The sequence below is a fragment of the Sphingomonas sp. jy18 genome (assembly GCF_056931895.1).
Genome location: NZ_JBXPBT010000007.1, coordinates 55,398 through 111,449 on the forward strand (window position 1 = coordinate 55,398; position 56,052 = coordinate 111,449).

53 protein-coding genes (2 of these 53 running past the window's edge) are annotated in these 56,052 nt (G+C 66.4%); 35 read left to right on the forward strand and 18 right to left on the reverse strand.

What is annotated here, in order from left to right:
• Positions 1–240 carry the 3' end of a succinyl-diaminopimelate desuccinylase gene (dapE, locus tag AC0QC4_RS14540; RefSeq protein ID WP_483660628.1) on the forward strand. Its footprint begins 900 nt before the window's first position, so 240 of the gene's 1,140 nt are visible here — the last part of the coding sequence; its start codon lies beyond the left edge, outside the window; its stop codon occupies positions 238–240.
• 105 nt (positions 241–345) lie between these two features.
• On the opposite strand, the gene AC0QC4_RS14545 is transcribed toward dapE, so the two are convergent.
• The 3 genes from AC0QC4_RS14545 to AC0QC4_RS14555 all read right to left on the reverse strand — a co-directional run bounded on the left by AC0QC4_RS14545 (position 346) and on the right by AC0QC4_RS14555 (position 3,031).
• Complete coding sequence (locus AC0QC4_RS14545; RefSeq protein ID WP_483660629.1) at positions 346–993, reverse strand: Smr/MutS family protein; 648 nt, start codon at positions 991–993, stop codon at positions 346–348.
• Between the two features lie 3 nt (positions 994–996).
• Complete coding sequence (gene mltA, locus AC0QC4_RS14550) at positions 997–2,262, reverse strand: murein transglycosylase A (RefSeq protein WP_483660630.1); 1,266 nt, start codon at positions 2,260–2,262, stop codon at positions 997–999.
• 103 nt (positions 2,263–2,365) lie between these two features.
• Positions 2,366–3,031, reverse strand: coding sequence for a Tim44/TimA family putative adaptor protein (locus AC0QC4_RS14555; protein ID WP_483660631.1), 666 nt, complete (start codon positions 3,029–3,031; stop codon positions 2,366–2,368).
• 236 nt (positions 3,032–3,267) lie between these two features.
• Between AC0QC4_RS14555 and secB the strand changes: the two genes are divergently transcribed.
• The 4 genes from secB to AC0QC4_RS14575 all read left to right on the forward strand — a co-directional run bounded on the left by secB (position 3,268) and on the right by AC0QC4_RS14575 (position 7,236).
• Positions 3,268–3,795: a protein-export chaperone SecB gene (secB, locus tag AC0QC4_RS14560; RefSeq protein WP_483660632.1), complete on the forward strand. Its 528-nt coding sequence runs from the start codon at positions 3,268–3,270 to the stop codon at positions 3,793–3,795.
• A 24-nt stretch (positions 3,796–3,819) separates the two neighbouring features.
• Positions 3,820–5,400 carry a murein biosynthesis integral membrane protein MurJ gene (murJ, locus tag AC0QC4_RS14565; protein ID WP_483660633.1) on the forward strand — a complete coding sequence of 527 codons (1,581 nt, stop codon included), beginning with the start codon at positions 3,820–3,822 and terminating at the stop codon, positions 5,398–5,400.
• Between the two features lie 17 nt (positions 5,401–5,417).
• Positions 5,418–6,416 carry a tryptophan--tRNA ligase gene (gene trpS / locus AC0QC4_RS14570; RefSeq protein WP_483660634.1) on the forward strand — a complete coding sequence of 333 codons (999 nt, stop codon included), beginning with the start codon at positions 5,418–5,420 and terminating at the stop codon, positions 6,414–6,416.
• Positions 6,417–6,555: 139 nt separating this feature from the next.
• Positions 6,556–7,236 carry a DUF4136 domain-containing protein gene (locus tag AC0QC4_RS14575; protein WP_483660635.1) on the forward strand — a complete coding sequence of 227 codons (681 nt, stop codon included), beginning with the start codon at positions 6,556–6,558 and terminating at the stop codon, positions 7,234–7,236.
• 94 nt (positions 7,237–7,330) lie between these two features.
• On the opposite strand, the gene dnaA is transcribed toward AC0QC4_RS14575, so the two are convergent.
• From dnaA to mutM, 3 genes are all read right to left on the reverse strand, one after another.
• Entirely contained in the window at positions 7,331–8,716 is a 1,386-nt protein-coding gene (gene dnaA / locus AC0QC4_RS14580; RefSeq protein ID WP_483660636.1) for a chromosomal replication initiator protein DnaA, read from the reverse strand.
• A 445-nt stretch (positions 8,717–9,161) separates the two neighbouring features.
• The gene (rpsT, locus tag AC0QC4_RS14585) at positions 9,162–9,425 is read right to left on the reverse strand and encodes a 30S ribosomal protein S20 (RefSeq protein ID WP_483660637.1); all 264 of its coding nucleotides are present in this window, start codon (positions 9,423–9,425) and stop codon (positions 9,162–9,164) included.
• Between the two features lie 122 nt (positions 9,426–9,547).
• Positions 9,548–10,363: a bifunctional DNA-formamidopyrimidine glycosylase/DNA-(apurinic or apyrimidinic site) lyase gene (gene mutM, locus AC0QC4_RS14590; RefSeq protein ID WP_483660638.1), complete on the reverse strand. Its 816-nt coding sequence runs from the start codon at positions 10,361–10,363 to the stop codon at positions 9,548–9,550.
• 131 nt (positions 10,364–10,494) lie between these two features.
• On the opposite strand from mutM, the gene AC0QC4_RS14595 reads away from it, so the two are divergent.
• From AC0QC4_RS14595 to AC0QC4_RS14635, 9 genes are all read left to right on the forward strand, one after another.
• Complete coding sequence (locus AC0QC4_RS14595) at positions 10,495–11,238, forward strand: class I SAM-dependent methyltransferase (protein WP_483660639.1); 744 nt, start codon at positions 10,495–10,497, stop codon at positions 11,236–11,238.
• A gap of 10 nt (positions 11,239–11,248) precedes the next feature.
• The gene (ubiB, locus tag AC0QC4_RS14600) at positions 11,249–12,790 is read left to right on the forward strand and encodes a 2-polyprenylphenol 6-hydroxylase (protein WP_483660640.1); all 1,542 of its coding nucleotides are present in this window, start codon (positions 11,249–11,251) and stop codon (positions 12,788–12,790) included.
• Positions 12,791–13,285 carry a hypothetical protein gene (locus AC0QC4_RS14605; RefSeq protein WP_483660641.1) on the forward strand — a complete coding sequence of 165 codons (495 nt, stop codon included), beginning with the start codon at positions 12,791–12,793 and terminating at the stop codon, positions 13,283–13,285.
• 56 nt (positions 13,286–13,341) lie between these two features.
• Positions 13,342–13,587, forward strand: coding sequence for a type II toxin-antitoxin system CcdA family antitoxin (locus AC0QC4_RS14610; protein ID WP_483660642.1), 246 nt, complete (start codon positions 13,342–13,344; stop codon positions 13,585–13,587).
• Positions 13,587–13,883: a CcdB family protein gene (locus AC0QC4_RS14615; RefSeq protein ID WP_483660643.1), complete on the forward strand. Its 297-nt coding sequence runs from the start codon at positions 13,587–13,589 to the stop codon at positions 13,881–13,883. Before AC0QC4_RS14610 ends, AC0QC4_RS14615 begins: the two co-directional genes overlap by 1 nt.
• Positions 13,884–13,885: 2 nt before the next feature.
• Entirely contained in the window at positions 13,886–15,226 is a 1,341-nt protein-coding gene (locus AC0QC4_RS14620) for a bifunctional phosphopantothenoylcysteine decarboxylase/phosphopantothenate synthase (RefSeq protein ID WP_483660644.1), read from the forward strand.
• The gene (gene dut, locus AC0QC4_RS14625) at positions 15,213–15,674 is read left to right on the forward strand and encodes a dUTP diphosphatase (protein ID WP_483660645.1); all 462 of its coding nucleotides are present in this window, start codon (positions 15,213–15,215) and stop codon (positions 15,672–15,674) included. The genes AC0QC4_RS14620 and dut overlap by 14 nt, the downstream gene beginning before the upstream one ends.
• 108 nt (positions 15,675–15,782) lie before the next feature.
• On the forward strand, positions 15,783–16,550 hold the full coding sequence (locus AC0QC4_RS14630; protein ID WP_483660646.1) for a HesA/MoeB/ThiF family protein: 768 nt from the start codon (positions 15,783–15,785) through the stop codon (positions 16,548–16,550).
• Positions 16,551–16,693: 143 nt separating this feature from the next.
• Complete coding sequence (locus tag AC0QC4_RS14635; protein WP_483660647.1) at positions 16,694–17,101, forward strand: MAPEG family protein; 408 nt, start codon at positions 16,694–16,696, stop codon at positions 17,099–17,101.
• A 30-nt stretch (positions 17,102–17,131) separates the two neighbouring features.
• On the opposite strand, the gene AC0QC4_RS14640 is transcribed toward AC0QC4_RS14635, so the two are convergent.
• A complete protein-coding gene (locus tag AC0QC4_RS14640) occupies positions 17,132–17,848 on the reverse strand; it encodes an NAD-dependent deacylase (RefSeq protein WP_483660648.1) in 717 nt (238 codons plus the stop codon).
• Positions 17,845–18,477, reverse strand: coding sequence for a TetR/AcrR family transcriptional regulator (locus tag AC0QC4_RS14645; protein ID WP_483660649.1), 633 nt, complete (start codon positions 18,475–18,477; stop codon positions 17,845–17,847). Before AC0QC4_RS14645 ends, AC0QC4_RS14640 begins: the two co-directional genes overlap by 4 nt.
• 40 nt (positions 18,478–18,517) lie before the next feature.
• Here AC0QC4_RS14645 and AC0QC4_RS14650 point away from each other — a divergent pair, with 40 nt between their 5' ends.
• Together AC0QC4_RS14650 and dapB are read left to right on the forward strand one after the other, a co-directional pair.
• Positions 18,518–19,984, forward strand: a complete 1,467-nt coding sequence (locus tag AC0QC4_RS14650; RefSeq protein WP_483660650.1) for an 8'-apo-carotenoid 13,14-cleaving dioxygenase — start codon at positions 18,518–18,520, stop codon at positions 19,982–19,984.
• A gap of 43 nt (positions 19,985–20,027) precedes the next feature.
• Positions 20,028–20,774 (forward strand): 4-hydroxy-tetrahydrodipicolinate reductase, encoded by a 747-nt coding sequence (dapB, locus tag AC0QC4_RS14655; protein WP_483660651.1) that lies wholly within the window; start codon positions 20,028–20,030, stop codon positions 20,772–20,774.
• Positions 20,775–20,856: 82 nt separating this feature from the next.
• Here the strand turns inward: dapB and rplQ are convergent, their stop codons facing one another.
• The 4 genes from rplQ to rpsM all read right to left on the reverse strand — a co-directional run bounded on the left by rplQ (position 20,857) and on the right by rpsM (position 23,631).
• Entirely contained in the window at positions 20,857–21,279 is a 423-nt protein-coding gene (gene rplQ, locus AC0QC4_RS14660; protein WP_483660652.1) for a 50S ribosomal protein L17, read from the reverse strand.
• Positions 21,280–21,577: 298 nt separating this feature from the next.
• The gene (locus AC0QC4_RS14665) at positions 21,578–22,651 is read right to left on the reverse strand and encodes a DNA-directed RNA polymerase subunit alpha (protein ID WP_483660653.1); all 1,074 of its coding nucleotides are present in this window, start codon (positions 22,649–22,651) and stop codon (positions 21,578–21,580) included.
• 125 nt (positions 22,652–22,776) lie between these two features.
• Complete coding sequence (gene rpsK / locus AC0QC4_RS14670; protein WP_483660654.1) at positions 22,777–23,166, reverse strand: 30S ribosomal protein S11; 390 nt, start codon at positions 23,164–23,166, stop codon at positions 22,777–22,779.
• A 96-nt stretch (positions 23,167–23,262) separates the two neighbouring features.
• Positions 23,263–23,631, reverse strand: coding sequence for a 30S ribosomal protein S13 (gene rpsM, locus AC0QC4_RS14675; RefSeq protein ID WP_483660655.1), 369 nt, complete (start codon positions 23,629–23,631; stop codon positions 23,263–23,265).
• Between the two features lie 304 nt (positions 23,632–23,935).
• Here rpsM and ccmD point away from each other — a divergent pair, with 304 nt between their 5' ends.
• The 9 genes from ccmD (at position 23,936) to AC0QC4_RS14720 (ending at position 31,807) form a co-directional block, all read left to right on the forward strand.
• On the forward strand, positions 23,936–24,073 hold the full coding sequence (gene ccmD / locus AC0QC4_RS14680) for a heme exporter protein CcmD (RefSeq protein ID WP_483660656.1): 138 nt from the start codon (positions 23,936–23,938) through the stop codon (positions 24,071–24,073).
• Position 24,074: 1 nt separating this feature from the next.
• Positions 24,075–24,518, forward strand: coding sequence for a cytochrome c maturation protein CcmE (gene ccmE, locus AC0QC4_RS14685; RefSeq protein WP_483660657.1), 444 nt, complete (start codon positions 24,075–24,077; stop codon positions 24,516–24,518).
• Positions 24,515–26,449, forward strand: coding sequence for a heme lyase CcmF/NrfE family subunit (locus AC0QC4_RS14690; RefSeq protein WP_483660658.1), 1,935 nt, complete (start codon positions 24,515–24,517; stop codon positions 26,447–26,449). The genes ccmE and AC0QC4_RS14690 overlap by 4 nt, the downstream gene beginning before the upstream one ends.
• Entirely contained in the window at positions 26,446–27,030 is a 585-nt protein-coding gene (locus AC0QC4_RS14695) for a redoxin domain-containing protein (protein WP_483660659.1), read from the forward strand. The genes AC0QC4_RS14690 and AC0QC4_RS14695 overlap by 4 nt, the downstream gene beginning before the upstream one ends.
• A complete protein-coding gene (locus AC0QC4_RS14700) occupies positions 27,027–27,524 on the forward strand; it encodes a cytochrome c-type biogenesis protein (RefSeq protein ID WP_483660660.1) in 498 nt (165 codons plus the stop codon). The genes AC0QC4_RS14695 and AC0QC4_RS14700 overlap by 4 nt, the downstream gene beginning before the upstream one ends.
• On the forward strand, positions 27,521–28,225 hold the full coding sequence (locus tag AC0QC4_RS14705; RefSeq protein WP_483660661.1) for a tetratricopeptide repeat protein: 705 nt from the start codon (positions 27,521–27,523) through the stop codon (positions 28,223–28,225). The genes AC0QC4_RS14700 and AC0QC4_RS14705 overlap by 4 nt, the downstream gene beginning before the upstream one ends.
• Before the next feature lie 98 nt (positions 28,226–28,323).
• Positions 28,324–30,246: a potassium transporter Kup gene (locus tag AC0QC4_RS14710; protein WP_483660691.1), complete on the forward strand. Its 1,923-nt coding sequence runs from the start codon at positions 28,324–28,326 to the stop codon at positions 30,244–30,246.
• A 400-nt stretch (positions 30,247–30,646) separates the two neighbouring features.
• Positions 30,647–31,345, forward strand: a complete 699-nt coding sequence (locus tag AC0QC4_RS14715; protein WP_483660662.1) for a hypothetical protein — start codon at positions 30,647–30,649, stop codon at positions 31,343–31,345.
• 15 nt (positions 31,346–31,360) lie between these two features.
• Entirely contained in the window at positions 31,361–31,807 is a 447-nt protein-coding gene (locus AC0QC4_RS14720) for an AHH domain-containing protein (protein ID WP_483660663.1), read from the forward strand.
• 17 nt (positions 31,808–31,824) lie between these two features.
• Here the strand turns inward: AC0QC4_RS14720 and AC0QC4_RS14725 are convergent, their stop codons facing one another.
• The gene (locus AC0QC4_RS14725; protein WP_483660664.1) at positions 31,825–32,808 is read right to left on the reverse strand and encodes an NAD(P)H-dependent flavin oxidoreductase; all 984 of its coding nucleotides are present in this window, start codon (positions 32,806–32,808) and stop codon (positions 31,825–31,827) included.
• Between the two features lie 174 nt (positions 32,809–32,982).
• On the opposite strand from AC0QC4_RS14725, the gene AC0QC4_RS14730 reads away from it, so the two are divergent.
• Positions 32,983–35,214, forward strand: a complete 2,232-nt coding sequence (locus tag AC0QC4_RS14730) for an EAL domain-containing protein (RefSeq protein WP_483660665.1) — start codon at positions 32,983–32,985, stop codon at positions 35,212–35,214.
• 277 nt (positions 35,215–35,491) lie between these two features.
• On the opposite strand, the gene AC0QC4_RS14735 is transcribed toward AC0QC4_RS14730, so the two are convergent.
• Entirely contained in the window at positions 35,492–35,941 is a 450-nt protein-coding gene (locus AC0QC4_RS14735) for a peptidylprolyl isomerase (protein ID WP_483660666.1), read from the reverse strand.
• Positions 35,942–36,108: 167 nt separating this feature from the next.
• Here AC0QC4_RS14735 and mgtE point away from each other — a divergent pair, with 167 nt between their 5' ends.
• Together mgtE and AC0QC4_RS14745 are read left to right on the forward strand one after the other, a co-directional pair.
• A complete protein-coding gene (mgtE, locus tag AC0QC4_RS14740) occupies positions 36,109–37,509 on the forward strand; it encodes a magnesium transporter (RefSeq protein ID WP_483660667.1) in 1,401 nt (466 codons plus the stop codon).
• A 102-nt stretch (positions 37,510–37,611) separates the two neighbouring features.
• On the forward strand, positions 37,612–39,753 hold the full coding sequence (locus AC0QC4_RS14745) for a prolyl oligopeptidase family serine peptidase (protein WP_483660668.1): 2,142 nt from the start codon (positions 37,612–37,614) through the stop codon (positions 39,751–39,753).
• 13 nt (positions 39,754–39,766) lie between these two features.
• Here AC0QC4_RS14745 and AC0QC4_RS14750 read toward each other — a convergent pair whose 3' ends face one another.
• Positions 39,767–40,336 (reverse strand): SNARE-associated domain-containing protein, encoded by a 570-nt coding sequence (locus AC0QC4_RS14750; RefSeq protein WP_483660669.1) that lies wholly within the window; start codon positions 40,334–40,336, stop codon positions 39,767–39,769.
• Entirely contained in the window at positions 40,329–41,078 is a 750-nt protein-coding gene (locus tag AC0QC4_RS14755; RefSeq protein ID WP_483660670.1) for an SDR family oxidoreductase, read from the reverse strand. Before AC0QC4_RS14755 ends, AC0QC4_RS14750 begins: the two co-directional genes overlap by 8 nt.
• 85 nt (positions 41,079–41,163) lie before the next feature.
• On the opposite strand from AC0QC4_RS14755, the gene AC0QC4_RS14760 reads away from it, so the two are divergent.
• The 5 genes from AC0QC4_RS14760 to AC0QC4_RS14780 all read left to right on the forward strand — a co-directional run bounded on the left by AC0QC4_RS14760 (position 41,164) and on the right by AC0QC4_RS14780 (position 49,881).
• On the forward strand, positions 41,164–41,730 hold the full coding sequence (locus AC0QC4_RS14760) for a Crp/Fnr family transcriptional regulator (RefSeq protein WP_483660671.1): 567 nt from the start codon (positions 41,164–41,166) through the stop codon (positions 41,728–41,730).
• Between the two features lie 827 nt (positions 41,731–42,557).
• The gene (locus AC0QC4_RS14765) at positions 42,558–44,669 is read left to right on the forward strand and encodes a dipeptidyl-peptidase 5 (RefSeq protein ID WP_483660672.1); all 2,112 of its coding nucleotides are present in this window, start codon (positions 42,558–42,560) and stop codon (positions 44,667–44,669) included.
• Between the two features lie 449 nt (positions 44,670–45,118).
• Complete coding sequence (locus AC0QC4_RS14770) at positions 45,119–45,508, forward strand: hypothetical protein (RefSeq protein ID WP_483660673.1); 390 nt, start codon at positions 45,119–45,121, stop codon at positions 45,506–45,508.
• A gap of 42 nt (positions 45,509–45,550) precedes the next feature.
• Entirely contained in the window at positions 45,551–48,382 is a 2,832-nt protein-coding gene (locus AC0QC4_RS14775) for a valine--tRNA ligase (RefSeq protein ID WP_483660674.1), read from the forward strand.
• A 98-nt stretch (positions 48,383–48,480) separates the two neighbouring features.
• On the forward strand, positions 48,481–49,881 hold the full coding sequence (locus AC0QC4_RS14780) for an MATE family efflux transporter (protein WP_483660692.1): 1,401 nt from the start codon (positions 48,481–48,483) through the stop codon (positions 49,879–49,881).
• Between the two features lie 210 nt (positions 49,882–50,091).
• On the opposite strand, the gene AC0QC4_RS14785 is transcribed toward AC0QC4_RS14780, so the two are convergent.
• Positions 50,092–50,505 (reverse strand): hypothetical protein, encoded by a 414-nt coding sequence (locus tag AC0QC4_RS14785; protein WP_483660675.1) that lies wholly within the window; start codon positions 50,503–50,505, stop codon positions 50,092–50,094.
• Positions 50,506–50,700: 195 nt separating this feature from the next.
• Between AC0QC4_RS14785 and AC0QC4_RS14790 the strand changes: the two genes are divergently transcribed.
• Together AC0QC4_RS14790 and AC0QC4_RS14795 are read left to right on the forward strand one after the other, a co-directional pair.
• A complete protein-coding gene (locus tag AC0QC4_RS14790) occupies positions 50,701–53,112 on the forward strand; it encodes a tail fiber protein (protein WP_483660676.1) in 2,412 nt (803 codons plus the stop codon).
• A gap of 67 nt (positions 53,113–53,179) precedes the next feature.
• Positions 53,180–54,316, forward strand: coding sequence for a DsbA family protein (locus tag AC0QC4_RS14795; protein ID WP_483660677.1), 1,137 nt, complete (start codon positions 53,180–53,182; stop codon positions 54,314–54,316).
• Positions 54,317–54,440: 124 nt separating this feature from the next.
• Here the strand turns inward: AC0QC4_RS14795 and AC0QC4_RS14800 are convergent, their stop codons facing one another.
• On the reverse strand, positions 54,441–56,052 hold the 3' portion of the coding sequence (locus AC0QC4_RS14800; RefSeq protein ID WP_483660678.1) for a sulfatase-like hydrolase/transferase. 68 nt of this gene lie beyond the right edge of the window; only the last 1,612 of its 1,680 coding nucleotides appear in the window; its start codon lies beyond the right edge, outside the window; it ends in the stop codon at positions 54,441–54,443.

The window sequence follows — 56,052 nt, forward strand, 5'->3', positions numbered from 1 at the left end:
CCGGGGCCGTGGGTCGATCTGGTGACCACCGCGATCACCGATGTGACGGGGGTGGTGCCGGAGCGATCGACCACCGGCGGCACCAGCGATGCGCGCTATCTGCATGTGCTCGGGCCAATCGTCGAGTTCGGCCCGCCGAATGCGACAATGCACAAGCGCGATGAGGCGGTGGCGGTGGCGGATTTGCAGGCGCTGGTCGGGGTGTTCCGGTTGGTTATCGAGCGGGGGTTGGCTGGGTGAAGGTCGGCGCACCTTCGTCATTGCGAGCGTAGAGAAGCAATCCGGGGCGCTGCTGCGCAACACTGGATTGCTTCGCTGCGCTCGCAATGACGATGGGAATTCGACTTAGCCGTTCTTCCGCAACACCACATACACCGCCCCTGCTCCGCCGTGCCTCGGGTGGGCGTTGCGAACCGCCAATATCCGCCGCGCGTGATGGCTGTGGGCGAGCCAGGTGGCGAGTTCGCGGCGGATCGCGCCGCGCGGGGCCTCGTCCGGGCCGCGGGCTTTTCCGGCGATGACGAGGATGATGCGTACGCCGCTGGCGGCCGCGCGGTCGAGCGCGCGGGCGAGCTGGCTGTGCGCGCCGGACAGATTATGGCCGTGCAGGTCGATGACCATGTCCGGCGCCGCGCGCCCGGTCCGCAGCGTGCGTTCCCAATCCTTGGCTAGGAGGGAGGCCCCGACAGCATCGTCGCCGCGGCCTTGAGCCGGGGCTGCTGGCAGAGTTGCGCTGCGTTGCGGGCGGCCCCGAAACAGGTCCGGGGGGACAGTGACAGGCGTGGCAGTGCTACCCGATCCGCTCATGTCGAGCGAAGTCGAGACACGGGCCTTTCCAGCCTTGGTCTTTGCGTGCTTGGCGGATGGTGTTTCGACTTCGCTCGACATGAGCGGGGGTGAGAGGGTTGCGGTTGCTTTCGCCTTCAACGGCTTCACCGTCGCCTTGATGCGCCGCCAATTCTGCTCGCCCACATCAGGCGGCGGCTTCGCCACAAATCACCGCCCACCGGTCAGCCGCTGGACGCTCGCCACCGGCAGCAGGATCAGCGCCGCGCCGCGCGAGCTCATGCCCCCCGCAATGGCGCGGGCATCGTCGCCTGCGCCCCAGAAGGTGTCGAAGCGGTTGGCGCCGCGGATTGCTCCGCCGGTGTCCTGCGCGATCCACAGGCCGGTTGCTTCGGCGCGGTCGAATGCGAGAAACACCGGTGCGCCGAGCGGGACATAGGCCGGATCGGCAGCGACGCTGGCGCGCGGCGTGACCGGCAGACCGAGGGCGCCGAGCGGGCCGGGGCCGGTCAGCTCGCGGAAGAACACCCAGCTGCCATTTTCCTGCATCACCGCGCGGCCGCCGTCCGGCTGTCGGCGCAAATAGCCCATCAGGCCCTGCATCGAGGCTTCCCCCGGCTGGAGCACGCCGCGATCCCTGAGCAGGCGGCCGATGCCGACATAGTCCCGGCCATTCTGCCCGGCATAGCCGATACGCATGATGCTGCCGTCGGGCAGGCGCAGCCGGCCGGACCCCTGGATCTGCAGGAAGAAAAACTCGACCGGATCGGCCGCCCAGGCAATCTCGAGGTTGCGCCCGGCAAGCGCGCCCGCGTCGATGGCAGCGCGATCATGATATTGGACGAAGCGGGTGCCATCCACCCTGCCCCGGATACGCCGACCTGCGAGATCGGGGTTCCACTGGCCGAGATCGGCCTCGATGAGATCGGCAGGGAGGCCGTAGACCGGCACCTCATAACCGGGGCGGCGGGTGCGCGAGCCAAGGATTTCCGGCTCGTAATAGCCGGTAGCGAGCCCACGCCCGTCACCCACCTGCACGGTACGGAAATGGGTGGCAAAAAAGCGGATGGCGTCGCGATCATCCCAGCCCCTTGCCGCGTCGCACGCGGGCTGCCAGTCGGCGGGCTGGGCGAGGCCGCTGCTGTCCGCGCGGCGCACCAATGCGGGGCAGGAAATGCGGAAGGCGCCGAGCGCGCGGCTCGCGCCTTCGGGCGTGAGCCCGAGGCTGGCGACGTCACGCCCCGGCTGCACGCCAGCACTGCGCGCGTTGGCGGCGTCGGCCGGCGGCGCAGGGGCGGGCAGCGGGGTGCCGGGCGGCGCGGGCGTCGGCCGCGCTGCCGTCTCGCCCGCAGTCGGCGCCGGTGCGGGCATGCCGCTGGGCGGACGCGGCCCGCCGCTGTCGGGGATCACCGACGCGCAGGCGCCGAGCGCGGTGGCTAGGGCGGTGACGGTGAGGAGGCGGGTGAAGCTGGGCATGCGTGGGTCATAGTCCCACACATTGGATCAAGTCGAGCGACTTGGTTTTGCAAGTCCGTGATCGGTGTTCTCCTGCAAAGGCAGGGAACACCGATCTGCTCCGTCAATCCGCGTCGGTTTCGTCAAGCAGCCAGTTGGGGTCGCGGCTGGAGATGTCGCGCACGAAGCTCCAGCTGTCCTGCGTCGGGACGGCGTCGGTCATCGATCCGGCGACGATGCGGGCCTCGCTGTCGCGCGTGATCGCGGCGATATCGGCATCGAAACGGACGGTCAGCCGCGCCACGCCATTAGCCAGCGAGGCCGAGGTGATGATCGCCTTGTCGATGGTGACCAGCCGGTTGTCGAGCGTTTCGCCGCGTGCCTCGCGCTCCGCAATCGCGGCATCGAACGCGGCATAGCTGTCCGCATCGCACAGGCCCTGCAGCGTTTCCCGGTCGCCCTTCCAATAAGCTTCCAGAATCATCCGATAGGCCGCCTTGGCGCCGTTGACGAAGCGGCCGACATCGAAGTTGCGGTCCGCCGACAGGATGGCGCGGATGCCGACTTCGGCGGCCGGCTCATAGACGGTGCCGACGGCCGGCGCGGGGGCAGGCGCGCGCGGCAAATCGGCCTGAGGCGCGGTCGGCGCGCTGGCCGGCGCGGTGCGCGGGCGTTCTTCGCTGCGCGGCAGCATCGGCTCCTGATCGCGACCATGTTTGCCCAGCACCGAATAGAGCCTCAGGCCAAGAAAGGCTGCGATCAGGGCGAGGATGACGATGGTGGTGGTCACTGGGTCACTCTTCTTCTAGCCGCCCGCTCCGCACGGGTCATTGCCGGGAATGTAGGATGATATGCTGCCTGTTTCAAACCGCAACCCTGCCATGAGCGAGATTAAGCGCAAATGAAGCGCCTGCGACACACATTGCGCCGGTTGAGGGCGGCTGCTAGGGCGCTCGCCACATCGCGGGGGCCGCTAGCCTGCCCCCGCAAACCGCGATTTTCCAGAGAAAGAGTGATTTCCCGATCATGGCCGACGAAACCGCCCCGAACGACACCATCGACGTTGCCGCACCTGCCAATGGCATGGACACCGGCCCGGCAATCGGTCTTATTTCGCAATATGTGAAAGATCTGTCGTTCGAGAATCCGAACGCGCCCGCCACCTACCAGTGGCAGAGCCAGCCGCAGGTCGATGTGCAGTTCAACATCAGCTCCGCGCTGATCGCCGACGGCGTGCACGAGACGGTGCTGAAGATCGAAATCAGCTCCAAGCGGCCCGAGGGCACCGACTTCATCGTCGATCTGGCCTATGCCGGGCTGTTCGCGGTGCGCAACGTTCCCGAAGACCAGGTGCACGCCTTCATGTATGCCGAAGCGCCGCGCATCATCTTCCCCTTCGCCCGCCGTGTCATCGCCGATGCCGTGCGCGACGGCGGTTTTGCCCCGCTGCTGCTCGAGCCGATCGACTTCAACGGTCTCTATCTGGCGCAGCGCGAGCAGATGGCAGCGCAGGCGGCGGCCGATGGGCTGGACCAGCCGGTCGGCAACGCCTGATCCGCGACTGACAGGTTCGCAGCCGTGGGCCTGATCCGCACAGTCTCCACCATCGGTTCGCTGACCCTGGTCAGCCGCTTCCTCGGCATGGCGCGCGACATATTGTTTGCGCGCTATGTCGGGGCCGGCATGGCGTCCGATGCCTTCCTGATTGCCTGGCGCCTCCCCAACCTGTTCCGCGCGCTCTTTGCCGAAGGGGCGTTTGCCGCGGCCTTCGTGCCGATGTTCAACCGCAAGATGGCAGAGGGCGACGCGGCAGAGGCCGGTACCGGGCTCACCGTTGCGCGCGTCTTTGCCGGGCAGGTCCTGTCCGTCCTGTTCCCGGTTCTGGTGGTTTTCACCGTTGCCATGATGCTGGCCGCCGGCCCGATCGTCTATGCGATGACCGGTGGCTTCCCCGGCGAACCGGCTGAGAAGTTCGAGCTGGCGCGCCACCTGACCATCATCACCTTCCCCTATCTGGCGCTGATCAGCCTGGTGTCGTTGCTGGGCGGCATATTGAATTCGGTCGGCCGCTTCTGGGTCAACGCCGCCGCACCGATCTTGCTCAATCTGGCGCTGATCGTCGCGCTGCTGTTCTTCCGCGGGGCGACCCCGGTTGAAACCGCGACCACGCAGGCGATCGCGGTGACGCTGGCGGGCGTCGTGCAGCTTGCCTGGCTGATTTTGGCGTGCCGCTCGGCAGGGGTATCGCTGCGGCTGGGCTGGCCGCGGCTGTCGCCCGACGTCAAGCTGATGCTGGCGCTGCTCGCGCCAGCGGCGATCGGCCAGGGCGCCATCCAGATCAACCTCCTCGTCTCCACGACGCTGGCGGCGCGCTTCCTCAGCGAAGGTGCGATCAGCTGGATCTATTTTGCCGACCGGCTGAACCAGTTGCCGCTGGGCATCATCGGCATCGGCATCGGCACCGCCATCCTGCCGCTGCTGTCCCGCCAGATCGGCAGCGGGGACGAGGGCGCGGCCAATGGTACGCAGAACCGGGCGATAGAGATGGCGCTGTTCCTCTCGCTGCCCGCCGCCGTCGCGCTCGCCTTTGCCGGTGTCCCCATCGTGCGCGGGCTGTTGCAGCATGGCATTTTCGACGCGGCCGACACGGTGGCGACAGCCAATGTCCTCGCCGCCTTTGCCATCGGCATCCCGGCCTATGTGCTGATCAAGGTGCTGACGCCCGGCTTTTACGCGCGCACCGACACCAAGACGCCGGTGCGGCTGGCGCTGATTTCCATGCTGGTCAATCTGGTCGGCAATCTGGTGCTGATCTGGCCGCTGGGGCATGTCGGCGTCGGCATTGCCACGGCCGCTGCCGCCTGGGTCAATGTGATCCTGCTCTATGCAGTACTGCACCGGCGCGGCCAGTTGAGCATCGAGACGCGGCTGCTGGCCAAATCGGTGCGCATAGCGCTGGCGGCTGCGGCGATGGGCGTGGCGCTGTGGTTCGCCGGCGGCATCGCCGACAGCCATATGGCCGGGCATCTGCCGGAACGGGTGCTGTGGCTGGGGCTGCTGTGCGGCGGCGGCCTTGCCATCTACGTGCTGGCGTCCTTCGCCTTCGGGGCCTATCGGCTGTCCGAACTCAGAACCCTGCTGCGCCGCCGCGCGGCCTGAACCGACAAGAGACGGATATGCGTGTCGTATCGGGCATCCAGCCCACCGGAAACCTGCACCTCGGCAATTATCTGGGCGCGATCGTCCAGTGGGTGGCGATGCAGGATGCCAACCCGGGCGCGTGCCTGTTCTTCCTCGCCGATCTGCACGCCATCACGGTCAAGGGCGATGCCGCCACGCTCAGAAACAATGTGCGGGAGCTGACCGCGGCGCTGATCGCCAGCGGCATCGACCCTGAAAAGTCGATTCTGTTCAACCAGACGCGCGTGCCCCAGCACAGCGAGCTCGCCTGGCTGCTGATGTGCACGGCGCGCATCGGCTGGCTCAACCGCATGACCCAGTTCAAGGAAAAGTCGGGCAAGGACCGCGAAGGCGCGAGCATCGGCCTGTTCGGCTATCCGGTGCTGCAGGCCGCCGACGTGCTGCTGTACCAGGCGACCCATGTGCCGGTGGGCGAGGACCAGAAGCAGCATCTAGAGCTGGCGCGCGACATCGCCACCAAGTTCAACCTCGATACGGGCACCGAGACCTTCGTGCTGCCCGAGCCGATGATCGGCAGCGCGGCACCGCGGGTGATGTCCCTGCGCGATGGCTCTGCAAAAATGTCGAAGTCCGACCCCAGCGACATGAGCCGGATCAACCTGATGGACGATGACGATGCCATCGCCCAGAAATTCCGCAAAGCGAAGTCCGACCCGGAACCGCTGCCGGGCGAGGCGGCGGGCCTCAATGGGCGGCCCGAGGCGGCCAATCTGGTGACACTCTATGCCGCGCTTGCCGGCGAAAGCCGCGACGCAGTGTGCGCCCGCTTTGCAGGCCAGGGATTCGGCGCCTTCAAGCCGGCACTGGCCGATCTGGCGGTCGCCAAGCTTTCCCCCATCCGCACGCGCTTTGCAGAATTGATGGAAGATGTGGCGGCAATCGACACCATCCTCGAAGACGGCGCGGCCCGGGCCCGGGCGCTCGCGGCCCCGACGCTCAAAGCCGCGCAGGAGGCACTGGGGTTGTTCGGCTAAGGTCTTGCCGCGGGCAGGCCGGAACCTCTCCATTCAAATCCCGTTCAGACGAACAGAGCTAGAACTGCGGCCAAGTGCCGGATTGCACATCGGGCTTGGTCCGCCCACATTCCGGTGAAAGCCGATGAAAGGTCCTGTCATGCGAGTCGCTCCGCTTATCCGCCTGTCCGCTGCCGCGCTGGCGCTGGGCACCCTTGCCGCCTGCGCCACCCCGTTCCGTGCCGAAGTGTCCCGTTTCCAGCAGATGCCGGCGCCGATGGGCCAGAGCTTTGCCATAGAGGCGCGCGACGAGCGCGATCGTGGTGGCCTCGAGTTCAACCATTATGCCCAGCTCGTCGCCGCCGAGCTGACCCGCATCGGCTACCGCCCCGCCGCACCCGGCGAAGCGCCCGAGTTTCTGGTGCGGCTCGACTATGGCGTGGACAATGGCCGTGAGCGCATCGTGTCCGACCCGTTCGGCTATGATCCCTTCTGGGGCCCGGGCTGGGGCCGCGCGGGCTTCTACGGCCGGCCGGTGATCGTCCGTACCCGTGGCGGTTACCGCTATGTGCAGGGCTTCTACGACCCGTTCCTGTTCGGCCCGCGCTTCGGCGACTATGGCAATGTCCGCAGCTACACCATCTACACCAGTGGGCTCGACATGACGATCGAGCGGCGCGCCACCGGGGAGAGGCTGTTCGAAGGCTCGGCCGAGGCGGTGTCGCGCAACAATGATCTGACCGTGCTGGTGCCCAATCTGGTCGAAGCGATGTTCACCGGCTTCCCCGGCAACTCGGGCGAGAAGGTGCGAATCACCGTGGCACCGCCCGAGCGGGATTGAACCGACCGCATAATTGCGAGTGAAGCGAAACGATCCAGGGCAGCGTTGCACTGCACTGAATTGCGTCGCTTCGCTCGCAATAACGTAAGGACGACTAAGCGGTCAGCGCCCGCTTGATGCGGCGAATATCGGTGTCGAGATCGGCATCGTTGGCGCGCAGCGTCTCGATGGTCTTGACCGCATGGATCACCGTCGAATGATCGCGCCCGCCGAAGCGGCGGCCGATCTCGGGGAAGCTGCGCGGGGTCAGTTCCTTGGCGAGATACATCGCCACCTGCCGCGGGCGCGCGACGCAGCGGGTACGGCGCTGCGAGGCCATCTCCGCCTTTTCGATGCGATAATGGGCGCAAACCGCGCGCTGGATATCCTCGATGGTGATTCGCGCGCGGCTGCCGCGCGCCGTCTCGGCGAGCCGTTCCTGCGCAAAGGCAAGGTCGAGCGTGCCATCGAGCAGCGCGGCATAGGCGACCAGCTTGTTGAGCGCGCCTTCCAGTTCGCGCACGTTGCGCGGGAAGGTATGGGCGATCCAGTCGATGACATCGGCACCGATGTCCGCACCCAGCGCCGCGGCCTTGCGCTCGAGGATGGCGATGCGCAGCTCGAGATCGGGCGGATCGATGTCGGCCACCAGGCCGCCGGCGAGCCGCGACAGCAGCCGCTGCTCGATGCCGTCGAGGCGATGCGGCAGACGGTCGGCCGCGACGACGAGGCGTCCGCCCGACGACATCACTTCGTCGAAGGTGTGCAGCAGCTCGATCTGCGTCGAATCCTTGCCGATGATGAACTGGAGATCGTCGACCAGCAGCAGATCGGCGGCGCGCAGGCGGGCCTTGAACGACAGCATGTCATTGGCGCGCATCGCGGCGACGAATTCGAGCATGAATTTTTCGGCCGACATCAGGATGACCCTGGCATCGGGGTCGCGCGCCAGCGTGGCCGCAGCGATGGCGTGAATCAGATGGGTCTTGCCCTGCCCTGTCTCGGCCCGAAGATAGAGAGGGTGGAACTGCGGCGCCTCGACCGCAGCCATGCGGCGGGCAGCGTTGAGTGCCAAAATGTTGCTGCGGCCCGGCACGAAGCTGTCAAAGGCGAATTTGACGTCGAGCGCTGCAGCGGGTGCGGGGGTTGGCGCGGCGACGATGTTTGCTCTCAGCGCTTCGGCAGGCAGGCTGCGCACCTGCGCCGAGACATGGACCGAACGCACGGCCGGCAGCACCGTCTTCCATGCGAGCGTCAGCCGGTCACCGAAGCGCTTGCTGACCTGTTCTCCGGTGAAAGCGCTGGGCGAGGTGAGGTGCAGCGCGCCGATGGCGGCGTCGAACCGGGCCGGCTTCACATGCTTGAGCCAGTGATCGAAGGTGCGTGCGCCGATATCGCGCCGCAGTCCGGCGGCGAGTTGCGCCCAAGTTTCCTCCAGCCACGCCGCGCTTACTTCACCCGAATCTTGGTGCCCGTTCGCCGGGTCTCCCTTGTTAGCCATCGCCGCCTTGTCACCCCGAGATAGGCCGCCCCCATGCGGCACAGATGTATTTCTGCGGAAAGCCTGTGCCTTTCCGTCTGCTTTTCCGTCGAATGTCAGAGCGTCCGCGACGGTGAGTCCGTCGTGACGTCATCGTGTTAGGGCGCTGGCAGGGGCTGGGGCAAGGGCCGAAACCGCAAAAAAATTGAAATAAAGGCGTTGACGCGCAAAGGCGCGGCTTTGCTCGATTCGACGCCTATAATGCTGAAAAAGCGTGTGTTTCACGCTGTTCGCGGGAAGTGACAGAGCGCGAATCGGCAGGAAAGCTAGGTCGGCCATTGCGGCCACGAAACCGTAACAAATGTTTCACACGGGCGTAAAACAAGGCCGCCGGAGAATTCCTCCTCCGGCGGCCAATATCGATCGGTTCGGCACATGGTCGCAGCCCGAATCGGCTGCGCCAGCGTCAGGCCAGAGCGGCGAGTCGCTTGGTCAGGCGCGAGAACTTGCGCGCCGCGGTGTTCTTGTGAACCACGCCCTTGGCAACGCCGCGGGCCAGTTCGGGCTGCATTGCGGCCATGGCCACCGTCGCTGCTTCCTTGTCGCCCGCAGCCATCGCATTTTCCGCCTTCTTGACGAGGGTGCGAATGCGCGAGACGCGATTCTTGTTGACGAGCGTGCGGGCCTCGTTGCGACGGATGCGCTTGCGGGCCTGGGGCGTATTGGCCATGAATTCCTCAGCTTAATCGAGATGTCGAGCGGAAATGGGCCGCAAGTTGGCTGCAGCCCGTTTCAAGAGAGGCGCGCATAGCGATGTTGATCGGCAAGGTCAACGGATTCGCGCCTTCGGCCTCACCGCTGGCATTTGCGGCAGTGGAAGGTCGAGCGGCCGCCTTGCACCACCCGCTCCACCGGGCGGCCACAGCCGCTGCATGGTTCCCCTTCGCGCCCGTAGACGCGCCATTCGTGGCTGAAATAGCCAAGTTCGCCATCGGGATGGACGAAATCGCGCAGCGATGATCCGCCGACGTCGATGGCGCGTGTCAGCACCGCCTTGATCGCATCGACCAGCGGCGGGAGGCGGCGGCTGGCCACCTGCCCGGCCGGCTTGTCGGGCGCGATGCCGGCCATGTGCAGTGCCTCGCAGACATAGATGTTGCCGAGGCCCGCGACGATTCGCTGGTCGAGCAGCAGGATCTTCACCGGCGCGATGCGACCGTCGAAGGCGGTGGCGAGCGTTTGTGCGGTGAAAGCGTCCGACAGCGGCTCTGGCCCGAGCGCGCGGAACGGGGCGAAGCTGGTCTCCGGGTCGCCATCGACCAGATCGACCGAGCCGAAGCGACGCGGATCGTTGAGCGCGACCCGGCGACCCGATGCGGTCTCTATCACCAGATGGTCGTGCGGTTGCTCACCGCTGGCATCGGTACGCCAGCGACCCGACATGCCGAGGTGGAAGATCATGTGGTCGCCGCGATCGGTGGCGATCAGCCCATATTTGGCGCGCCTGGACAGTCCCGTCACTGTCGCACCCGTCATCCGCTGCACCAGATCGACCGGGAAGGGCCGGCGCAGGTCGCCACGGTTGAGGGTAAAGCGCGCGATACGCTCGCCCTCGAGGATCGGCCTCAGGCCACGGACGGTGGTTTCGACTTCGGGAAGTTCGGGCATGGTGTCCTGTCGGGAAGGCCCCTGCCCTCAACCCACTCACCCTGAGCTTGTCGAAGGGCTGTCCTTCCTTGCTGCGCTCGCTAAAGGGGAAAAACAGTCCTTCGACAAGCTCAGGACGAGCGGAGTTTTGTGTGGCCAACCCAGTTGAAACCGTTTCCTTCGGCTATGAAGAGGTAACGCCCGAAGAGAAGACCCGCCGCGTCGGTGGCGTGTTCTCCAATGTCGCGGCGAAATATGACATCATGAACGACGCCATGTCGGGCGGCATGCACCGGCTGTGGAAGGACCGGTTCGTCCGCCTGCTGCGCCCGCGCGAGGGCGAGCATATTCTCGATATGGCAGGCGGCACCGGCGACATCGCCTTCCGCATCGCGAAATCCGGCGCGCAGGTGACGGTGTCCGACATCAATGAGGACATGCTGGCCGTCGGCATGGAGCGCGCCGCCAAGCGTGGCATCGAGGGACTGGTCTGGTCTCCGCAGAATGCCGAGACGCTGAGCTTCGACGATGCGGCGTTCGACGGCTACACCATCGCCTTCGGCATCCGCAACGTCACGCATATCGACAGGGCGCTGGCCGAGGCGTACCGCGTGCTCAAGCCCGGCGGGCGATTCTTCTGCCTTGAATTCTCGACCGTCGAATGGCCGGGGTTCAAGGATGTCTATGACGCCTATTCGCACCATCTGGTGCCGCGCCTGGGCAAGGCGATCGCCGGGGACGAGGCCAGCTATCGCTATCTGGTCGAATCGATCCGCAAATTTCCCGACATGGCCAGCTTTCGCGCGATGATCGAGGCGGCGGGGTTCCGCCATACCCGCGTCGAGCCAATCCTGGGCGGGCTGGTCGCCATCCATTCGGGCTGGAAGATCGGGTGAGCGCACGCCTGTGACACGCCCCGCCACACATATCCTGAGGCTCCTGAAGTGGGGCCGCACGCTGGCACGCCATGGCGCGCTGACCGGTATCGAGGCATCGCCGACCACGCCCGCGCCCGTGCGGCGGCTGGCTCGCATCGCCCGGCTGGGCGCGCGGGTACCCAGGCAGCCCGACTATGCCGGCGCCTTCCGCGCCATCGGCCCGGCTGCGATCAAGCTCGGCCAGACGCTGGCGACGCGGCCCGATCTGGTCGGCGAAGCAGCGGCGCGCAACCTGCTGATGCTGCAGGACCGGCTGCCGCCGGTTCCCTTCAGCGAGGTCCGCCCGGTGATCGAGACCGCGCTCGGGCGGCCGCTTGAGGCGCTCTACGCCAGTTTCGACGAGGAGCCGATCGGCTCGGCCTCGGTCGCGCAGGTCTATCGCGCTACCACCATCGAGGGCCGCAAGGTCGCGGTGAAGGTGCTGCGCCCCGGCGTACGGGAGAAGTTCGCGCGCGACATCGACACCTATGAGTGGGCCGCAGCGCATGTCGAGGCGCTGGGCGGCGAGGCCGCACGGCTTCGGCCGCAGCTGGTAATCGCCAATTTCAAGCGCTGGACGCTGCGGGAGCTCGACCTGCGGCGCGAAGCCGCCTCGGCCTCCGAACTCGAGCAGATGGTGGCAACGAGCACGGGCTATCGCGTGCCCGCCATCGACTGGGACCGAACCGCCGGCACGGTGATGACGCTCGAATGGATCGACGGCATCAAGATCTCGGACCGCGCCGCGCTGATCGCCGCCGGGCATGATCCGGCGCGGCTCGCCGCCAATCTGGTCAATGCCTTCCTGCGGCAGGCCATTTCCGACGGCTTCTTCCACGCCGATATGCACCAGGGCAATCTGCTGGTCGAGCCGGACGGCACCATCGTCGCCATCGATTTCGGCATCATGGGGCGGATCAACCGGCAGGCGAGGAGCTGGCTCGCAGAGATTCTCTACGGACTGCTGACCGGCAACTACAAGCGCGTCGCCGAAATCCATTTCGAAGCGCAATATGTGCCGGCGCATCACAATATGGACGAGTTCGCGACCGCGCTGCGCGCCGTGGGCGAGCCGATGCGCGGCAAGCCGGTGAAGGAGCTGTCGGTCGGGCAGATGCTCGACGGCCTATTCGCCATCACCCGCGATTTCGACATGCAGACCCAGCCGCACTTGCTGCTGTTGCAAAAGACGATGGTGATGGTGGAAGGCGTGGCGACCGCGCTCGATCCGGAAATCAATATGTGGGAGACGAGCGGGCCGTTCGTCGGCGAATGGATCCGTACCGAACTCGGCCCCGAGGCGATGGTGGCGGACCGCATCATCCGCACCAGCCGCGCGATCCGCCGCCTGCCCGAGCTGCTCGAACGCATCGAGGAAGCCTACCCCCCCAAGGGCGCCGCCCCGCCGCCGCCGCCGGTGCCGGTGGTGCCGCTGATGTGGGAACGGCGCGGGTCGGGGGCTTGGCGTTATGCGTTGGCCGCTCTGTCGGGGGCCGCGTCGGTTGCTGCGGTGGTTTGGATTTGGGCATAAATGGCCATGCGCGTTGTTCGAATTGGTGCCGTCATTGCTTTGGCGCTTGCCCTCGGCGGGTGTCCCAGCAACACTTCAACCAGTCTCGTCAGTAATCTCGCACCGCCGGTCTGGAACATTGAGATACGTCACGGCACGATCGTCGGTTCCCCGACGGTATTCCTCCAGCAACTGTATCGGGTGCGCAGCGGCGACGAGATCGTCTGGCAGATCGAACTCGACAGCAACGATCCCACCTGTAGCGACATGACCCCGGGCGAAGGGCGTTTGCCTGACGCGCTGCATTATGGTCAAACGCCGACTTGCTACCGCGAAACCATAGGCGCAAAAGTGCTGGAAGAAGGTCGTGGCTACCTGCTCGAAAGCGATGACCCTCGCTACAACCATAGCCTTCATTTCATCTATTTCCCCTTTGTTGTCGAAAATGGGCAAGTCTGGAAAATTTCGGAAGACCGCTACCGGCGGCTGACCGGTACGGCGGATCAGCGACGATAGGTTCGCCTTGCCCGTAGTGTTCAATGCGCATAGATTATGGGGATGAGGAGTGCGCGATGAACAAGCTGGTCAAGATCGACACCCCCAAACGGGCGACCAACGTCACGCTGCCAGTCGCGCTGGTCGCAGAAGCCAAGGCGCTGGGCATCAATCTTTCGCAAGCCTGCGAAGCGGGCCTCGCCAAGCGCGTGTCGGAGACCAAGGCCGAGCAGTGGAAGCGGGAGAATCGGGCAGCGATCGAGACTTGGAACAAGTGGGTCGAGGAAAATGGTCTCCCGCTCGCCAAATATCGCCAATTCTGATGGCGCGGTTCGATGTGTTTCGTAGCCGCTCCAGTGAGCAGCTGTTGTTAGACTGCCAGAGCGACATGCTCGACTATTTTCAGACACGATTTGTTGTGCCGCTGGTCAAAGAGGGCGTGGCGACGCGCGCAGCACGTTTGCATCCGACGTTTACGGTCAATGGACAAAAACTGATCATGGCGACCCAGTTAGCCTCTGCTGTCGATCGTCGGGAATTGGGCGTGCAAATTGCCAATCTTTCGGACCATAATGATCAGATCGTCGCTGCACTCGACATGCTGATCACCGGCGTCTGAGCATGACCCAACCCCGCATACTCCTCATCGTCACCGGCGGTATCGCCGCTTACAAATCGCTCGAACTGGTGCGGCTGCTGAAGAAGCGTGGGATGGCGGTGCGGGCGGTGATGACCCGCGCCGCGCACCAGTTCGTGACGCCGCTGGCGCTGAGCGCGCTGACCGAGGACCATGTCTATACCGATCTGTTCGACCTGAAGGACGAGCGCGAGATGGGGCATATCCAGCTCTCCCGCCAGGCCGACCTGATCGTCGTCTGCCCGGCCAGTGCGGATATGCTGGCCCGCATGGCGGCGGGCATGGCCGACGATCTTGCTGCGACGCTGCTGCTCGCCACCGACAAGCCGGTGCTGGCGGTTCCGGCAATGAACGTGCGGATGTGGCTGCACCCGGCGACGCAGCGCAATCTGGCGACCCTCAAGGCGGACGGCATTCGCATCATGGACCCGGACGAGGGCGATATGGCCTGCGGTGAGTTCGGCCCCGGGCGGTTGCCCGAGCCTGAAGCGATTGCCGCGCGGGTGGAGGTGGAGCTCAAAAAGCCCTCTCCCCGCTTGGGGAGAGGGTTGGGAGAGGGGGCAGAGCGAAGCGCAGCGAGCGTGGCGCAACCGAGCGCAACGACTGCCCCTCTCCCCTCCCCTCTCCCCGGAGGGGAGAGGGAGCTAAGTGCCCAACCCGACTTCGCGCCCGAAACGCACCGTCCCCTCTACGGCAAGCATATCCTGATCACCGCCGGGCCGACGCACGAGCCGATCGACCCGGTGCGCTACATCGCCAACCGCTCGTCGGGCAAACAGGGCTTTGCCATCGCCGCTGCTGCCGCCGATCTGGGCGCAAAGGTAACGCTGATCGCCGGACCGGTGATGCTGCCGACGCCGCCCGGCGTTATCCGCGTCGATGTCGAAAGCGCGCGGGAGATGGCGGCGGCGGTCGCGGATGCGCTACCTGCCGATGTCGCGATCATGGTCGCGGCGGTCGCGGACTGGCGCGCGGCGGAAACGGCGGCGACCAAAATCAAGAAGGACGGCTCGGGCGCGGTGCCGCCGCTGGCGCTGGCCGAAAATCCGGACATTCTCGCCACACTCGCCCGCTCGCCGCAGCGCCCCGGCCTGCTGGTAGGCTTTGCCGCAGAGACCAACGATGTCATTGCCCATGCCCAGGCCAAGCTGGCGCGCAAGGGCTGCGACTGGATCATCGCCAACGATGTTTCGGCGGATCCGATGGGTGGAGAATTGAACCGCGTTCACATTGTCACCGCCGCTGGCGTTGACAGTTGGGACCGGCTGCCCAAGGACGCGGTAGCGAAACAGATCATGCGAAAGATCGCCGATGTCCTCTCCTGAGCCGCTGCCAGACGTGCCCATCAAGGTGAAGCGCCTGCCCAATTCGGGCGGGCTGCCCCTGCCCGCCTATGCCAGCGCTGGCGCTGCCGGAATGGACGTGGTCGCAGCCGAATCAGTGACCTTGCGCCCCGGGCAGCGCGCCGCAATTTCCACCGGCATGGCCTTTGCCATACCCGCAGGTTGGGAAATCCAGGTCCGGCCGCGCTCCGGCCTGGCGCTCAGGCATGGCGTCACCTGCCTCAACACCCCCGGCACCATCGACAGCGATTATCGCGGCGAGGTGAAGGTGATCCTTGCCAATCTGGGCGAGGAGTATTTCGAGGTGAAACGCGGCGACCGCATCGCCCAGCTTGTTCCCGCGCAGGTGCAGCGGGCGGTGCTGGTCGAGGTCGACGAGCTCGACACGACACGGCGGGGCAGCGGCGGGTTCGGCTCGACGGGGGTTTGAGGCTTTTCGCGCATTGCTTTTCGTCATTGCGAGCGTAGCGAAGCAATCCAGAGTCGAGCAGCGCCGTACTGGATTGCCTCGCTACGCTCGCAATGACGGAGCATAGTTTTGCTGACCGACACCGAACTCGATCGCTATGCACGCCACATCGTGCTGCCGCACGTCGGCGCATCGGGACAGCTCAAGATCAGATCAGCGCGGATCCTCGTCATCGGGGCGGGCGGGATCGGCAGTGCAGTCATTCCGGCTCTCGCTGCGGCGGGTGTGGGCATGATGCGCATCGCAGATGACGATGCGGTGTCGCTCTCCAACCTTCAGCGCCAGACGCTGTTCTCCACTGCCGATATCGGGCGAGCCAAAGTCGATGTCGCGGCGGAGCGCATCGCCGCGCTCAACCCGCACATCGCGGTGGAAACGCAAGCGGCGCGCGTCGACGCCGGCAACCTCCCTGCTCTGCTCTCCGGCGTCGATCTGGTGATCGACGGCAGCGACAATTTCGCGACGCGACTCGCTGTTTCCGATGCCGCGACCGCCGCGCGCGTGCCGCTGGTCTCCGCCGCCATCGCCCAGTTTCACGGGCAGGTGGGCACGTTCCGCGGCTGGGAGGCGGACAAGCCGTGCTACCGCTGCTTCGTTGGCGACGCGCTGGACCCTGACGAGTGCGACAGCTGCGCCGAACAGGGCGTGCTGGGCGCGATGGTCGCCATGGTTGGCGGCTTTGCCGCGATGGAGGCACTGCGCCACATCACCGGCTTCGGCGAGGATGCGGCAGGCAAGCTGCATGTCATCGATGGGCTGGCACCGGCGTGGCGGACTATCAGCCTGCCCAAGGACAAGGCGTGCCGCGGGTGCAGGGGTGACGCGGCCGGCAAATGATGCCAGCTTGCGCATGGGCTTGACCGGGAACCCGTAGCCCTGGGCTCGTCGAAGGGCGCTTCTCGAAGGTGCGAGACGCCTCTCGACAGGCTTGCAGGCTAGGGAATTGAAACCGCATAGCCCACCAACAGGGGAGCAACGACATGACATTGCCCATTACCGCACTGACCGCCGCCATCTGCGCGATCATGCTGCTGATCACCGCCATCGACACGGTGCGCCAGCGCCTGCGGGCCAAGGCCGCGTTCGGAGACGGCGGCGGCGATGCGACGCTGGTCAGCGCCAGCCGCAGCCATGGCAATCTGGCGGAACATGCGCCGCTTGCGGTGATTCTGATCGGGCTGCTCGAGCAATCGGGCGCGCATCACTGGACGCTGACCGGCATCGCCGTGTTGTTCCTCTTCGCTCGCATGATGCACATCATCGGCCTGTATGCGCCCGTCAGCGAAAAGGCGCCGCTGCCTCGGCAGGTGGGCGTCATAGGCACGTGGCTCAGCTATGCGCTGCTGATCGGGTGGACGCTGTTTCTGGTGGTGACGGTGAACGGATAACGCCCACTCTCGCGCCTGCGGGAGAGGGTTTCATAACGCGGCCAGAACCTCCTCCGCCCACGCCGGCACCACCGCCGTGGCGGGACCATGGCGCACCTCGTCAAACCAGCGGCTGCCCTTGCTCGGTTCTAGATTGAGTTCGAGCGTCGCGGCGCCCGCCGCGCGCGCTTCCCGCACCAGCCCTGCGGCAGGGTAGACCGCGCCCGAGGTGCCGATCGAGACGAACAAGTCGCAGCGGTTCACCGCCGCGTAGATCTCGTCCATGCGGTAGGGCATCTCGCCGAACCAGACGATGTCGGGGCGCAAAGCCGCCTGCCCGCAGGCCGGACAGGGCGGGCAGTCCTGCAACCTGTCGCGCCACGCGTGCCGCGCATCGCAGGAGGTGCACCAGGCCTTCAGATGCTCGCCATGCATGTGGATCAGCCGCCGCGCGCCCGCCCGCTCGTGCAGATCGTCGACATTCTGGGTGATGATGGTCAGGTCATAACCATCCTGCTTCGGCCACAGCCAGTCGAGCCGCGCCAGCGCCTCATGCGCCGGATTGGGCTCCACTTCCTGGATGCGTTCGCGCCGCATGTCGTAGAAGCGCAGCACCAGATCGGGATTGCGGGCGAAGGCTTCGGGCGTCGCGACATCCTCGACGCGATGCTGCTCCCATAAGCCACCGGCCGAGCGGAAGGTGTCGATGCCGCTCTCCGCGCTGATCCCCGCGCCGGTGAGGATGACGATGCGTTTGACCTGTCTCATGGCTTTGGCATCAGCCCCGCGATTACCCGCTCGATCGTCGCATCGTCGAGGGTGATCTGCCGATCCAGCGCCAGCATGGCAAGCCCATGGACGAGGCCCCAGCAGCGCAGCGCCGTCGCGCGCCGCTCCTCCACGCTGGCGTCCGGCGGCAGCACCGCGTCGACCGAGCGGCGCAGGCCCTGCATCGCCGGGTGCGACTGCTCCAGCGGCGCGCCGAGCACGTCGGTCTCGGGCGCCATGCGCCAGATCAGGCGGAACTGGTTGGGGTGGGCGATGGCAAAGCGGACATAGGCCGCGCCGCTGGCACAGAAAGCCGCCAGCGCGCCTGGGCTTGCGCCGGCCATGGCCGCTGCCTGCGCCTCACCCATCCGGTCGAGCGCGGCCAGCGCCAATGCCCCGAGCAGCGCCTCCTTGTCCGGGAAGTGGCGGTAGACTGCAGTGGCGCTCACCCCGGCTTCACGTGCCAGCGCGCGCAGCGACAGCGCGTCGGCCGGGGCCTGATCGAGCGCCGCCATGCCGGCGGAGAGCAGCGCGGCGCGCAGGTCACCATGATGATAGGAAGCAGAAGCACCTGACCTATGTACGCCGGTGTGCAGTTCCATGTTGACACTGTTAGCATTGGAAGCCATGTTAGCGCTGTAAACATATTCGAGTCGAGGAGCAAGCAGCATGGCAACCAAGGCGCCCAGCCCGAAGGCCCCGAGCAAGGTGGAAAGCGCGATCCGGTCGGTCGTCACCAGCGGCGTTACCGCGCTGGCCGGGTTCAACCGCAAGCGGCTCGCCGCGCCCGATGCGCACCCTTATCTGACCGGTGTCCACACGCCGATGACCGGGGAAGTGACGCTGGAAGCGCTCGCGGTGACCGGCACCATCCCGGCCGAGCTCCATGGCCGCTATCTGCGCAACGGCCCCAACCCCGCCATCGCGCCCAATCCGGCGAGCTACCACTGGTTCACCGGCGCCGGAATGGTCCACGGCATCGCCATCGAGCATGGCAAGGCCGCCTGGTATCGCAACCGCTGGGTGCGCGGCACCGAGGCGTGCAAGGCGCTGGGCGAGCCGCTGCCTCCGGGAGATCGCCGCGACGGCTTCGATGCGCCCAACACCAATGTCGTCGGCATCGCGGGGCGGACCTGGGCGATTGTCGAAGCCGGCGGCTATCCGGTGGAGATGAACCGCACCCTCGACACGGTGGCGCACAACAAGTTCGATGGCACGCTGGCCAACAGCTATACCGCGCACCCGCACTGGTGCCCGGCAACCGGCCAATGGCATGCGATCTGCTATCGCGGCGATGTGATGGACAAGGTCTGGCACACGGTGCTCGACGCGGCCGGCCATGTCATCCGCGAGGAGGCGATTGCGGTGCAGCATGGCCCCAGCATCCATGATTGCGCCATCACGGCCGACCATGTGCTGGTGTTCGACCTGCCGGTCACCTTCTCGATGGGCAAGCTGATCGCGGGCTACAGCTTCCCCTATCAGTGGAACCCCGATCATCGCGCCCGGGTGGGCGTGCTCGGCCGTAATGCGCCCGCAGACAGCATCATCTGGTGCGACGTCGACCCCTGTTATGTGTTCCACCCCGCCAACGCCTTCGTCGATGCCGACGGGCGCATCATCGTCGATGTCGTCACCCACGACCGCATGTTCGCGCGCAGCAACTATGGCCCGGACAGCGAGGCCAGCCAGTTCGAGCGCTGGACGATCGACACTGCCACGCAGAAGGTGGTGCGCAAGGTGATCGATGCGCGTCCGCAGGAATTCCCCCGCTATGACGAACGGCTGACCGGCCAGCCCTATCGCTATGCCGTCGCCCTGGCCCTGCCCGAGCGCGATACCGAGACGATGACCATCGGCGACAGCCGCATCTATCGCCACGATCTGGTCGAAGGGCGCACCGAGGCGCATGACTTCGGACCCGGCAAGGCCCCGGGCGAATTCGTGTTCATCCCCCGCGACGGCGGGACGGCGGAGACCGACGGTTGGTACATGGGGCTGGTGATCGACGCCGAGGCCGAGACAACCGATCTGGTGCTGCTCGACGCCGCCGACTTCACCGGCGAACCCGTCGCCCGCATCCACCTGCCCCACCGCATCCCGCCGGGGTTTCACGGCAACTGGGTCGCCGACTGACGCTGGCTTCCCTCGCCCCGCCTGCGCCGCTACACCGCGTGGCATGACACGGATCGGCATTATCGGCAGCGCGGGGCGCATGGGGGCGGCGCTGGCTGCGGCGATCGAGGCGGCGGGCTGCGCCCACGCCGGCGGCATCGACCGCGACGATGGCGCAGCGCAGTTGGCGGCGCTGGCGGCTGGCAGCGACGTGCTGGTCGATTTCTCTTCCCCCGCCGCGCTCGAAGCAACGCTCGATGCGGCGGTAGCGGCCGCCATTCCGGCAGTCATCGGCACCACCGGGCTGGAAGAACGCCACCACTGGCTGATCGACGCGGCGGCCGAAAAGATCGCCGTGCTGCAGACCGGCAATACCTCGCTCGGCGTCACCATGCTGGCGGCGCTGGTGCGCGAAGCGGCGGCACGGCTGGGGCCGGACTGGGATATCGAGATTGTCGAGATGCACCATCGCCACAAGGTCGATGCGCCGAGCGGCACCGCGCTGTTGCTGGGCGAGGCGGCCGCGCGGGGGCGCGGCGTGGATCTTGCCGGACAGGCCGAGCGCGGGCGCGACGGGCTGACCGGGCCGCGACAGGCGGGCGCGATCGGCTTTGCATCGCTGCGCGGCGGCAGCGTGCCCGGCGACCATGACGTGATCTTCGCGACCGAGGGCGAGCGCATGCTGCTCGCCCACCGCGCCGAAGACCGCGCCATCTTCGCGCGCGGGGCGGTCAAGGCGGCGCTGTGGCTGCGCGGCCGCGCACCGGGCCGCTACACCATGAACGATGTGCTGGGGCTGAGCGGCGACTGACGGAATCTGCGGATCGAACGACAAGAGGCCGGAAAGACGATGCTTTCCGGCCCCATGGCACTATCGACAATGGCGATCCGGCTTATGCGGCTTCGCTAAAGTCCTCATCGCTCTGCACCGGGCCCGAATCCTGGCCCTTGGCAGCGACGTCGCGGTCGACGAACTCGATGACCGCCATCGCCGCGGCGTCCGAGGCACGGAAGCCGGCCTTGAGCACGCGGGTGTAGCCGCCGGGGCGACCGGCATAGCGCTCGGCCAGCACGTCGAACAGCTTCTTCAGCTGCACATCGTCACCGAGGCGGGCCATGGCGAGACGACGGTTGGCGAGGCCACCGCGCTTGGCCAGCGTGACCAGCTTTTCGATATAGGGGCGCAGTTCCTTCGCCTTGGCGAGGGTGGTGGTGATCTGCTCATGCTTGATCAGCGAGGCCGACATGTTGCGGAACATCGCGATACGATGGGCCGAGGTACGCTGCAGCTTACGGCCACCAACTTTATGACGCATTTTCTTTCTCCGTTTCGCCTTCCCCTAGCGCAAGCGCTAGCGGCGGGCCGTTTGTCATGGGGCCGTGCGAGGTACCCCGTGCCAGGCAGCGAAAAGGGGCTGCCCATCCCTTGGGCCTCTCCCCTTCAGGGGAGAGGTAGTGGAGGTTGCCAGCTTGCTGGCTACCGAAACTCGGAGAGGGGCTCAATGCCGCGCCCCTCTCCGCTGCGACTAGGCAGCAAGCTGCCAAGTCTCGCTCCTCTCCCCTGACGGGGAGAGGGCGCATTGTCTGCCTTCCCGTAACGCAAGCGCTAGCGGCTCACCCCAGCATTTCCTGCTCGAGCTTCTTGGCCATTTCCTCGATATTCTCCGGCGGCCAGCCGGGGATGTCCATGCCGAGGCGCAGACCCATCGAGGAGAGCACTTCCTTGATCTCGTTGAGCGACTTGCGGCCGAAGTTCGGCGTGCGCAGCATCTCGGCCTCGGTCTTCTGGACCAGGTCGCCGATGTAGATGATGTTGTCGTTCTTGAGGCAGTTGGCGCTGCGCACCGAAAGCTCCAGTTCGTCCACCTTCTTGAGCAGGAAGCGGTTGAGCTGGTTGGTGTCGGTCTCGTCGATATTCTGGCCACCCATCGCCGGCATGGCGACGCCGATGCGCGGGGCGGCTTCGCTGACCGCGCCATCGGAGAAGTGGACGAACACCGACAGCTGATCCTGCAGGATGCGCGCGGCATAGGCCACGGCATCTTCAGGGCTGACCGTACCGTCGGTTTCGACGGTGAGGTTGAGCTTGTCGTAATCGAGTTCCTGCCCGATGCGGGCATTGTCGATCTTGTAGGCGACCTGACGGACCGGCGAGTAGAGCGAGTCGACCGGGATCAGGCCGATCGGCGCGTCGACCGGACGGTTGTTGGCCGCAGGAACATAGCCCTTGCCGGTGTCGGCGGTCAGTTCCATGTTGAGCGTCGCGCCATCGTCGAGGTGGCAGATGACATGATCCGGGTTCATCACCTGGATGTCGCCCGACACGGCGATGTCGCCCGCGGTCACGGTCGCCGGACCGGTGGCAGAGAGCTGCAGGCGCTTGGGGCCTTCGCCTTCCATGCGCAGCGCGATCTGCTTGACGTTGAGCACGATGTCGGTGACGTCCTCACGCACGCCGGCCAGGCTCGAGAATTCGTGCAGCACATTCTCGATCTTGATCGAGGTGATCGCCGCACCCTGCAGCGAGGAGAGCAGCACGCGACGCAGCGCGTTGCCCAGCGTCAGGCCGAAGCCGCGCTCGAGCGGTTCGGCCACGAAGGTCGCCTTGCGACGCGAGTCGCTGCCGGCCTTGACTTCGAGGCCGGTCGGCTTCTTGAGTTCCTGCCAGTTCTTGCTGTTGACAGACATTCTGTTCCCCTATGGGTCAAAGGGCGGAACATGGGGTGGCGCGAACGCGGCTGGCGGTGCCGCGCTGCTGGCCACCGACCCCCGGATGCGCAGCCCGCCAGCCGCGCAAGGGGTCTACGAAACAATCAGACGCGGCGGCGCTTGGCCGGGCGAACACCATTGTGCGGGATCGAGGTCACGTCACGGATGGTGGTGATCTGGAAACCGGCGGCCTGCAGGGCACGCAGCGCCGATTCACGACCTGCGCCCGGGCCCTTCACTTCGACTTCGAGCGTGCGCACGCCATGTTCGGCGGCCTTGCGGCCGGCGTCTTCGGCGGCGACCTGGGCGGCATAAGGGGTCGACTTGCGCGAGCCCTTGAAGCCCATCATGCCGGCCGACGACCAGCTGATGGCGTTGCCCTGGGCATCGGTGATGGTGACCATGGTGTTGTTGAAGGTGGAGTTGACGTGCGCAACGCCGGACGAGATGTTCTTGCGTTCGCGACGGCGAATACGCTGGGGTTCGCGGGCCATGATGAATATCCTTGGCTGAAAGTCTTGACTGCGAGGCTGGGGAGCCTCCGGCGGAGAAAAAATAATGAAGTCCGTCCCCCGGACGGCCTTCCTCTCTTATTTTTTCTTGCCGGCGATGGCCTTGGCCTTGCCCTTGCGGGTGCGGGCGTTGGTGTGGGTGCGCTGACCGCGCACCGGCAGGCCCTTGCGGTGCCTGAGGCCACGATAGCAGCCCAGATCCATCAGGCGCTTGATGTTCATCGCAGTTTCGCGGCGAAGATCGCCCTCGACCGTGTAATCGGCGTCGATGGTTTCACGGATCTGCAGCACTTCCGCATCGCTCAGGTCCTGGATGCGACGGGTTTCGTCGATTCCGACCTTGGCAGCGATGTCCTTGGCGTTCTTGGCGCCGATGCCGTGGATATACTGGAGCGCAATGATTACGCGCTTGTTGGTGGGCAGATTGACGCCCGCAATACGTGCCATGCTGATATATTCTCCTGGCTCCACAGGACGACTGGCTATCGTCCTATCTCAAAGCGAGTGATTCGGGGGTCGCCCCCCAGCGTGCCGGTAACGCAAAAACGCAGCCATTGCCGTGCCTTACGGGCGCGCCAGTGGCCGATCCTTGGTTCCGAGAGGCGTTGCCCTTAGGGGAAAGGCCGGTTCAGCGCAAGTGTCGAAACAGCCTGGCGCGTCGCCTGTTGCCGGATGGCGGGGCACCGGGGACGGCGATACCGTCCTCATGACCCCTCGACAGCCACCGCGCCATCCGGCAAAGCGCAATGCCATGCAAGACCAATGGGATTTCGTCATTGCCGCCTATGCCGTCACCGCTGTCGGCACCCTCGGCGTCCTTGTCCATAGCTGGCTCAGGATGCGCGCCGCGGAACGCCGCGTGTCGGACCTGATGCAGGACCGCGACTGACATGAAACCCAAGCAGCAACGCCTGATGCTCGCCGCAGCGGCGCTGGTCGCCATCGTCGGCGCCGGCCTGCTCGCCAGCCTGGCGCTCAAGGACCAGGCGGCCTTCTTCTACACGCCCGCAGAGGCCAAGGCGGCGACCATCACCCCCGGCGACGCTGCGCGGCTGGGCGGGATGGTCGAAGCGGGCAGCATTGTGCGCCTGCCCGACGGGGTCAGCATCACCTTCCGCCTGACGGACGGACAGGCGAGCGTGCCGGTACGCTATACCGGCATCGTGCCGGACCTGTTCGCCGAGGGCCAGGGCGCGGTGGCCGACGGGCGTTTCACCGCCGACGGCACCTTCATCGCCGACGAAATCCTCGCCAAGCATGACGAGAATTACATGCCGCCGCAGATGGGCGAGATGCCGAAAAATGCCGGGGCGACGGTGGAGGGCGGCGCATGATCGCCGAACTCGGTCATGCGATGCTGTGGATCGCGGCGGCGCTGGCGCTGCTGCAGATCGTTGCCGGTGTGATGGAACTGCGCGGGGCGCCGCTGATCGCCGCCCGCCCGCTCGCCATCGCGCAAGGGCTGCTCACCCTCGCCGCCTTCCTGCTGCTGATCTGGCTGTTCGTCCGCTCCGACATGTCGGTCGATCTGGTCGCGCGCAACAGCCATTCGGACAAGCCGCTGATCTACAAGATCAGCGGCGCCTGGGGCAATCATGAAGGCTCGATGCTGCTGTGGCTGACCATCCTCGGCTTTGCCGGCGCCTGCATCGGCCTGTTCGAAAAGCGGCTCGATACACGTACGCTGACCGCGACGCTGACCGCGCAGGCCGCACTGGCGGTCGGCTTCTTCGCCTTCCTGCTGTTCGTCTCCAACCCGTTCAAGCGGCTGATCCCGGCACCGCCACAGGGCATGGGCCTCAACCCGCTGCTGCAGGACCCCGGCCTCGCCTTCCATCCGCCGACGCTCTACATCGGCTATGTCGGCCTGTCGGTCGCCTTCTCCTTCGCGGTCGGCGCGCTCGTCACCCGCGACGTCGGCCCGGCCTTTGCCCGGGCGATGCGGCCGTGGGTGCTGGGATCGTGGATCTTCCTGACGCTGGGCATCACTGCGGGCAGCTATTGGGCCTATTATGAGCTCGGCTGGGGCGGCTGGTGGTTCTGGGATCCGGTGGAGAATGCCTCGCTGATGCCGTGGCTGGCAGCGACCGCGCTGCTGCACTCGGTCAGCGTCACCGCAACCCGCGACGCGCTGCGCGCCTGGACGGTGATGCTGGCGGTGGTCGGCTTTTCGATGTCGATGGTCGGCACCTTCCTCGTCCGTTCGGGCCTGCTGACCAGCGTCCACAGCTTTGCCACCGATCCCGCGCGCGGCACCTTCATCCTGGCGCTGCTCGCCATCTATATCGGCGGCGCGCTGCTGCTGTTCGCGCTGCGCGTCGGCAGTGTCGCGGAAAGCCAGAAGTTCAACTGGCTGAGCCGCGAAGCCGCGCTGGTGATCAACAATCTGCTGCTGACGATCATCCTCGTCGTGGTGCTGGTCGGCACCTTGTCGCCGATCGTCGCCGAAGCCTTCGGCTCGAAGATTTCGGTCGGCCCGCCCTATTACAATCCGGTCGCCGGCCTGTTCGCGCTGCCGCTGGTCGCGGTGATGGTGCTGGGGCCGCTGCTGCGGTGGCGGCGTGACGACGGGGCCAAGGCCAAGCGCTGGCTGCCGGTGCTGCTCGCCATTCCCATGCTGACCGTCGCCACGCTGGTGCTGGTCGCGCCGGGCATGTCGATCCTGTCGATGCTCGGCCTGGCGCTGGGCATTGCCGTGATGCTGATCAGCTTCGCGCCGCTGGTCGGCCGCAATCTCAGGCGCACCCCGCTCGCCATATATGGCATGGTCATCGCCCATTTCGGCATCGGGCTGGCGCTGGTGGGGATGGCGAGCGAGAGCGCCTTCATCAAGGAGCGGCTGGTCGCGGTCCGCGCGGGCGAGCAGACCAGCGTCTCCAACTGGACGGTGACGCTGGCCGATGTCCGCCCGGTGCTGGGGCCGAACTGGACCGCGATCGAGGCCGAGCTGACGGTGCGCCGCAACAATGGCGACCCGGTGACGATGCGCCCGCAGGCACGCAGCTTCACCCAGCCGCCGACCGAAACCAATGAGGCGGCGCTGCTGACCACCTGGGACGGGCAGCTCTATGCCGTGCTCGGCCAGAGCGCCGGCCGCGACGCGCAGGGCCGCGAACGCTGGCAGCTGCGCCTGTGGTGGAAACCGCTGGTGTGGTGGATCTGGCTGGGCGGCGGGCTGATCGCGCTCGGCGGCGCGCTGGCGCTGATCGGCCGCGCCCAGCCGCAGCGGCTGATCCCGGCGCTGCGCAGGGGAAGCGCGGCATGAGCGGCGGCACGGCACCTTCCAACCGCAATGCGCGGCCCGATGTCGCCCGGCCATCCTTTTGGCTGTGGCTGCCGCTGATCATCGTCGGCGCGCTCGGGCTGCTGTTCGCCTGGGGGCTGATGGCGGGCGGGCAAAGCCGCCTGATCGAATCGCACTGGATCGACAAGCCGATGCCGGTGTTCGACCTGCCGCCGGCGATGCCCGGCCAGCCCGGCCTTGCCAGCCGCGACTTTGCCGACGGCAAGCCGCGCCTGCTCAACGTCTTTGCCAGCTGGTGCGTGCCGTGCCGTGTCGAGGCACCGGTGCTCGAGGAACTGCGCGATCGCGGGGTGATCATCGAAGGCATCGCCATCCGCGACCGGCAGGACCAGCTCGCCGCCTTCCTTGCCGAAAATGGCAATCCCTATGCCGGCATCGGTGCGGACACGCGCAGCCAGGTGCAGATCGCGCTGGGCTCCTCGGGCGTGCCGGAGACGTTCCTGGTCGATGGCAACGGCATCATCCGCGAACAGATCCAGGGCATCATCGAGCCCGAGCGGATCCCCGAGATCATGGCCAAGCTCGAGGAGATGCGGCAATGAGGTGGCTGATCGCGCTGCTCATGGCGCTGGGCCTTGCCGCACCGCTCGCGGCACAGTCGAGCCTGCCGCCCGCGCCCTACGCCTATCGCCAGCTCGACGACCCGGCGAAGGAAGCGCAGGCGCGCGATCTGATGCACGAGCTGCGCTGCCTGGTCTGCCAGGGTCAGTCGATTGCCGATTCCGACGCGCCGCTGGCCGGCGACATGCGCAGCCAGGTGCGCGAAAAGCTGCTCGCCGGGGAAACACCGGCCCAGATCAAGCAATTTCTGGTCGACCGCTATGGCAATTGGGTGACCTATGAGCCGCCGCTGGGCGCCGACACCATCATGCTCTATCTGGCGCCGCTGCTCGCCCTCCTGGTCGGCGGCTGGCTCGCGTTCAGCCGGATGCGCGGCGGCAGTGCCGAACCTGCCGGCGCGTCGGATGCCGGCGGGGTGCATAGCAGTGGGGAGCAGACCGGCGGGGAGCAGACCAGCGGGGAGACAGGCCGATGACCACGATCATCGCGGTATTGGGGCTTGGCCTCATCGTCTGGGCAGCGACCGTGCTGGCCGCTCGCCTGCCCAATGCAGCGCGCATTCCGCTGGGCGCAGCGATCATGCTGGGTCTGACCGGCTATCTGCTGCTGGGCCAGCCCGGGGCGGAAGGACGGCCGGTGGAATCGCAGGCCGACGTCGAACCGGCGGGCTTCGGTGAAAAGCTGGAGGACCCGCGCGGCGGGCTGACCGGCAATGGCGGCGATTCGGCAGCGATGCTGACCATGGCTGACGGTCTGCTGCGCAACGGCAGCACCCGTGCGGCGGCCATGCTGCTCGAAACGGCGGTGCGGCGCGACCCGCGCAACATCGACTTGTGGGTGGCCTATGGCAATGCGCTGGTCGCGCACGGCAACGGCCTGATGACCCCGGCTGCGGCGATGGCGTTCGACAAGGCGGCAGCAATCGACCCCGGCCACCCGGCGCCACCCTTTTTCGCCGGTCTTGCGCTGGCGCAGGGCGGCGACCTTGAAGGGGCGCGTGCCATCTGGCAGGAATTGCTCGACCGATCGCCGCCCAACGCGCCGTGGCGTGAGGACCTGACCGGACGCCTCGCGCAACTGCCGCCCGCGCCCGCTGCGCCCGCGCCGCCAGCCGCTGCGCCGGCTGCCCCTGCTGCGCCGACGGCCGCCCCTGCCCCCGCTGCGCAAGGCAATTGATGCCATGACGCGCTCGTGATAGGCGCGCCCGCCGACATAGGGTCGGCCCATTTTTGCGGAGTCGCGGCATGACCGCAGCAAGCACGCCGGAAGGACCCATGGACGAAGGCCATGGCGAAGACGGCGATCTCGAAACCGGTCACGGCCACGCAGACCCGTTTCTGAAGCTGGCGGTCGGCGCCATCGGCGTTGTCTTCGGCGACATCGGCACCAGCCCGATCTACGCTTTCCGCGAAACCTTCGCCGGGCACCACCCGCTCGCGCCCGACGCGGTGCACATCTATGGCGTGCTCAGCCTCGTCTTCTGGTCGATGATGCTGGTGGTGACGCTGAAATATGTCGCGATCATCATGCGCGCCGACAACAAGGGCGAGGGCGGCAGTCTGGCGCTGCTGGCGCTGATCAACCGATCGACCACCGACACCCGCAAATGGGCGCCGATGATCGTCATGCTGGGCGTGTTCGCGACCGCTCTCTTCTATGGCGACAGCATGATCACGCCGGCGGTCACCGTGCTTGGCGCGGTCGAGGGTCTGGTGGTGCTGGACCCGCGCACCTCGACATTCGTGTTGCCGATCACCGTGGGCATCATCGTCGGCCTGTTCCTGATCCAGAGCCGCGGCACCGGCAAGGTCGGGCAATTGTTCGGGCCGATCATGCTCGTCTACTTTGCCGTGCTGGCGACCCTCGGCACGGTGCAGATCATCGAGAATCCCAGCATACTCAAGGCCCTGAACCCCTGGTATGCGTTCAATTTCTTTCGCATCGACGGCTGGCTCGCCTTTCTGGCGCTAGGGTCGGTCGTCCTCGCCGTCACGGGTGCGGAGGCGCTCTACGCCGATATGGGCCATTTCGGCCGCAAGCCGATCGGACTGTCGTGGATGGTGTTCGTGCTTCCCGCGCTGATGCTGAACTATCTCGGGCAGGGGGCGATGATCGTTGCCCTGTCCCCGGCCGAAGCGGCCGAAGCCATCCGCAATCCCTTCTTCCTGCTCGCACCGGAAGCCCTGCGCCTGCCGCTGGTCATCCTTGCGACCATGGCCGCCATCATCGCCAGCCAGGCGGTCATCACCGGCGCTTTCTCGGTCACGCAGCAGGCGATCCAACTCGGTTTCATACCGCGCATGCGCATTGACCATACCAGCGCCGCGTCCGCCGGGCAGATCTACATCCCCACGGTCAACTGGGGGCTGATGGTGATGGTGATCGTGCTGGTGCTGACCTTCCAGTCATCGTCCAACCTCGCTGCGGCCTATGGCATTGCCGTGACCGGGGCGATGACCATCGACACCTGCCTGCTGGTGGTGGTGCTGTTCAGCCTGTGGCGCTGGCATTGGGGCTATGCGGTGCCGCTGCTCGCGATCTTCTTCATCGTCGACATCGCCTATCTGACCGCCAATCTGACCAAGGTGCCCGATGGCGGCTGGGTGCCGCTGATCATCGGCCTGATCATCTTCACGCTGCTGACCACCTGGGCGCGCGGCCGCAAGCTGATGCAGGAGCGGCTGGCGGAAGGCGCGATGCCGATCAGCCTGTTCGTGCAGAGCGCCGCCAACAGCGCCAAGCGGGTGCCCGGGACGGCGGTGTTCATGACCTCCACCGCCAAGGGCGTGCCCCCTGCCCTGCTCCACAACCTCAAGCACAACAAGGTGCTGCACGAGCGCATCATCCTGCTGACCGTGCAGATCAAAGACGTGCCGTTCGTCGACGACGAGCGGCTGCTCGACTGCGAGGATCTGGGCCAGGGCTTCCACCGGGTGATCCTGCGCTATGGCTTCATGCAGACGCCCGATGTGCCCGCCGCGCTGGAACGGGTGACGATGTGCGGCCCGCAGTTCCGCATGATCGACACCAGCTTTTTCCTCTCCCGCCAGACATTGCTCGCCTCCGCGCGGCCGGGGATGGCGATCTGGCGCGAAAAGCTGTTCGCGTGGATGCTGCGCAACGCGGAAAGCGCGATGGAGTTTTTCCGCCTGCCCACCAATCGCGTCGTCGAACTGGGCAGCCAGGTCGAAATCTGAGGCGAAGGCTCCGAAATGGAGCCAGTCTTTCAGTTTATGGTGGCGCAGGGGCCGCCAGTGCGCCTAGGTCGTAAACCCATAAAATGCGCGTTCGAGGTTCGAGGCCATTTTGTTCAGGGCAAGGAGGCAAGGCGCAGGAATATGTCGATATTTCAAGCTTTGCCGACGCAGCCATGGACAAAATGGGTCGAACCCCTTCGGGGCGGCGAAATGGCTTCGATCTCGGCTCCAAGCGGCCTTGCAGGTGGAACCACCACCCGCGGCGGCCACCTGAACCCGACATCTTCGCCATTTCGCTGCCTCGAACGTGCATTTTATGAGTTTACGACCTAGCCTGCAATGTATGGAGGATGGAGCGGCGATCGGCGCATCGGGGCGCGATGATCGACCCGGGGGCTGGATGCTGCTCTGGGCTCCGGCGGCGTCGGCGCAATCGGTGCCGCCGCTGCGCGCGCTGTTCGCGCGATCCGGCCTCAATCCCGACGATGCGCAGCAGCTGAGCTTCGGCGGGCGCACGATGCAGTGGGCCGCCGGCGCCGACGCCGCGCCGCTGTTTGCCGAAGCGACCCGCGCCCCCTGCCGCACCATCGGCACCGCATCGCCACCGCCAGCCGAAGGCGGCTGGACGCTGGCGCTGCGCTGCCAGGACGACCGGCGCGACATCGAGGGCCTGCTGCGGCTGAGCGCGCTCACGGGGATGATCGCATCGCCGATCGACGGCTGCCTGATCGGCTGGCTGCCCGCACGCCTATGGTCCCCCGCCGGCCTGTTCTGCGACGCAGTGGCCGCGGTCGAACGGCAGGGTCTGCCGCCGGTGATGCATCTGATCGGCTTCGATTGCAGTGCGGGCGAGGAGATACTGGTCGGCAGCGCCGGGCTGGCCTGGTTCTGCGATCACGAATTGCGGTTAACCGCGCCTTCGGCCTGTGGCGCAAGGCAGGCTTTACGCCATGCTGCGAGGCTGGCGGTCGACGCGATGATGCATGGGGGCATCGACGGACCGATGACGGTGGCGGGCATAGACGACGGGGATGTGCTGGCGATCGACGCGCCGCGCGACGGCATCGTCCATGCCGCGCTGAGGCCAGCCGGCGACTGACCGGCAGGCGGCACGGTGCGCGCGGCCGATGCCTGTGCCAGCCGGTTCCAGCAGCATCATCTGATTCCGCTCGCGCTGCTGCGCCACGCCCAGATCGGGCGCTTCCTGCGCGGGCTCAACATCGCGGGTTTCCATATCGACGACGACCGCACCAATCTGATCCGCCTGCCGTCGGACGAGGCGACGGCGGCGCGCTGCGGTGCGGCGATGCACCGCGGGCCGCACCCCCGCTATTCGGCGGTGGTGACCGCGCGGGTCGAGCGCATCCGCCGCCTGCACCATGCCCACGGACAGGATGCGCACGACGCCGTGGCGCGGCTGCACCGGTTGCAGCGGGCGCTGCGGGCGACGCTGGCCGGATCGGCACCGCGCCTGCTGCTGCTCAACCGGCATGACCCGATGCGGCTGTTCGCCGACTATTCGACGTTGGATGCGGCGATCGACCTCATCCATTTTCCGTAGCGCAGGGCTGCGGGTCCCTACCGCCGGCGGATTGCCCCGGCGAGTTCGTCGAACGCAGCGTGATATTCGCCCTCGAACCGCGCGACGAGATCGGCGACACTGCTGACCTTGGCGATGGTGCCGATGCCCTGGCCCGAGCCCCAGATATCCTTCCACGCCTTGGCCTTGGGGCTGTCGCCCGAGCCGAAGTTCATCGTCTTGAGATCGCCTTCGGGCAGATTGTCCGGGTCCATGCCGGCGGCGACGATCGAGCCGCGCAGATAATTGCCGTGCACGCCGGTGAAGAGATTGGAATAGACGATGTCGGCGGCGCGGCCGTCGACGATGCCCTGCTTGTAGCCATCGACCGCGTTGGCTTCCTCGGTGGCGATGAAGGCCGAGCCGATATAGGCGAAGTCCGCGCCGAGTGCCTGCGCGGCGAGGATCGAGCGGCCGCAGCCGATCGCACCCGACAGCGCCACCGGCCCGTCGAACCACTGGCGGATTTCCTGCATCAGCGCGAAGGGCGAGAGCGTGCCGGCGTGGCCGCCCGCACCTGCCGCGACCGGGATCAGGCCGTCGGCGCCCTTCTCGATCGCCTTGCGGGCGAACCGGTCATCGATCACGTCATGCAGGGTGATGCCGCCCCAGCCGTGCACCGCCTGGTTGAGCTCCTCCCGCGCGCCGAGCGAGGTGATGGTGATCGGCACCTTCCATTTTTCGCAGGTGGCGAGATCCTGCATCAGCCGGTCGTTCGATTTGTGGACGATCTGGTTGACCGCGAACGGCGCGGCCGGCGTGTCGGGATTGGCCGCATTCCAGGCGCCCAGTTCCTCGGTAATCCGGTGCAGCCATTCGTCGAGCAGGCTCTGCGGACGGGCGTTGAGCGCAGGAAAGGAGCCGACGATGCCGGCCTTGCACTGGGCGATGACCAGCTCCGGACCCGAGATGATGAACAGCGGCGAGCCGATGACCGGCAGGCGCAGCGAATCGAAAATGGCGGGAAGCGGCTGACGGGGCATGGCATTCTCTCTCCGGACAGATTTGGCTTGGTTCACCTTAACGTCAACGGAAAGTGGCGCAAGCGATGGTTGCGCAGCCACCGCGAAACATAGCCGCGGTTTACGCTATGTCCATTGTGGACCGCTACCGATGACGCACGGCCCCCGACTCGGCGCGGGGCCACGGAGCGAAAGATGAGTTTTTTCCGGTCCCTGACTGGCGGCAATGACGCGGGCACCATCGATGGCACGTCGGTGGTGCGCAGCGGCGACGCGCGTCGGCGGCTGGAACTGCTCGACGATTTCGAAAGCGCGGGGGTCGGCTGGATCTGGGCAACCGACGCCGATGGGCGGCTGATCTACCTGTCCGACGACGCGATGAAGGCGCTGGGCATGGCGGCCGAGGCGGTACTGGCACGGCCGCTGGGCGAATTGTTCGAGGTCGACCGGGACAATCCGGCCGCGAAGTCGGATCGCCCGCTCAAGTTCATCCTGACCGCGCACACCCGCATTGCCGACCTGGTGGTGCAGGTGCTGGTCGGGCCGGATAAGGAGGGCGCGCAGGGCGGCAAGGCCGGCACCGCCCGCCGGATGTGGTGGCAATTGAGCGGCCAGCCCAAGCATGACGCTTCCGGCAATTTCCTGGGCTATCGCGGCAGCGTCAAGGACGTGACCAACGATTATGAGCGTGCGCTGGTCGACAGCCGCATGGCGGAATATGACGCGCTCACCGGGCTTGCCAATCGGCACCGCATGACCCGCCGGCTCGACGTCATGCTGGCCGCGTTCAAGGAAGCGCAGCGCTCGGTCGCGCTGCTGATGCTCGATCTCGACCGGTTCAAGGCGGTCAACGACAGCATGGGCCATCCGGCCGGCGACGCGCTGCTCAAGCTGGTCGCGACCCGCCTGCAATCGGTGGTGGGCCAGCGCGGGGAAATCGGCCGGCTGGGCGGCGACGAATTCCAGATCATCCTGCCCGACCTCGACGACCGCGGCAAACTCGCCGAACTCGCCGGCAAGATCGTGCAACTGCTGTCGCAGCCCTATCTGATGGGAGACAAGCATGCCATCATCGGCGCGTCTGTCGGCATCGCCATCGCGCCCTATGACGGGGTCGAGCGCGAGGAACTGACCCGCAATGCCGACCTTGCGCTCTATGCCGCCAAGAATGGCGGGCGCGGCCAGTATCGCTTCTACGACCATGACCTGAAGGACGAGGAAGCCGAGCGGCAGGCGATGGTCGACGAGCTGCGCGACGCGCTGGAGACCAACCAGTTGCAGCTCCACTATCAGCCGGTGGTGCGCACGTCGGACAATCGCGTGGTGTGCTGCGAGGCGCTGATGCGCTGGGACCATCCCGAGCGCGGGCCGATCGGCCCTGCCACCTTCATACCGATCGCCGAGGACTATAATCTGGTCGGGCCCCTGGGTGCCTGGGCGCTCAACCGCGCCTGCGTCGATGCGGCGCAATGGCCGAGCGAGCTGCGTGTCGCCGTCAACGTCTCCGCTGCGCAGTTCGCCGATGCGGGCTTCCTCGAAACATTGAACGCCGCGCTGGAGATCAGCGGACTCGACCCGGCGCGGCTGGAACTGGAACTGACCGAAAGCGTGTTCCTGGGCGACAGCGAGACCGTCGACGAGCTGTTCCGCGCGATCAAGGCGCTGGGGGTGAGGCTGGCGCTCGACGATTTCGGGACGGGCTTTTCGTCGCTGAGCTATCTGCGCTCGGCGCCGTTCGACAAGCTCAAGGTCGACAAGAGCTTTGTTGCGAGCTGCACCCAGAACGACAAGAACAGCCTGAAGATCATCGCTGCGATCATCGGCCTGGCCGACGCGCTGGGCATGGAAACGACCGTCGAGGGCGTCGAGGCGTTCGACCAGATGGAGCTGGTCTGCGCCAAGGGCGCCCGCTACATCCAGGGCTGGCTGTTCGCCAAGGCGATGCCGATGGATGAGCTGATGGCGCGGATGAGCGCGGGCGAGTTCAGCATCGCGCCCAAGGGCCCCGACCGCTACCGACCCGAGCGCCGATCCGTGTTCCGCCGCATCGGCGTGATCCACGAAGACCACCGCTACGAAGCGATCGTGCGCGACCTTTCCATCACCGGTGCGCGCATCGAGGGATTGCTGGGCGTCCCGGCCGGCGAGGAGCTGGTGCTCGATCTCGGCAAGGGCCAGCTCGCGCTGGCGCGGGTGACGCGCAGCAGCGACAGCGACTTCGGCGTCGAGTTCGAAACGCCGCTGATCAGCGACGGGTCAGGCGGGCTGGTGACGCGCCACCGCGTCTCCCCCTATGCGCTGGCCGCCGCGGGCATGCCGCTGCATGCCTTGTCCGGCAACGGCTATGCGCAGGTGATGCGCAACGCCAATCCCGCCAGCCCGGCGCGCTTCATGGAAGTCACCATCAGCAGCGCCCGCGCCGCCTGAGGGGCGGAGTGGGTCGGACGACCCGGCGCTGAAGTCCGCGCCGCTACACCCCCCGCCCCGCACTTGATGCGGGGCCTGGCTTCGTTGGCAGCCGCGCCAGCGAAAGCCTTGCCCCGTGTCAAGCACGGGGCGACGAGAGGGGTTATCGAGATCGGTCTGGCAGCCGGCCGCACATGTGAAAAGGGTGCGCCACTGGCATGGCGCACCCTCACAAGGTCATCGATAGATGCCTGCTGCGCCTCTGCAGCGACGTGCAAAAGCAGCAAATGGCGATGGATCAGGCGACGGTCGCCTTGACGATCTTGCCCGGAGCGCGGGGCGGTTCGCCCTTGGGCAGCGCGTCGACATGCTCCATGCCGCTTTCTACCACGCCCCACACGGTGTACTGGCGATCGAGGAAGGTCGCGTCGTCGAGGCAGATGAAGAACTGGCTGTTGGCGCTGTTGGGGTTCTGTGCCCGCGCCATCGAGCAGACGCCGCGCACATGCGGCTCGCTGTTGAATTCGGCCTTGAGGTCGGGGAGCTTGGAGCCGCCCATGCCGGTGCCGGTCGGATCGCCGCCCTGCGCCATGAAACCGTCGATGACACGGTGGAAAACGACGCCGTCATAGAAGCCTTCGCTGGCGAGGGCCGTGATGCGCTCGACATGACCGGGAGCCAGATCGGGACGGAGGCGGATGACGACATCGCCGGTGTCGAGCGTCAGGGTAAGCGTTTCGGCGGTCATGGACTGTCCTTGCGTGGATTGGGGATGGCGCGCCCATAGCGGCGGGAAGCGGCGGCGTCACCCCCTGCGCCTCTCCGCTCCGGGGAGGAACTGCAATTGCCATTGGCGCGCATCGCGCCTATCCCGCCACCCACGAACCACGCAGCGCATCATCGGAAGAGGGCAGCATGAGCGACGACACGCGCATCGACCTGCCAGCGCCCGACAATCTCGACGAGGATGACCGGCTGCGCCCCGATTTCGTGCGCACCGTGCTCGCCGCCGTCGAAGCGGGCGACGACGAGGCCGCGCGCGATCTGGTGCGACCGCTGCACCCCGCCGACCGTGCCGACCTCATCGAACTGACGCGCGAAGACGCAAGGCCCGCGCTTGCCGCCGCGCTGGGCGACCTCATCGACGCGGACGTGATCGCCGAGATGAATGACTATGTCCGCGAGGACATCGTCGACACGCTCGAACCCGAGCAGGTCGCGGAAATCGCCGCCGAGCTCGATACCGACGATGCCGTCGCGATGATCGAGGACATGGAGGCCGAGGATCAGGCCGCCGTGCTCGCCGCGATGGAGCCCGAGGACCGCGCCGCGATCGAGGATGCGCTGTCCTACCCCGAGGAATCCGCCGGGCGCCTGATGCAGCGCGATCTGGTGGCAGTGCCCGAACATGTCACCGTCGGCGATGTCATCGACCGGCTGCGCGACGACCCGGAAATCGGCTCCGACTTCTGGGAAATCTATGTCGTCGACCCACTGCACCGCCCGGTCGGCTACTGCCAGCTCAGCTGGATCCTGCGCACGCCGCGGCAAATCGCCATCGCCGACGTGATGATGCGCCAGCAGACCCTGATCCCGGTCGACATGGACCAGGAAGAGGTGGCGCTGCGCTTCCAGAAATATGCGCTGATCTCCGCCGCGGTGGTCGACACCGCCGGGCGGCTGGTCGGGATGATCACCGTCGACGATGTCGTCCACATCATCCAGGAGGAAGCCGGCGAGGACGTGCTCAACCTGGCCGGCGCGGGCGAAGGCGACATCAACGAAAGCCCGGGCGAGAGCTATCGCGCGCGCATCCGCTGGCTGGTCGCCAACCTCGGCACCGCGCTGGTGGCATCGAGCGTGATCAGCTTCTTCGGCGGGGCCATCGAGCAGATGGTGGCGCTCGCCGTGCTGATGCCGATCGTCGCCGGTGTCGGCGGCAATGCCGGAACGCAGACGCTGGCGGTGACCGTGCGCGCCATCGCCACCAACCAGTTGACCCAGTCCAACACGCGCCGCGCCATCGTCCGCGAACTGACCATCGCGCTGATGAATGGCAGCACCATTGCCATCATCGCCGGGATCGGCGTGACCGTGTGGTCAGGCGACTGGCATCTCGGCGCGGTCATCGCGGCGGCGATGCTGACCAACATCGTGATTGCAGGCCTCGCCGGCGTGCTGATCCCGGTGGCGCTCGACCATTTCGACCAGGACCCGGCGGTCGCTTCCTCGGTGTTCGTGACGATGATCACCGACTCGATGGGCTTCCTCGCCTTCCTCGGGCTTGCGGTGCTGAGCGGGCTGGTGAGCCTCTAATTTGAGGCTTGCGCCGCTGCCTATGCGGCGGAATAAGCTGTGCCCAACGACGGGGGTCGCATCCCGAACTCGCCATGAATCAGCGCAGGATTCCGACCCTTTATGCTCAAGATCGACCGCCGCCGCCTGCTCGCCGCGATTGCCGCGACCACCGCCATCTCTGCCCTGCCCGCGCGCCTGCTGGCGCAGGGCGCGCCTGCCGCGGCCAAAACCGTCGACGCGACCGACGATTATTGGGGCACGACCCTGACCGACCCCTATCGCTGGATGGAAAGCGGCAGCGATCCTGACTGGCGGCCGTGGCTCGAAGCGCAGAATGCCGCGACCCGCGCGCGACTCTCCGCGCTGCCCGGCAATGCCGCGATGCAGGCGCGGGTATCGGCGCTGTCGGGCGAGAGCGTATCGACCTCCGATCTGACGCCGCTGGCCGATGGCTCGATCCTCTATGAGCAGCGCCCGGCCGGCTCGCAATTCTTCGCGCTCTATCGCCGCGCGGCGGACGGCACGGTATCGACCATCCTCGACCCGGCGACGATGCGGCAGGGCGACAGCCACATCAGCATCGACTGGTGGGATGTCTCCCCGGACCAGCGCTATCTGGTCTATGGCCTGTCGCCCGCCGGGTCAGAGGCATCGGTGCTGCACATCATGGAGCTGGCCAACGGCACCGTGCTGCCGACGCGCATCCCGATGACCGATTTCGGCGCGATCAGCTGGCTGCCGGACAGGAGCGGCTTTTTCTACCACGCGCTGACCGGCGCGCGCGAGACGCCGCAGCTCTATCTCGACAGCGAGACGCGGCTGCACCGGCTGGGCAGCGATCCGGCGAGCGACCGGGTGGTGCTGAAGCGCGGCATGTTCGCCGACGTGCCGATCACCGAAGGCCAGTTCCCGATCGTCGCCACCATCGCCGACACCGATTATGCCATGATCGGCGTCTATGACAGCGTGCCCGAAAACCGGCTGTGGACGGTGCGCGTCTCCGAATGGCTGGCGGGCAACCCGCGCTTCACCCGGGTGGCTGCGGTCGAGGACGGCATCACCGATTATGCCGCTGCCGGCGACCGGCTGTGGCTGGTGTCGGAAAAGGGCGCGCCGCGCCGCAAGCTCATCGAAACGCGGCTGTCCGCGCCCGATCTCGCCAGCGCGCAACTGGTCCTGCCGACCGGCGAGGCGGTGCTGGAGAGCGTCTATGCGATCAAGGGCGGCGCGGTCGCGCAATATCTCGATGCCGGGGTGCAGCGGCTGACCATGGTCGACGCGCGCGGCGTCCACCCGCTGCAACTGCCGTTCGGCGGCAGCACCTCGATGATGCACAGCGATGCGCGCGAAGATGCGGTGTTCGCTGCCGTCACCGACTGGCTGAGCCCGACCAAAATCGTCCGCGTCGCCCCCGATGGCAGCGCCACCGATACCGGCCTCAGCCCGCCCCCGCCGATCGATGTCTCGCCCTATGTCTCGGAACTGCGCTTCGCCACCGCGCGCGACGGCACCCGCATTCCCTACAGCTTCCTGGCCAAGCGCGGCTGGCAGGCGAACGGGCGCAACCCGGTGCTGGCGACGGCCTATGGCGCTTACGGCAGCAGCAATACGCCCTATTTCAATGCGCGGGTGATCGCCTTTCTCGAGGCGGGCGGCATCTATGTCGATGCCGCGGTGCGCGGCGGCGGCGACTATGGCCGCGAATGGCATGACGCCGGCAAGAAGGCGACCAAGCCCAACACCTGGCGTGACCTGATCGACGTCTGCGAGGCGCTGATCGCCGAGGGTGTGACCGCTCCGGCGCATCTGGTCGGCTGGGGCATATCGGCCGGCGGCATCACCATCGGCCGGGCGATGACCGAGCGGCCGGACCTGTTTGCCGGCGCGATTGCCGAGGTCGGCTTCATGAACCCGATCCGCTATGTCGCCGAACAGAATGTCGCCGATATCGAGGAATGGGGCCCGATGGTCGACGCCGAGAGCTTCCGCATCATGTATGCGATGGACGCCTATCGCGCCGTGCTCGACAACCCGGTCCCTGCGCGCTGGCCCAAGGTGCTGGTGCAGACCGGCATCAACGATCCGCGCGCTGCCCCCTTCCACAGCGCCAAATTCACCGCCGCGCTGCAGGCGAAGGGCTGCGACGCCATGCTGCGCGTCGATTTCGACGCCGGACATGGCATCGGCAGCACCCGCGCCCAGAGCGATGCGCTGCGTGCGGACGAGTTCGCGTGGGTGCTGGGCGTGGCTGGCCAGGGGTAGGCAACAGCGCGCGTCAGCGTGCCGCCCGGGCGGCCTCCACCTGCCGCAACACGGCGTCGATACCCTTGAAACGCCGCAGCAGCGTGGGCGCCTTGGCGCCGATGGCGGCCATGGCGACGGTCGGGACGATGCGGCCGCCCATCACCGCCAGCGCAATCGCAATCGGGGACAGTCCGGCGATGGCACATGCCACCACCGCGGTGCGCGGCGGCCATGGGAGCATGGCAATCAGGCCCAGCGCCGGCAGGCCATAATGGCGGACGGTCTCCAGAACCGCGGCGACGGACCCGGTATCCGGCTGTCCCACCAGCCACTGGTCGAGCACCGCCTGGCCCCAATGCTGGATGGCGAAGGCACAGAGGCCGGCACCCAATGCGGTCGCTGCGATGAAGGTGAGGCCCAAGGCGAGCCAGCGGTGCGGCAGGCCGATCGACAGACCCATCAGCAGCAACTGGTTGGGCAGCACAGGCAGGACATAGTCGCAGAGCGGGGAGACTCCGACGGCGGGCAGGAACCAGCGGCGGTCCGCGCGCCGTTCGAGCGCGAGGATCAGCCGGGCGGTGCGGGACGGCGTCTCAGCCATGGCGCATGATCCGCTCAGCGAGGGCGGGCGACAGGCCGAAGATGGCGCGCAGCAGCTTGGCCTTGCCGACATAGATGCTGGTCTTGCCGGCGACGATGCCGTCGACGATCTCCCGCGCGCAGGCGTCGGCGCTGATCTTGCCGCGCCCGCGCCCCTCGGTCATGCCGGTATCGACCAGCGGTGGCAGCGCCTCGATGACCCGCAACTGCGCCGCGCGCGCCTCCGCCTGATAGCGCAGGGCCTTGGTGAAGCTGCGCATGCCCGCCTTGGTCGCGCAATAGACCGGCGAGCTTTGCTTGGGCGCGAGCGCGAGGCCGGAGGTGACGGAGACAAGCGCGGCGGCCGGTTGCGCCAGCAACACTGGCATCACCCCCAGTGTCAGCGCGATGACGCCTTCGAAATTGAGCGCGATTTCCCGGCGCAGCGATGCGACCCGGTCGGGCGCGTCGCTGGCGACAAGATCGGTCAGCGCCTGCGTCCCGGCATTGTTGATGAGCACCGACAGATCGGAATGGTCGACACGCACCGTCGCGGCCAATGCGTCGACCGCGGCAGGATCGGCGAGATCGCAAGCTATCGTGCGTACGGCCGGGTCGAGCGTCGCGACGTCCTCCAGCGCCGAGCCGCCACGGGCCACCACGATCAGCGCGCGCGGCCGATGCGCAAGCAGCCTGGGCAGCATGGCACGCCCGATACCGCGGCTGCCGCCGGTGATGAGGATGGTCCGATCCTTCAACTGCACGCTGTTATCCTTTGTCCTATGCCAAGGAGCGCATCGATAGCGCAGACCATAGCCAGCGCGATGAACCTCGATTTATAGAGGAATGATGTTTTCGCCCGATGCCCTGATCGCCGCCATCCAGCCACGCGCCAGCAGCGACGGGCTGTGGCGGCCTGTCCGCCAGGCCAAGGGTGAGACGGTGTTCGACCAGGGCGAGCAGCGCGACCTCATCGTGCTGCAACTCTCCGGGCTTACCAAATTGGCTTATCAGGGGGCGGACGGCAGCGAATGGATCAAGAGCCTGATCGTCGATGCCGGAGTGTTCGGCACCGCCGTCGATCAAGGCGAGACCAGCCGCTTTTCGGCCCTCTGCATCGAGCCATCGCAGCTGTTGACGCTGCCGGGGGCGTGGCTGCGGCAAGCGGTTGCCGGCGATGCAGCGCTGGCCGAGCAGGTGGCTGCCTTCAACCGCTGGCTGGTCGCACGCAAGCAGGCGCGCGAGGAGGCGCTGCTGTGTCTGACCGCGGAACAGCGGTATATCGCGCTGCTGGAGAGCGAGGCATCGCTGCTCGCCCGCCTGTCGCAGGCCGACATCGCCCGCTACCTGCGGATAACACCGATCGCCTTCAGCCGCATCAAGCGCCGTATAGCCAGCCGCACGCCACGCGGGTGAACAGGCCGTGGCCCCCGGTGGCGACGCAGGTCCGGTCATTCGGCTATGGCGATTGGGGTTGCCAGTCTGCAGGCGCGCCGAATTACCCGCAGTGTCGATGATCTGTCGTCCTCACCCCCTCCGGCTTTAAGCCGCGATCGCGCGGTTGCACCGGTAGGGCAGACATTGTTCACGCAGAGGCGCAGAGGGTAGGAGGTTCACGCGGCGTGGGGAGAGAAAGGGGTTCACGCAGAGGCGCAGAGGAAGAAAACCGCAGAGATCGCAGAGAGGCTTTGCGGCGAAGCCGCCCAGATCCCGCAACCCCGCAGTCCAATCCGACAAGGCAAAAACAAGCCGCTTCGCGGATCAGCCTAGAGGTTGTCCTGTTTTGTTTGAACCGTAGTGCTGAGCTTGTCGAAGCACGCCTCGCCGATAAACGCCCTTCGACAAGCTCGCAGGCTACGGTTCCGATTCAACCCGACCAGGACAGGCTCTGAATCCTCTGCGCCCTCTGCGCCTCTGCGCGAACCCTTTCTTCTTCCTTGTCCGCGCCTCTGCGCCTCTGCGCCTCTGCGTGAGATATTCCTGCTCCGTCCTCCGCGTCTCCGCGTCTCCGCGTGAACCGGAAAATCTCGCACAAAGGCACAAAGACCCAGCAGCGTGGCAATGCCAGCCTCTCCAAAGACCGAAGCTCCTGCCGCACCGACTGGCAATGGACCCCTGCCTTCGCAGGGGAACACGGGCGGCACCGCTCGCCGGATTGCCCCCCAACGGAAAGCCAAGGAAGCTCGGCCCCCCAGTAGTTTGCCATTGCGCGAAGGCCGCCGCACGGCCTAATCCTCGCGTCCATGATCACCACCCCCCTGCGCGCCGCACTGGCGCTTTTCGCCGCCACCGCCCTCACCTCGCCGCTTGCCGCGCAGGCGCCGATGACGCAGGTCGATCTCGCCACCTGGAGCCGGGTCGCCGCGCCCGCCGTCTCTCCGGACGGGCGCTGGGTGGTCTATCAGCAGACCGATACCGCGCGGGACAGCTATGCGCGGACGACCGGCCTGTGGATCGTGCCTGCCGACGGCAGCGCGCAACCGGTCCGCGTCGCCGATATCGCGGGCGCGAACGAGAGCAGCCCGGCCTTTTCGCCCGATGGCAAGCGCCTCTATTTCCTCTCCAACAAGAGCGGCAAGAGCCAGTTGTGGTTCGCCGAGCTGGGCGATGCAGGCTGGGCCGCGCCGGTGCAGGCCAGCGATACGCTGGCCGATGTTTCCGGCTTCCGCCTCTCCCCGACCGGCAACCGCGTGCTGCTGTGGGGCGATATCGTGGTTGACTGCCCGACCTTCGGCTGCGCAGGCAATGGCGATCTGGCGACGCAGGGCGGCGGCACCGGGCGGACCTATAACGCGCTGTTCGTGCGCCATTGGGACGAATGGGAAACCCCCGGCGTCCATAGCCGCGCCTTCACTTTCGCGCTGGGCGCGGATGGCAAGCTGACCGGCGCTGCCGCCGCCATTGCGCCCGAGCTGACCGGCGACACCCCGTCCAAACCGTTCGGCGGCGCAGAGGAACTGGCATGGAGCCCCGACGGCAGCACCGTCTATTTCACCCTGCGTATCGCCAATCGCACCGAGCCGCGCTCGACCAACCTCGACATCTATGCCGCGCCCGCCACCGGCGGCGAAGGCGTCAACATGACGCCGATCAACGAGGCCACCGACACGCTGCCTACGCCCTCCCCCGATGGCCGATGGCTGGCCTACGCCGCCATGGCCCGCCCCGGCTACGAGGCCGACCGGCAGGTACTGATGCTGGTCGATCTGCGCAGCGGCAGCCGCCGCCCGCTCACCGCCGACTGGGACCGCTCGGTCGCCTCGATCGCCTGGGCAGCGGACAGCCGCAGCCTGATCGTCACCGCGCAGGACACGCTCGAGCATCCTGCCTATCGCGTCGACATCCGCTCGGGCCGCGTCACCCGGCTGACCGAGCGGGGCAATGTTTCCGACACGTTGCCACTGGCGGGTGGCGGGATGGTCTATGCCATCAACTCGATCACCTCCCCCACCGATCTGGTGGCGATGGACCGGCGCGGGCAAACCCGGGCGCTGACCGCTGTCGGCGCTTCGGCGGTGCAGGGTGTCGCACCGGTGCATTATGAGCAGTTCAGCTTTGCCGGTGCCGGCGGAGACCGGGTCTATGGCCAGATCCTCACCCCGCAGGGCGTGACCGGCAAGCTGCCGACGGTGCTGCTGGTGCATGGCGGGCCGCAGTCGAGCTTCGGCAACGGCTGGTCGACCCGCTGGAACCCGATGCTGTTCGCCTCCGCCGGCTATGCGGTGGTGACCATCGATTTCCACGGCTCGACGGGTTACGGACAGGCCTTTACCGACAGCATCAACCGCGACTGGGGCGGCAAGCCGCTCGAGGATCTGCGGCTGGGCATGGCAGCGGCGGCAGCGACCAACGCCAGCGTCGACACCGCCAACGCCTGCGCGGCGGGCGGCTCCTATGGCGGCTACATGATGAACTGGATTGCCGGTAACTGGCCCGACGGCTTCAAATGCCTGGTCACCCATGCCGGCATCTTCGACCTGCGCGCCATGGCCTTCGAAACCGAGGAATTGTGGTTCGACGAATGGGACCATGGCGGCCCGTGGTGGGATCGCGACCCTGCCGAGCGCGAACGCTGGAACCCGGTCAACCACGTCACCGACTGGCGCACGCCGACGCTGGTGATCCACGGCGAGCGCGACTTCCGCATCCCCTACAGCCAGAGCCTGGCCGCCTTTACCGCGCTGCAGCGGCAGGACATTCCGTCGCAGTTGCTGATCTTCCCGGACGAGAACCACTGGATCCTGAAGGGCCGCAACAGCGTGCAATGGTACACCAGCGTGTTCGACTGGATGCGGCGGTGGACGGGGGCGGGCAATGTCATGGCGGCGGAGGTGCCGGGAGGGACTGGCCAGTGATCGAGGCGCTTGCTCTAGCGCTTTCAGCACCATTGCATACCGACGATGGTGCACATTCGCCTGCCGAATCGCTGAATGCGCAAGTCAGTCAAGCTGAGCAATGCTCGCGGTCTCTCATCGGTCGCTGGGTGGTAAGTTACAGCGATAATATTCCGGACTCTGGCGGAATGGCGGCTTTCCTTCAAATCAATGCCGACCGAAGCATTGCAATCAGGTGGTCCGCCGAAGTCGTACTAACTCCCCCTACATGCTCCAATCGGATCTCGTCCGAGGGTCAATGTTTGCGTTTTGTCATGAGCGACGGCGGAAGGCATAGCGTGCATTTTCAAGGATGTTTGGTCGGTAACGAGATCATCGGTACGTGGATCAGGGAATCGCATGCCGGGAGCCACAACTGGACTGGACGCCGGGTCTCGAATTGGCCACAGCCGCCAGCAGGAGAAAATTAGGTGATCGGAACTAACGTCCTGCTTGTCGGTGCCGCGCTGATCCTGACTGCGGCACAAGACGCCCCCGCACGCGGCGCGGATGTGGCTGGCGCATGGAGCGTCGATCTGCGCATCGCCGATGATGCCGAGCCCTATAGCCAGCCGATGAACCTAGTCATCGCCGCTGACGGCACGATCACCGGCGATTTCTACAATTCGACGATCAATTCCGGCCGCTACGGCCGCAATCGCGGGCGCAGCTGTGTTGCCTTCACCACCAGCGACGGCATGGGCGATTATCAGCACAGCGCCTGTCTGGTCGACGGCCGCATGCTCGGCCAAAGCTGGGCCGAACATCGCCAGTTCGTGCTGCCATGGGTGGCGGAGCGGGTGGCAGCGCCGGCGCCCTAGCCCCTCTTGCCGCAGCGCAGCATGGCGGGCTATGCGCCGCCGATGACTGATACCGCCGATACGCCCGCCGAGTCCGGCCTGCCCAAGACCTTCGATCCTGCCGCCATCGAGGCGCGCTGGGCCGCGCATTGGGAGGCCAACGGCCTGTTCCGTCCGCACCGGCCGGAGGCGACGCCCTTTACCATCGTCAACCCGCCGCCCAATGTGACGGGCGCGCTGCACATCGGCCACGCACTCGACAATACGCTGCAGGACGTGCTGGTCCGTTACGAGCGGCTGCGCGGCAAGGATGCGCTGTGGGTGGTCGGCACCGACCATGCGGGCATCGCCACGCAGATGGTGGTCGAGCGGCAGATGGCCGAGCGCCAGCAGAAGCGCACCGATTTTTCCCGCGACGATTTCATCGCCAAAGTGTGGGAATGGAAGGCGGAGAGCGGCGGGCAGATCACCGGCCAGCTCAGGCGGCTGGGCTGTTCGATGGACTGGGAGCGCGAGCAGTTCACCATGGACCCGCACTTTACCCGTGCGGTGGTGAAAGTGTTCGTGCAGCTCTACAACGAGGGCCTGCTCTATCGCGACAAGCGGCTGGTCAACTGGGACCCGGGCCTGAAGACCGCCATCTCCGACCTCGAGGTCGAGACCCGCGAGGTGCAGGGCAAATTCTGGCACTTCCGCTATCCGCTGGCCGACGACAGCGGCACCATCAGCGTCGCGACCACCCGCCCCGAGACGATGCTCGCGGACATGGCGGTGGCCGTCAACGCTGCCGACGAGCGCTATCAGCACCTGATAGGCAAGCAGGTGCGGCTGCCGATCACGGGCCGCCTGATCCCGATCGTCGCCGACGAGCATGCCGACCCCGAGCTGGGCTCGGGCGCGGTCAAGATCACGCCGGGGCATGATTTCAACGACTTCGAGGTGGGCAAGCGCGCCGGCATCAAGCCCGCCGACATGCTCAACATGTTCGATGCCGATGCGAAGGTGGTGCAGGTGGCCGACGGGCTGATCCCCGCCGACCTGATCGGGCTCGACCGGTTCGAGGCGCGCAAACAGGTGGTGGCGCTGATCGAGGCGGCGGGTCTGCTCGAACATATCGAAGATCGCGTCATCCAGACGCCGCTGGGCGACCGCTCGGGCCAGGTCATCGAACCATGGCTGACCGACCAATGGTATGTCGATGCCGCGACACTCGCCCAGCCGGCAATCGAGGCGGTGCGCAGCGGCAAGATCGAGATCGTGCCCAAGAGCTGGGAGAAGACGTTCTTCAACTGGATGGAGAATATCCAGCCCTGGTGTGTCTCGCGGCAATTGTGGTGGGGGCACCGGATTCCGGCGTGGCATGTCCGGCATTACAAGACGGATGGCGCAACCGGCACGCTCGATCCTGTTTCGGAGATCATCGTCGATGAAACTCTGGAAGGAGCGTATGAACAGATCGAGTATCGTCCCGAATATGCCGATGGCGGCGGTCCGTTGCTGTTCGTCTATGATTCAATGGATGAAGCTGAGGCAAATTGGCTGAACGATGTGCTTTCGTCGCCGGGGCCGGATGCAACCAAGCGTAGCGGTGTCGTCTTCGTTCGGGACAAGGATGTCCTCGACACCTGGTTCAGCTCCGCGCTGTGGCCCTTCGCCACGCTGGGCTGGCCGGATCAGGGTCCTCCCCGTGGCGGGGAGGACCTTCTTTCCCGCCACTACCCCAATGACGTGCTGATTTCCGGCTTCGACATCCTGTTCTTCTGGGATGCGCGGATGATGATGCAGGGCCTGCACTTCATGAACGATGTGCCGTGGAAGACGCTCTATCTGCACGGCCTGGTGCGTGCGCCCGACGGGCAGAAAATGTCCAAGTCCAAGGGCAATGTCGTCGATCCGCTGGGACTGATCGACCAATATGGGGCGGACGCGCTGCGCTTCTTCATGAGCGCGATGGAGAGCCAGGGCCGCGACATCAAGATGGATGACGCGCGGCTGGAGGGCTATCGCAACTTCGCCACCAAGCTGTGGAACGCGACGCGCTTCTGCCTGTCGAACGGCATCGGCGCGAGCGCCACGCTCGCCGCACCGAGCGCGACCCTGCCGGTCAACCGCTGGATCATCGGCGAAACCGCTGCGACCGCGACGCGTATAGAAACGGCGCTGGCGGGATACCGCTTCGATGACGCCGCCAATGCGATCTACCAGTTTGCCTGGGGCAGCTTCTGCGACTGGTATCTGGAGCTGATCAAGGGCCAGATCGACGACGAGACGCGCGCGGTCGCCGGCTGGGTGCTCGACCAGATCCTGGTCATGCTGCACCCGTTCATGCCATTCATCACCGAAGAACTGTGGCACGCGACCGGCGAGCGGCCTTACGAACTGATCGTCGCCAAGTGGCCTGCACCGAACGCCGACGTGGACGCAGAAGCCAGCGCCGACATCGGCTGGCTGATCGCGCTGGTGCAGGCGATGCGCGGGGCCAAGGCCGAGCTGGGCATCGCGCCGGGCGCGCGTCTGCCGCTCTATGCCGCCGAGTGCGATGCCACGACGCAGGCGCGTATCGCCCGCCTTTCCCCCGCCATCGATCGCGTGGGCCGCGTCGAGGCGATCCACTTCGACCCCGCCCCGAGTGGTGCGGCCATGCAGCTCGTCGTCGACGGCGCGACCTATGCGGTGCCGCTCGACGGCGTGATCGACGTCGCCGCCGAACGCGCCCGGCTCGAAAGGGCGCTCGCCGCCGCGCAAAAGGAAGCGGGCAGCCTCGCCGCCCGCCTCGGCAACCCCGCCTTCACCGAAAAGGCCAAGCCCGAAGCGGTCGAGAAGGCGCGGGAAGACCATGCGGCGCGTGCGGCGGAGGCGGAGCGGCTGGAGGCGGCGCTCGCGCGCCTGGGGTGAGCGAGCGCGACGCCTCTCCCGAGCTGCCCATGGTTCCGGCAGGACCGGAACTGCCGGCTGCGGCGCATACGCCCGAGACCGCCCCCGGCAATCCGCGCATGTCGAAGCAGAGGCCGGGTCGCAATGGCCAAGACCTCACCTCCGGTCCGATCACCAAAACGCTGATCCTGTTTGCCCTGCCGACGCTCGGCTCGAACATCCTGCAATCGCTCAACGGCTCGATCAACACCATCTGGGTCGGCCGATTTCTGGGCGAAAGCGCGGTTGCGGCCACCGCCAACGCCAACACCATCATGTTCCTGGCCTTCGCCGCCGTGTTCGGGTTCGGCATGGCGGCCACGGTGATGATCGGCCAGGCGATGGGGCGGCGCGACATCGACGCGGCCCGCCGCGCCTTCGGCAGCGCGCTCGGTTTCCTCGGCATCATCGCGGTGCTGACGGGGCTGGTCGGCTGGCTGGCCGCGCCCGCGATCCTGACCGCATTGGCAACCCCGGCAGAAGCCTATGCGCTGGCGCTCGCCTATCTGCGCGTCACCTTCGTCGCCATTCCGGCGTCAATGCTCAGCGTCATGGTGATGATGGGGCTGCGTGGCGTGGGGGACAGCGTGACGCCGCTGCGCTTCATGCTGCTGTCGGTGGGCATCGACATCCTGCTCAATCCGGTGCTTATCCTTGGCCTCGGGCCGTTTCCGCGGCTGGGCATTGCCGGCTCGGCGCTGGCGACAGTCGCGGCGGGGACGATCAGCCTGATCGCGCTGGTCGCCTACATCTACTGGAAGGACCTGCCGCTGCGGCTGCGCGGGGCGGAGCTTGCCTATCTGCGCCCGGCGCTCGCCGATCTCGGCTATCTGGTGCGAAAGGGGCTGCCAATGGGCGCGCAGATGATCGTCATCGCGGCCGCCAGCCTGATCATGTCGGGGCTGGTCAATCTGGAAGGCCTCAACACCGCCGCCGCCTATGGCGCGACGATGCAGCTATGGGCCTATGTGCAGATGCCGGCACTGGCCGTCGCCGCCGCGGTCAGCGCGATGGCTGCGCAGAATATTGGCGCGGGCCAATGGAGCCGGGTCGAGCGCATCACCCGCTCCGGCATCGTCGTCAACCTCGCGCTGACCGGCGCGCTGATCGCGCTGCTGCTCGCGTTCGACCGGCCGGTGCTGGCGCTGTTCCTGGGCGGAGACAGCCCGGCGGTCGACATCGCCCGCCACATCCAGTTCATCGCCACCGGCTCCTTCCTGATGTTCGGGGTGACGATGGTGCTGTTCAGCACGATGCGCGCCAACGGCGCCGTGCTAGCCCCGCTGCTGATCCTGTGCGTGACCCTCTATCCGGTGCGGCTGGGGACCTATTACCTGCTTTACCCAATGCTCGGCGCCGACGCGATCTGGTGGAGCTTCCCCATCGGCATGGGAGCGTCGATGCTGCTGGCCGGTGTGGCGTATTGGCGCGGCGGGTGGCGCGACAAGCCACCGGCGGTGCCCGGTCGCGGGCATGGATAGGTTGGGGAAAGTCCGTTTTCCGGACGCCAAAAGCCGCACTGGCGCGGCCGGTCTCGGGTCCGGCCGCGCCAATGGGTCGCCACAGGCGGTGTGGTGACTTTGTAAGCTGTGTGCGGCGGTGCGACCCGCCGATGACCTCTGTTTGCCGAGTTTGAACCGGAAGGTAGCGTGACGTACGTCACGCCCCCAGATCAATTTTTCGACATTTTGCTATTTTGGCGCAGGAGCGGTCGATTGGCAGCGGCTGTAATCGCCGGCGGTGCACGCTGCGACATCGGCCTGCCAACGGGCGTAGGCGGCCTCATAGTCGGCGCGGGCCTGTCGGTTCGCCGCGAGTTCCGCCTCATAGGCGGCACGCGCCGCGGCGTTGGCGGCATTGTCCGCCTGGAACTGGTCGACTTCGGCCTGATATTGCTGTTGGCCGCGGACATTGGCGTTCTGCTGTGCGCGGGCGGCCTCTGCCTGCAGCCGGTTCAATTCCTGCGTGCGCGCCTGCTCCTGTGCCGTGACGGCCGACTGGGATTGCGGCAGCTTGGTCTGCGCCGATGCGGCAGAGCCAAGGGTCAAGGTGGTTGCTGCAAGAGCAATGGCGATGGAAAGGTGCATGGCGTGGTCCTCGATCATGACGGTTTGGACATGATAGCCCAAACCGGCTGAACCTGCGATGGTTCCTTCCGACGCCGCATCTACGACCGGCTTCCCGCTATGGCACGCGGATTATGGCAAACAGCCGATAAACTACTCTAGCCATTTCGTTTCGCTCCGCTAAACCTACGCGCCAAGCGGGCTGCGGCCCGCCGCTCTCGGGGGGGGAAGTTCATGCCGATCAACACCGCGCAACCAGCGCTCACGCTTCGCTACGTCGTCATGCTGAATGGCAGCTACCCGATCCGCGAGGGCAATTCTTTCGATCAGGGCATCGGGCATATCCGCCTATTCGGTACGAACTTTGCGCCCGGCGGAACAGCCGATACGGGCGGGTCCCTATTGTCGATAGCGCAGAATACCGCGCTGTTTTCGATACTCGGCACCTGGTACGGCGGCAATGGTAACACCAATTTCGGGCTCCCCAATCTGGGTGGAAGAGTGGCCGTGTCGAGCGGCCAGGGACCGGGCCTGTCTCCGACGACGATCGGTGAGTTCGATGGCAGTGACGCCATCACGCTGCTGCAGTCCAACCTGCCCGCAGTCCGCGGCGGCAGTGGCAGCGCAGTGCCGACCGCAGAAGAATCGCAAACCATCAATTTCTACATCAACCCGTTCGGCATCTTCCCCTCGCCCACGAGCAACTCGGACAGCATCGGTCTGATTGGCCAGATCACCGCCTTTGCCGGCAATTTCGAGCCAAATGGCATGTTGCTGTGCGATGGCCGCCTGCTGCCAATCGCGGAATATGACACCTTGTTCGCCGTGATCGGCACGACCTATGGCGGCGATGGCGTCGAGACGTTCGCTTTGCCGGATTTGCGGGGGCGCACCCCGGTCGGCAACGGCAACGGCGTGACAGTCGGCCAGGTGTTCGGCAACGAGCAAGTGACATTGACCACCGCCAACCTACCCGTCGAAATGGGCGGATCTGCAACGCCGATCAACAATTACGGGCCATCGCTGGGAATCACTTTTCTGGTGGCGCTAAGCGGTGTCTATCCGAACCGCGATGGCGGCGGCCTATTCGGCGGCCTCGGCGATCCGCCGACGTTGGGTGAAATCATCATGTTCGCCGGGGATTACGTCCCGTCCGGCTATGCCCCGGCCGCCGGGCAACTGCTGAGCATCCAACAGAACCAGGCCTTGTTCTCGCTGTTCGGGACCACCTTCGGCGGTGATGGCCGAACCACCTTCGCGCTTCCCGATCTGCGCGGTCGGGCAGTCGTGGATGACGGCAACTCCAGTATCGTCGGCGATCGCACCGGCACCGCTACCACTACGCTGACGATCAACGATTTTCCGGCCTTGGCGCTCAACGGTACCGCTGCGGCCGACAACTATTATGGCGCCAACCAGAGCGATGTCATCAACGGCAACGGCGGCAACGACTTCCTGGTCGGCAACGGCGGCGACGACCGGATCGACGGCGGCACCGGCGTCGACACAATGAATGGCGGCAACGGCAACGACACATTCTTTGCCGATGACAGCGCCGATGTCGTGATCGGCGGAGCAGGCATCGACACGGTCAATGTCTCTGCCGCGACCTTCACCCTTGCCGACGACACCGAAAATCTCGTCTACACAGGTGCCGCCGCATTCCGCGGGTTCGGCAGCGCCGCAAACAACCAGATAACCGGCGGCGCGCTCGATGACCTCCTCAAGGGTCGCGATGGCGATGACACGCTCAATGGCGGCAATGGCAATGACTCCCTCTATGGCGGCAACGGCGCGGACACGCTGAATGGCGGCGAGGGCAACGATTTGCTGACAGGCAATGCCGGCAACGACATAATGAACGGCGGCAATGGCAACGACACGCTGGTGGTCGAGAATAGCGGCGATGTCGCAAACGGCGGTGCGGGAACCGACACGGTCGAAATCGCTGCCGCGATCACCTACACGACTGCGGCGGACATCGAGAATGTCTCGAATACGTCGGGTGGCAATGTCACCGTCACAATGAACGCGCTCGACAATAATTATTCGGGCGGTAGCAGCAACGCTGTCGACACGGTCAATGGCGGAGACGGCGCAGACATCATCTACGGTCGCGGCGGCAACGACATACTCAATGGCGACGGTGGCATCGATCGGCTGTTCGGCGAAGCCGGCGACGACCAGCTAGCCGGCGGGACCGGTAACGACCTGCTCTATGGCGGACTGGACAACGACATCATCGCTGGCGGCGCCAATGACGACACGCTCTATGGCGAGGCCGGCAACGACGTGCTCACCGGCGGCAGCGGGCGCGATCTGCTCTATGGCGGCGCCGGCACCGACCGCTTCGTCTTCGACGATGGCGACAGCGGCGCGACGCTGGCGACTGCGGACCGCATCATGGATTTTGCCAGCGGCGACCGCATCGACCTGAGCGCGATCGACGCGGTTGCAGGCAATGCGGCCTCGTCGTTCAACTTTATCGGCACTGCCGCCTTCAGCAATGTCGCTGGCCAATTGCGCTACGACGTGGTTGGTACCGAGACCTATATCTATGGCGACACCAACGGCGACGGCATCGCCGATGTGCTGATCCGCGTGCAGGGCAATTTTGCCCTGACCGGCGGCGATTTCCTGCTCTAGCGCCAGTATCCATTGACCCTCGCATGATTATGGCACAGTCCATGCCATAATCATGCGAGGGCTTGCGATGTCGCTCAAAACCGCCGTTACATCCCGCGCCGCCAACTGGTGGACAAGCGAAGCCGCGCTCGACAGGCGGCGGCGCGATGCGGAGGCGGCGCGCCGCAAGGCCGGGGCGCCGCATCTGGTCGATGTCTTCATCGATCCCGCCGACCCCTATTCGCACCTGTTGCTGCAACTGCTGCCGGCCTTCGCCGCGCGCTATGCTGTCGAGCTCGCCTGGTGGCGGGTCGGTCCGCCCGACGATTCTGCCGCGCCGGACCGGCCGCGGCTGGCAGGCTGGTCGGCGCGCGATGTGGCACTGCTGGCAGCACGCACCGGCCTGTCGCCTGATCCGGTCGCACTGCCTGCGGCGCTCGATGGCGCCGATGTCGCGGCCGGCAATGCGCATCGCACCGCCTGCGGCCATTATCTGGGCGGCGTGCTCCACTATGGCGGCGAGACCTATTGGGGCATCGACCGGCTGCATTATCTGGAGGCACGGCTGGCCGCGCTCGGGCTGCGCCGCGATGAGGGGGATGCGCCGCTCTATGCACCGCCGCCGGACCTGGCCGGTCCGGCCGCCGCGCCGTCGACCGAGACCATCCACTGGTATCTGAGCTTCCGCAGCCCATACACCTGGCTGTCCGCACCACGCATCGCCACGCTTGCCGAGGCACATGGTGCGAGGCTCGCATTGCGCTTCGTGCTGCCGATGGTCATGCGCAGCCTGCCGGTGCCCAAGGAGAAGCGCCGCTACATCACGCTCGACACCGCGCGCGAAGCAAGGCGGCTGGGCATCCCCTTTGGCAAGGTCGCCGATCCGGTGGGGCGGCCGGTCGAGCGCGGCTATTCGCTGCTGCCATGGGCAAGGGACCAGGGACGCGGGCTGGAATTCGCCACCGCCTTCCTGCGCGCGGTCTGGTCGCAGGGCGTGGATGCCGGATCGGACAGCGGCATGAAACGCATCGTCACCGCCGCCGGACTGCCGTGGCGCGAGGCGCAGACCATCATCGGCAATGATGACTGGCGCGCCGAAGCGGAGGCCAACCGCAACGAGTTGCTCGAGCTCGGCCTGTGGGGCGTCCCGAGCTTCCGCGTCGGCAACGAGGCGGTGTGGGGCCAGGACCGCATCTGGGCAGTGGACGCGATGCTGCGGGGATGAGGCGTGAAACCGTCGAACCGTCGCCGTCATTGCGAGCGCAGCGAAGCAATCCAGAGTCGGCGTCAACCGCCCTAGATTGCTTCGCTGCGCTCGCAATGACGACAAGAACTGATCTTACCCAACCTTAATTCGTCCAGTACACCCACTCCTGCCCTTCGCGCCACGGCGCGTTGAGCGGCACGTCGATACGGATCGGGGCTTCGACGAGGCCGGGCCAAAGCGGCGGCGGGAGGCCGCGGTTCTGGGCCTCGATCAGCGCGCGCAGCTCGGCGACCTTGCCGGGCATGGTGCTGGCGAGATTGCGTTGCTCGGTCGGGTCGTCGGCGAGATTGTAAAGCCATGCTGTCGCGGAGCCCCGCCCGATCGACAGTTTCCAGTCGCCGCTGCGCACTGCCCGATAATCGCCCGAGCGCCAGAACAGGGGCGCAGGCCGGGGATTGGGGGCGAGGCCGGGCACCACGCCACCGAGCAGGTTGACCGAATCCATCGCCCGGTCCGACGGCATGGTCGCGCCGCTGACCGCCGCGAAGGTCGCGAACATGTCGAGATGGCTGGCGGGTGCTGCAGGCCGTGTGCCCGGTGCGATATGTCCCGGCCAGCGCATGAACAGAGGCACGCGGATGCCGCCTTCGAAGAAGGTCGCCTTCCAGCCGCGATACGGCGCATTCAGACCCTCGATGCCGGTATACCAGGCACCGCCATTGTCGCTGGTGAACACCACCAGCGTATTCTCGTCGAGCCCCTCGCGCTTGAGATGCGCCATCAGATCGCCGATGCGCCGGTCGAGCTGGCGGATCATCGCGGCATAGACCCGGGTCGTGTGATCGGCGATCCGCGGCAGTGCGTCATAATCTTCGCGGGTCGCCTGCAGCGGCGTGTGCGGCGCATTGTAGGCGAGGTAGAGGAAGAAGGGCCGGTTCTTGTTAGCGCTGATCGCGGCGATGGCATTGTCGGTCAGATAGTCGGTGACATGGCCGACCGGCTCCATCCGCTGATCGTTGTTATACTGAACCGCATAGGGGAGGTTGGGCCACAGGAAGCTGTCGATGGGATCCCAGGGCAGCTTGGCGTTGACCGTATCGGGCGAATCTTCGGGCAGGAACATGCCGCCGCCAGCGCGCATGCCGAGCGATTCATCGAAGCCCTGCGCGTGCGGGCCAAGGTCATCGGCCTCCCCCAGATGCCATTTGCCGAGATGCAGCGTGCGATAGCCGCGGGCCTTCAGCGCCTCGGCAATGGTGATTTCTTCCGACGGCACGCCCATGCGCTGGCTGGGGATGACATTGACGTTGAGGTCATCGCGGAAGATCACCGGATGCGGCCCGCGTGCATCGGCATGGCCGACGGTAGCCGCAAAGCTGGGCGGGATGCCGGTGAATTCGAAGCCGAAGCGGGTCGGGTAGCGCCCGGTCATCATCGCCGCACGGCTGGGCGAACAGGTGGCGTTGCCGGCATAGCCGCTGGTGAAGTCCGCGCCTTCGCGCGCGAGGCGGTCGATGTTCGGCGTCGGCACCAGCCCGCCTGCGACCCCGCCGCCGTTGAGAGTGATGTCATTGATGCCAAGATCGTCGGCGACGATCAGGATGATGTTGGGCGGGCGTTCTCCGGCCGGGGCGGTGGCCGGGCCCTGCTGCCAGGCGACGGGCCGGTTCGGCGCAATCGGGTTACGCCATTCGCCGATCATGCCGGGAATGCCCTGTTTTGCCGCCCAGGCCACGACTTGCCCGGGGAAGAAC

Excerpts from the sequence above, each read along its gene's own strand:
- AC0QC4_RS14705 (WP_483660661.1), top strand. The coding sequence starts at position 27,521 with ATGACCACGATCATCGCGGTATTGGGGCTTGGCCTCATCGTCTGGGCA.
- AC0QC4_RS14645 (WP_483660649.1), bottom strand. The coding sequence starts at position 18,477 with ATGGCTTCCAATGCTAACAGTGTCAACATGGAACTGCACACCGGCGTA.
- mltA (WP_483660630.1), bottom strand. The coding sequence starts at position 2,262 with ATGCCCAGCTTCACCCGCCTCCTCACCGTCACCGCCCTAGCCACCGCG.
- AC0QC4_RS14715 (WP_483660662.1), top strand. The coding sequence starts at position 30,647 with ATGCTGCTCTGGGCTCCGGCGGCGTCGGCGCAATCGGTGCCGCCGCTG.
- rpsM (WP_483660655.1), bottom strand. The coding sequence starts at position 23,631 with ATGGCACGTATTGCGGGCGTCAATCTGCCCACCAACAAGCGCGTAATC.
- AC0QC4_RS14795 (WP_483660677.1), top strand. The coding sequence starts at position 53,180 with ATGTCGCTCAAAACCGCCGTTACATCCCGCGCCGCCAACTGGTGGACA.
- AC0QC4_RS14620 (WP_483660644.1), top strand. The coding sequence starts at position 13,886 with ATGACCCAACCCCGCATACTCCTCATCGTCACCGGCGGTATCGCCGCT.
- AC0QC4_RS14735 (WP_483660666.1), bottom strand. The coding sequence starts at position 35,941 with ATGACCGCCGAAACGCTTACCCTGACGCTCGACACCGGCGATGTCGTC.
- dnaA (WP_483660636.1), bottom strand. The coding sequence starts at position 8,716 with ATGGCTAACAAGGGAGACCCGGCGAACGGGCACCAAGATTCGGGTGAA.
- AC0QC4_RS14765 (WP_483660672.1), top strand. The coding sequence starts at position 42,558 with ATGATCACCACCCCCCTGCGCGCCGCACTGGCGCTTTTCGCCGCCACC.
- dut (WP_483660645.1), top strand. The coding sequence starts at position 15,213 with ATGTCCTCTCCTGAGCCGCTGCCAGACGTGCCCATCAAGGTGAAGCGC.
- AC0QC4_RS14780 (WP_483660692.1), top strand. The coding sequence starts at position 48,481 with ATGTCGAAGCAGAGGCCGGGTCGCAATGGCCAAGACCTCACCTCCGGT.
- ccmE (WP_483660657.1), top strand. The coding sequence starts at position 24,075 with ATGAAACCCAAGCAGCAACGCCTGATGCTCGCCGCAGCGGCGCTGGTC.
- AC0QC4_RS14710 (WP_483660691.1), top strand. The coding sequence starts at position 28,324 with ATGGACGAAGGCCATGGCGAAGACGGCGATCTCGAAACCGGTCACGGC.
- AC0QC4_RS14650 (WP_483660650.1), top strand. The coding sequence starts at position 18,518 with ATGGCAACCAAGGCGCCCAGCCCGAAGGCCCCGAGCAAGGTGGAAAGC.
- AC0QC4_RS14635 (WP_483660647.1), top strand. The coding sequence starts at position 16,694 with ATGACATTGCCCATTACCGCACTGACCGCCGCCATCTGCGCGATCATG.
- AC0QC4_RS14690 (WP_483660658.1), top strand. The coding sequence starts at position 24,515 with ATGATCGCCGAACTCGGTCATGCGATGCTGTGGATCGCGGCGGCGCTG.
- AC0QC4_RS14775 (WP_483660674.1), top strand. The coding sequence starts at position 45,551 with ATGACTGATACCGCCGATACGCCCGCCGAGTCCGGCCTGCCCAAGACC.
- dapB (WP_483660651.1), top strand. The coding sequence starts at position 20,028 with ATGACACGGATCGGCATTATCGGCAGCGCGGGGCGCATGGGGGCGGCG.
- AC0QC4_RS14575 (WP_483660635.1), top strand. The coding sequence starts at position 6,556 with ATGCGAGTCGCTCCGCTTATCCGCCTGTCCGCTGCCGCGCTGGCGCTG.
- mgtE (WP_483660667.1), top strand. The coding sequence starts at position 36,109 with ATGAGCGACGACACGCGCATCGACCTGCCAGCGCCCGACAATCTCGAC.
- AC0QC4_RS14750 (WP_483660669.1), bottom strand. The coding sequence starts at position 40,336 with ATGGCTGAGACGCCGTCCCGCACCGCCCGGCTGATCCTCGCGCTCGAA.
- rplQ (WP_483660652.1), bottom strand. The coding sequence starts at position 21,279 with ATGCGTCATAAAGTTGGTGGCCGTAAGCTGCAGCGTACCTCGGCCCAT.
- AC0QC4_RS14695 (WP_483660659.1), top strand. The coding sequence starts at position 26,446 with ATGAGCGGCGGCACGGCACCTTCCAACCGCAATGCGCGGCCCGATGTC.
- AC0QC4_RS14640 (WP_483660648.1), bottom strand. The coding sequence starts at position 17,848 with ATGAGACAGGTCAAACGCATCGTCATCCTCACCGGCGCGGGGATCAGC.
- mutM (WP_483660638.1), bottom strand. The coding sequence starts at position 10,363 with ATGCCCGAACTTCCCGAAGTCGAAACCACCGTCCGTGGCCTGAGGCCG.
- trpS (WP_483660634.1), top strand. The coding sequence starts at position 5,418 with ATGCGTGTCGTATCGGGCATCCAGCCCACCGGAAACCTGCACCTCGGC.
- rpsT (WP_483660637.1), bottom strand. The coding sequence starts at position 9,425 with ATGGCCAATACGCCCCAGGCCCGCAAGCGCATCCGTCGCAACGAGGCC.
- AC0QC4_RS14730 (WP_483660665.1), top strand. The coding sequence starts at position 32,983 with ATGAGTTTTTTCCGGTCCCTGACTGGCGGCAATGACGCGGGCACCATC.
- AC0QC4_RS14700 (WP_483660660.1), top strand. The coding sequence starts at position 27,027 with ATGAGGTGGCTGATCGCGCTGCTCATGGCGCTGGGCCTTGCCGCACCG.
- AC0QC4_RS14605 (WP_483660641.1), top strand. The coding sequence starts at position 12,791 with ATGGCCATGCGCGTTGTTCGAATTGGTGCCGTCATTGCTTTGGCGCTT.
- ccmD (WP_483660656.1), top strand. The coding sequence starts at position 23,936 with ATGCAAGACCAATGGGATTTCGTCATTGCCGCCTATGCCGTCACCGCT.
- AC0QC4_RS14665 (WP_483660653.1), bottom strand. The coding sequence starts at position 22,651 with ATGTCTGTCAACAGCAAGAACTGGCAGGAACTCAAGAAGCCGACCGGC.
- AC0QC4_RS14725 (WP_483660664.1), bottom strand. The coding sequence starts at position 32,808 with ATGCCCCGTCAGCCGCTTCCCGCCATTTTCGATTCGCTGCGCCTGCCG.
- AC0QC4_RS14790 (WP_483660676.1), top strand. The coding sequence starts at position 50,701 with ATGCCGATCAACACCGCGCAACCAGCGCTCACGCTTCGCTACGTCGTC.
- AC0QC4_RS14610 (WP_483660642.1), top strand. The coding sequence starts at position 13,342 with ATGAACAAGCTGGTCAAGATCGACACCCCCAAACGGGCGACCAACGTC.
- AC0QC4_RS14785 (WP_483660675.1), bottom strand. The coding sequence starts at position 50,505 with ATGATCGAGGACCACGCCATGCACCTTTCCATCGCCATTGCTCTTGCA.
- AC0QC4_RS14745 (WP_483660668.1), top strand. The coding sequence starts at position 37,612 with ATGCTCAAGATCGACCGCCGCCGCCTGCTCGCCGCGATTGCCGCGACC.
- AC0QC4_RS14760 (WP_483660671.1), top strand. The coding sequence starts at position 41,164 with ATGTTTTCGCCCGATGCCCTGATCGCCGCCATCCAGCCACGCGCCAGC.
- secB (WP_483660632.1), top strand. The coding sequence starts at position 3,268 with ATGGCCGACGAAACCGCCCCGAACGACACCATCGACGTTGCCGCACCT.
- AC0QC4_RS14615 (WP_483660643.1), top strand. The coding sequence starts at position 13,587 with ATGGCGCGGTTCGATGTGTTTCGTAGCCGCTCCAGTGAGCAGCTGTTG.
- rpsK (WP_483660654.1), bottom strand. The coding sequence starts at position 23,166 with ATGGCCCGCGAACCCCAGCGTATTCGCCGTCGCGAACGCAAGAACATC.